The 57671-nt window shown below is 44.9% G+C and carries 50 protein-coding genes (2 of these 50 cut by a window edge); 31 read left to right on the top strand and 19 right to left on the bottom strand.

Annotation, left to right across the window (positions count from 1 at the left end):
• The 6 genes from R7Q47_RS10420 to luxS form a co-directional block, all read left to right on the top strand.
• Nucleotides 1–505, top strand: the 3' portion of a protein-coding gene (locus R7Q47_RS10420) for an NADP-dependent oxidoreductase (RefSeq protein WP_005385434.1). 446 nt of this gene lie to the left of the window's left edge; only the last 505 of its 951 coding nucleotides appear in the window; the start codon falls outside the window, past its left edge; it ends in the stop codon at nt 503–505.
• Entirely contained in the window at nt 499–960 is a 462-nt protein-coding gene (locus tag R7Q47_RS10415) for a YqaA family protein (protein WP_005379938.1), read from the top strand. Before R7Q47_RS10420 ends, R7Q47_RS10415 begins: the two co-directional genes overlap by 7 nt.
• 9 nt (nt 961–969) lie before the next feature.
• Nucleotides 970–3813 (top strand): pitrilysin family protein, encoded by a 2844-nt coding sequence (locus R7Q47_RS10410; protein ID WP_318088961.1) that lies wholly within the window; start codon nt 970–972, stop codon nt 3811–3813.
• Between the two features lie 156 nt (nt 3814–3969).
• Nucleotides 3970–5538 (top strand): glutamate--cysteine ligase, encoded by a 1569-nt coding sequence (gshA, locus tag R7Q47_RS10405; RefSeq protein ID WP_054574812.1) that lies wholly within the window; start codon nt 3970–3972, stop codon nt 5536–5538.
• A 23-nt stretch (nt 5539–5561) separates the two neighbouring features.
• Nucleotides 5562–6167 (top strand): hypothetical protein, encoded by a 606-nt coding sequence (locus R7Q47_RS10400; RefSeq protein WP_171343190.1) that lies wholly within the window; start codon nt 5562–5564, stop codon nt 6165–6167.
• 84 nt (nt 6168–6251) lie between these two features.
• Nucleotides 6252–6770, top strand: coding sequence for an S-ribosylhomocysteine lyase (luxS, locus tag R7Q47_RS10395; protein ID WP_017820391.1), 519 nt, complete (start codon nt 6252–6254; stop codon nt 6768–6770).
• 68 nt (nt 6771–6838) lie between these two features.
• Here luxS and R7Q47_RS10390 read toward each other — a convergent pair whose 3' ends face one another.
• Both R7Q47_RS10390 and R7Q47_RS10385 read right to left on the bottom strand, forming a co-directional pair.
• Complete coding sequence (locus tag R7Q47_RS10390; protein WP_005379948.1) at nt 6839–8119, bottom strand: HlyC/CorC family transporter; 1281 nt, start codon at nt 8117–8119, stop codon at nt 6839–6841.
• 124 nt (nt 8120–8243) lie between these two features.
• Nucleotides 8244–9038, bottom strand: coding sequence for an inner membrane protein YpjD (locus R7Q47_RS10385; protein WP_005379950.1), 795 nt, complete (start codon nt 9036–9038; stop codon nt 8244–8246).
• A gap of 224 nt (nt 9039–9262) precedes the next feature.
• On the opposite strand from R7Q47_RS10385, the gene ffh reads away from it, so the two are divergent.
• From ffh to rplS, 5 genes are all read left to right on the top strand, one after another.
• Nucleotides 9263–10645, top strand: coding sequence for a signal recognition particle protein (gene ffh / locus R7Q47_RS10380; RefSeq protein ID WP_005385423.1), 1383 nt, complete (start codon nt 9263–9265; stop codon nt 10643–10645).
• Between the two features lie 209 nt (nt 10646–10854).
• Complete coding sequence (gene rpsP, locus R7Q47_RS10375) at nt 10855–11103, top strand: 30S ribosomal protein S16 (RefSeq protein WP_005379962.1); 249 nt, start codon at nt 10855–10857, stop codon at nt 11101–11103.
• Nucleotides 11104–11132: 29 nt separating this feature from the next.
• Complete coding sequence (gene rimM, locus R7Q47_RS10370; protein ID WP_005379964.1) at nt 11133–11681, top strand: ribosome maturation factor RimM; 549 nt, start codon at nt 11133–11135, stop codon at nt 11679–11681.
• Nucleotides 11682–11708: 27 nt separating this feature from the next.
• A complete protein-coding gene (gene trmD / locus R7Q47_RS10365; RefSeq protein WP_005379965.1) occupies nt 11709–12470 on the top strand; it encodes a tRNA (guanosine(37)-N1)-methyltransferase TrmD in 762 nt (253 codons plus the stop codon).
• Between the two features lie 41 nt (nt 12471–12511).
• Nucleotides 12512–12865 (top strand): 50S ribosomal protein L19, encoded by a 354-nt coding sequence (gene rplS / locus R7Q47_RS10360; protein WP_005379971.1) that lies wholly within the window; start codon nt 12512–12514, stop codon nt 12863–12865.
• A gap of 654 nt (nt 12866–13519) precedes the next feature.
• On the opposite strand, the gene yacG is transcribed toward rplS, so the two are convergent.
• From yacG to nadC, 8 genes are all read right to left on the bottom strand, one after another.
• Nucleotides 13520–13714 carry a DNA gyrase inhibitor YacG gene (yacG, locus tag R7Q47_RS10355; protein WP_017635922.1) on the bottom strand — a complete coding sequence of 65 codons (195 nt, stop codon included), beginning with the start codon at nt 13712–13714 and terminating at the stop codon, nt 13520–13522.
• Between the two features lie 158 nt (nt 13715–13872).
• Nucleotides 13873–14613, bottom strand: a complete 741-nt coding sequence (gene zapD, locus R7Q47_RS10350) for a cell division protein ZapD (protein WP_005373086.1) — start codon at nt 14611–14613, stop codon at nt 13873–13875.
• A 27-nt stretch (nt 14614–14640) separates the two neighbouring features.
• Nucleotides 14641–15255, bottom strand: a complete 615-nt coding sequence (gene coaE, locus R7Q47_RS10345; protein ID WP_017635920.1) for a dephospho-CoA kinase — start codon at nt 15253–15255, stop codon at nt 14641–14643.
• Nucleotides 15256–16125, bottom strand: a complete 870-nt coding sequence (locus R7Q47_RS10340) for a prepilin peptidase (protein ID WP_017635919.1) — start codon at nt 16123–16125, stop codon at nt 15256–15258.
• A gap of 64 nt (nt 16126–16189) precedes the next feature.
• Nucleotides 16190–17413, bottom strand: a complete 1224-nt coding sequence (locus R7Q47_RS10335; protein ID WP_213886707.1) for a type II secretion system F family protein — start codon at nt 17411–17413, stop codon at nt 16190–16192.
• A gap of 23 nt (nt 17414–17436) precedes the next feature.
• Entirely contained in the window at nt 17437–19122 is a 1686-nt protein-coding gene (gene pilB / locus R7Q47_RS10330) for a type IV-A pilus assembly ATPase PilB (RefSeq protein ID WP_248486980.1), read from the bottom strand.
• An 11-nt stretch (nt 19123–19133) separates the two neighbouring features.
• Nucleotides 19134–19592, bottom strand: coding sequence for a prepilin-type N-terminal cleavage/methylation domain-containing protein (locus R7Q47_RS10325; RefSeq protein ID WP_154205051.1), 459 nt, complete (start codon nt 19590–19592; stop codon nt 19134–19136).
• Between the two features lie 255 nt (nt 19593–19847).
• Entirely contained in the window at nt 19848–20735 is an 888-nt protein-coding gene (gene nadC, locus R7Q47_RS10320; RefSeq protein WP_005379983.1) for a carboxylating nicotinate-nucleotide diphosphorylase, read from the bottom strand.
• A gap of 92 nt (nt 20736–20827) precedes the next feature.
• Here nadC and ampD point away from each other — a divergent pair, with 92 nt between their 5' ends.
• From ampD to lpdA, 5 genes are all read left to right on the top strand, one after another.
• Nucleotides 20828–21379 carry a 1,6-anhydro-N-acetylmuramyl-L-alanine amidase AmpD gene (gene ampD / locus R7Q47_RS10315; protein ID WP_042521337.1) on the top strand — a complete coding sequence of 184 codons (552 nt, stop codon included), beginning with the start codon at nt 20828–20830 and terminating at the stop codon, nt 21377–21379.
• 405 nt (nt 21380–21784) lie between these two features.
• Nucleotides 21785–22552 carry a pyruvate dehydrogenase complex transcriptional repressor PdhR gene (gene pdhR, locus R7Q47_RS10310; RefSeq protein WP_005379989.1) on the top strand — a complete coding sequence of 256 codons (768 nt, stop codon included), beginning with the start codon at nt 21785–21787 and terminating at the stop codon, nt 22550–22552.
• A gap of 48 nt (nt 22553–22600) precedes the next feature.
• A complete protein-coding gene (gene aceE / locus R7Q47_RS10305; RefSeq protein WP_005386612.1) occupies nt 22601–25264 on the top strand; it encodes a pyruvate dehydrogenase (acetyl-transferring), homodimeric type in 2664 nt (887 codons plus the stop codon).
• Nucleotides 25265–25283: 19 nt separating this feature from the next.
• Nucleotides 25284–27176: a pyruvate dehydrogenase complex dihydrolipoyllysine-residue acetyltransferase gene (aceF, locus tag R7Q47_RS10300; protein WP_005396678.1), complete on the top strand. Its 1893-nt coding sequence runs from the start codon at nt 25284–25286 to the stop codon at nt 27174–27176.
• A gap of 267 nt (nt 27177–27443) precedes the next feature.
• Nucleotides 27444–28871 (top strand): dihydrolipoyl dehydrogenase, encoded by a 1428-nt coding sequence (gene lpdA, locus R7Q47_RS10295; RefSeq protein ID WP_005379993.1) that lies wholly within the window; start codon nt 27444–27446, stop codon nt 28869–28871.
• Nucleotides 28872–29016: 145 nt separating this feature from the next.
• Here the strand turns inward: lpdA and opaR are convergent, their stop codons facing one another.
• Nucleotides 29017–29631, bottom strand: coding sequence for a transcriptional regulator OpaR (opaR, locus tag R7Q47_RS10290; RefSeq protein WP_005379994.1), 615 nt, complete (start codon nt 29629–29631; stop codon nt 29017–29019).
• A 319-nt stretch (nt 29632–29950) separates the two neighbouring features.
• On the opposite strand from opaR, the gene hpt reads away from it, so the two are divergent.
• Nucleotides 29951–30481: a hypoxanthine phosphoribosyltransferase gene (gene hpt, locus R7Q47_RS10285; protein WP_005379995.1), complete on the top strand. Its 531-nt coding sequence runs from the start codon at nt 29951–29953 to the stop codon at nt 30479–30481.
• Nucleotides 30482–30558: 77 nt separating this feature from the next.
• Here hpt and can read toward each other — a convergent pair whose 3' ends face one another.
• Nucleotides 30559–31227: a carbonate dehydratase gene (gene can / locus R7Q47_RS10280; RefSeq protein WP_005379996.1), complete on the bottom strand. Its 669-nt coding sequence runs from the start codon at nt 31225–31227 to the stop codon at nt 30559–30561.
• A 281-nt stretch (nt 31228–31508) separates the two neighbouring features.
• On the opposite strand from can, the gene R7Q47_RS10275 reads away from it, so the two are divergent.
• The 4 genes from R7Q47_RS10275 to R7Q47_RS10260 all read left to right on the top strand — a co-directional run bounded on the left by R7Q47_RS10275 (nt 31509) and on the right by R7Q47_RS10260 (nt 36175).
• A complete protein-coding gene (locus R7Q47_RS10275) occupies nt 31509–33179 on the top strand; it encodes a SulP family inorganic anion transporter (protein WP_005379997.1) in 1671 nt (556 codons plus the stop codon).
• Nucleotides 33180–33429: 250 nt separating this feature from the next.
• Nucleotides 33430–34347, top strand: a complete 918-nt coding sequence (locus R7Q47_RS10270; protein WP_005380000.1) for an ABC transporter ATP-binding protein — start codon at nt 33430–33432, stop codon at nt 34345–34347.
• Complete coding sequence (locus R7Q47_RS10265) at nt 34348–35118, top strand: ABC transporter permease (RefSeq protein WP_017820398.1); 771 nt, start codon at nt 34348–34350, stop codon at nt 35116–35118.
• 127 nt (nt 35119–35245) lie between these two features.
• A complete protein-coding gene (locus tag R7Q47_RS10260) occupies nt 35246–36175 on the top strand; it encodes a Kdo(2)-lipid IV(A) acyltransferase (RefSeq protein ID WP_318088959.1) in 930 nt (309 codons plus the stop codon).
• Between the two features lie 53 nt (nt 36176–36228).
• Here the strand turns inward: R7Q47_RS10260 and panC are convergent, their stop codons facing one another.
• From panC to sfsA, 7 genes are all read right to left on the bottom strand, one after another.
• Complete coding sequence (gene panC / locus R7Q47_RS10255) at nt 36229–37134, bottom strand: pantoate--beta-alanine ligase (protein WP_248486970.1); 906 nt, start codon at nt 37132–37134, stop codon at nt 36229–36231.
• Nucleotides 37135–37145: 11 nt separating this feature from the next.
• Nucleotides 37146–37940 carry a 3-methyl-2-oxobutanoate hydroxymethyltransferase gene (panB, locus tag R7Q47_RS10250; protein ID WP_005386592.1) on the bottom strand — a complete coding sequence of 265 codons (795 nt, stop codon included), beginning with the start codon at nt 37938–37940 and terminating at the stop codon, nt 37146–37148.
• A 24-nt stretch (nt 37941–37964) separates the two neighbouring features.
• Nucleotides 37965–38450: a 2-amino-4-hydroxy-6-hydroxymethyldihydropteridine diphosphokinase gene (folK, locus tag R7Q47_RS10245; RefSeq protein ID WP_054579080.1), complete on the bottom strand. Its 486-nt coding sequence runs from the start codon at nt 38448–38450 to the stop codon at nt 37965–37967.
• On the bottom strand, nt 38447–39814 hold the full coding sequence (gene pcnB, locus R7Q47_RS10240) for a polynucleotide adenylyltransferase PcnB (protein ID WP_005386589.1): 1368 nt from the start codon (nt 39812–39814) through the stop codon (nt 38447–38449). The genes folK and pcnB overlap by 4 nt, the downstream gene beginning before the upstream one ends.
• Before the next feature lie 102 nt (nt 39815–39916).
• Nucleotides 39917–40780, bottom strand: coding sequence for a tRNA glutamyl-Q(34) synthetase GluQRS (gluQRS, locus tag R7Q47_RS10235; RefSeq protein ID WP_248486969.1), 864 nt, complete (start codon nt 40778–40780; stop codon nt 39917–39919).
• 95 nt (nt 40781–40875) lie between these two features.
• On the bottom strand, nt 40876–41322 hold the full coding sequence (dksA, locus tag R7Q47_RS10230; RefSeq protein ID WP_005386584.1) for an RNA polymerase-binding protein DksA: 447 nt from the start codon (nt 41320–41322) through the stop codon (nt 40876–40878).
• A 136-nt stretch (nt 41323–41458) separates the two neighbouring features.
• The gene (gene sfsA, locus R7Q47_RS10225; protein ID WP_222712304.1) at nt 41459–42175 is read right to left on the bottom strand and encodes a DNA/RNA nuclease SfsA; all 717 of its coding nucleotides are present in this window, start codon (nt 42173–42175) and stop codon (nt 41459–41461) included.
• 66 nt (nt 42176–42241) lie between these two features.
• On the opposite strand from sfsA, the gene hrpB reads away from it, so the two are divergent.
• The 10 genes from hrpB to R7Q47_RS10175 all read left to right on the top strand — a co-directional run.
• Nucleotides 42242–44710, top strand: a complete 2469-nt coding sequence (hrpB, locus tag R7Q47_RS10220) for an ATP-dependent helicase HrpB (protein ID WP_248486967.1) — start codon at nt 42242–42244, stop codon at nt 44708–44710.
• The gene (gene mrcB / locus R7Q47_RS10215; protein ID WP_017820402.1) at nt 44703–47075 is read left to right on the top strand and encodes a penicillin-binding protein 1B; all 2373 of its coding nucleotides are present in this window, start codon (nt 44703–44705) and stop codon (nt 47073–47075) included. The genes hrpB and mrcB overlap by 8 nt, the downstream gene beginning before the upstream one ends.
• A gap of 122 nt (nt 47076–47197) precedes the next feature.
• Nucleotides 47198–49528 (top strand): patatin-like phospholipase family protein, encoded by a 2331-nt coding sequence (locus R7Q47_RS10210; RefSeq protein WP_047102650.1) that lies wholly within the window; start codon nt 47198–47200, stop codon nt 49526–49528.
• Between the two features lie 267 nt (nt 49529–49795).
• The gene (gene acnB, locus R7Q47_RS10205; RefSeq protein ID WP_318088956.1) at nt 49796–52393 is read left to right on the top strand and encodes a bifunctional aconitate hydratase 2/2-methylisocitrate dehydratase; all 2598 of its coding nucleotides are present in this window, start codon (nt 49796–49798) and stop codon (nt 52391–52393) included.
• A 99-nt stretch (nt 52394–52492) separates the two neighbouring features.
• Nucleotides 52493–52861, top strand: a complete 369-nt coding sequence (locus R7Q47_RS10200; RefSeq protein WP_017635908.1) for a YacL family protein — start codon at nt 52493–52495, stop codon at nt 52859–52861.
• A gap of 188 nt (nt 52862–53049) precedes the next feature.
• Nucleotides 53050–53388 carry a P-II family nitrogen regulator gene (locus tag R7Q47_RS10195; RefSeq protein WP_005386570.1) on the top strand — a complete coding sequence of 113 codons (339 nt, stop codon included), beginning with the start codon at nt 53050–53052 and terminating at the stop codon, nt 53386–53388.
• A 27-nt stretch (nt 53389–53415) separates the two neighbouring features.
• Complete coding sequence (locus tag R7Q47_RS10190) at nt 53416–54645, top strand: ammonium transporter (protein ID WP_047102648.1); 1230 nt, start codon at nt 53416–53418, stop codon at nt 54643–54645.
• Nucleotides 54646–54797: 152 nt separating this feature from the next.
• On the top strand, nt 54798–55811 hold the full coding sequence (locus R7Q47_RS10185) for a Fe(3+) ABC transporter substrate-binding protein (RefSeq protein ID WP_005386566.1): 1014 nt from the start codon (nt 54798–54800) through the stop codon (nt 55809–55811).
• A 99-nt stretch (nt 55812–55910) separates the two neighbouring features.
• The gene (locus R7Q47_RS10180; protein WP_154205054.1) at nt 55911–57536 is read left to right on the top strand and encodes an ABC transporter permease; all 1626 of its coding nucleotides are present in this window, start codon (nt 55911–55913) and stop codon (nt 57534–57536) included.
• Nucleotides 57536–57671 carry the start of an ABC transporter ATP-binding protein gene (locus R7Q47_RS10175; protein WP_005380055.1) on the top strand. 896 nt of this gene lie beyond the right edge of the window, so only the first 136 of its 1032 coding nucleotides appear in the window; the start codon lies at nt 57536–57538; its stop codon lies off the right edge, out of view. Before R7Q47_RS10180 ends, R7Q47_RS10175 begins: the two co-directional genes overlap by 1 nt.

The following is a 57671-nucleotide window of genomic DNA, read 5'->3' as shown; positions in this document are numbered from 1 at the left end:
CGATCGCGTACTTATCCTCGCTGGAGCCGGTGGTGTTGGACACCTCGCGGTACAAATTGCGATCGCGACGAAAGCGGAAGTCTTTACAACCTGCAGTGAACGAAATTTAGATTACCTTGCGACGCTCGGTGCTCATGCAGTGAACTATCAATTTGCACCAGTGTCAGAACGTGTTGAAGATGTTGATGTTTTGATTGATTTAGTAGGCGGAGATGCTGCGTTAGATGCGCTTAAATGCCTGAAAGACAATGCGAGAGTCATCACCGTTCCAACCATCACAGCTGAGCTGATTTGTGAAAAAGCCAAACTCCTAGGCTTTGAGGCTAGTGGCATGTTGGTTGAACCAGACCCTGCGCAGTTAGATACCTTGTTGTACATGGTCGGCGTTGGCTTACTGAAGACTGAAATTCAACAGGTTTATCCTATGAGTGATGTCATTGGTGCTCACCAGCAGGTCGAATCAGGAAGAACCAGAGGCAAGGTGTTGCTTGATATGACATGCTAGAAGCATTTAACACGAGTTTTGAAAGTTTAGCGCTTTGGTTTTCAGATTCAGCATTATGGGTGCTTTTCATGACCGGTTTTCTCAGTGCCACGTTGTTGCCTGGTGGTTCTGAGGCGGGCTTAGTTGCCACTCTCTCATTAAATCAATACTCCGTTTCTTCAATTGTTATGGTCGCTACTATCGGTAATACGCTTGGTGGCTTAACAAATTATTGGCTTGGCTTGTGGATTCCCAACAAAGCACAAGAGGAAAAGCACGGTCATACCGCATTAAAGTGGCTCTCTAAGTATGGCTATTGGGGGTTATTTTTTAGCTGGTTACCTGTAATAGGAGACCCGCTGTGTTTAGCCGCAGGGTGGCTAAGAATGAAGTTTCTGCCTTGCGTGATTTTAATATTTTTAGGAAAGGCTGCTAGGTATAGCTTACTTGCGGCCATCTATCTCGGATTATTTTAAGGAAAGTACATGAAGATGTTTTGGGTTGGCGCGTGTTCACTGTTGGTGATCACGGGCTGTGCATCAAATACGCCAGTTTCATCACTGCCGAAAGGGGTAACTTTCGTTGAGTCATCGAAAGCTGAAGAAGGCAAAGTTAAGATTCCATACCAAAAGTATAAACTCGATAATGGTTTAACGGTGATCTTAGCTCCTGAAGATTCTGACCCATTGGTCCATGTGGATGTGACTTACCATGTTGGTTCAGCTCGTGAAGAAGTGGGTAAGTCTGGTTTTGCGCATTTCTTTGAGCACATGATGTTCCAAGGTTCAGAGAACGTTGGTGACCAAGAGCACTTCAAAATCATCACGGAGGCTGGCGGCACATTAAATGGTACTACAAACCGCGATCGTACTAACTACTTTGAAACTGTCCCTGCTAACCAGCTCGAGAAAATGCTGTGGTTAGAGTCTGACCGTATGGGCTTTTTGTTGGATGCGGTTTCTCAACGCAAATTTGAAATTCAGCGTTCGACTGTAAAAAATGAGCGAGCTCAGCGTTACGATAATCGTCCTTATGGCTTAATTTGGGAGCGCATGTCCGAAGCGCTATATCCTGAAGGTCATCCGTATTCGTGGCAAACCATTGGTTATGTTGAAGATCTTGATCGTGTTGATGTGAACGACCTCAAAGCGTTTTTCTTGCGTTGGTATGGCCCAAACAATGCGACTATCACGATCGGTGGTGACTTAGACGTTGAACAAACTCTAGAGTGGGTAAATAAGTACTTCGGTTCGATTCCTCGTGGTCCTGAGGTTGAAAATGCGCCGAAACAACCTGCAAAACTGCAAGAAGACAAATACATCACGCTAGAAGATCGTATTCAACAACCTATGGTGATGATCGCGTGGCCAACAACCTACAACGGCGAAGAAAGCCAAGCGTCTCTCGACACGTTATCAGAAGTATTGGGTGGCGGTACCAACAGCGTGCTCTACCAAGACCTAGTGAAGACTCAAAAAGCGGTCGATGCTGGTTCATTCCATGATTGTGCTGAACTGGCGTGTAACTTTTACGTTTACGCAATGGGTGATTCTGGAGACAAAGGCGACCTATCAAAACTGTACGACGAGCTTTTACAATCACTTAATCAGTTTGCGGAAAAAGGCGTGACAAAAGATCGCCTTGAGCAGTTGAAGGGTAAAGCGGAAGCGGATGCTATTTTTGCGCTAGAAAGCGTTAAAGGTAAAGTGACTCAGTTGGCTTCCAACGAAACATTTTTCGGCGATCCTGATCGTCTTGAGCAACAGCTTGAACAAATCCGTGCAGTTACGCCGACTTCGGTAGAAAAAGCGTATACGGACTTTATCCAAGGTAAGAACAAAGTGACCCTAAGCGTGGTCCCAAAAGGAAAAACAGACCTTGTCGTAAAACCTGCGACCTTTGTGACACCAAAGCGTACGCTGCCAGAATATGAGAAGATTTCCGATGACCAATTGGCGTATCGTCGTGCGACCGATAACTTCGATCGCTCACTGCAACCTCCAGTAGGAGAACCAGTGAAAGCGACGATGCCAGAGCTGTACGAGTTACATTTCAAGAATGGCTCAGAGCTGCTTGGTGCAGTTAGCGATGAAACGCCGACGGTGATGATGCAATTTAGTTTACCTGCAGGGACACGTTTTGTTGAAAAGGGTAAAGAAGGTCTTGCCCAATTGACCGCTGCGATGTTGCAAGAAGGTACAACGAAACGCAGTGTCGAAGAGATTCAAGCTGAGCTTGATAAACTAGGTAGTGTTATCTCTGTTAATGCCACAGGTTATACAACAAACATCAGTGTTTCTGCTCTAGAAAAGAACTTAGAGCCGACGTTAAAAATTGTCGAAGAGATGTTGCTGTCTCCTGCATTTAATCAAGATGATTTCGAGCGTGTAAAAATGCAAGCGCTAGAAGGCCTGGTATATGAGCACCAAAATCCAAGTTGGATGGCGTCACAAGCGAGTCGCCAGGTGCTCTATGGGGATTCGGTTTTTGCTCGACCAAAAGACGGCACGCAAGCAGGTGTCAGTGCATTAACGTTGGATGATGTCCGTGAATTCTACTCGAAGCATTACACGCCACAAAGTGCGCAAATCGTCGTTGTTGGTGACATCAATAAACAGGAAATTGAGCAGCAACTGACGTTCTGGAAAAACTGGCAAGATGAAGCTGCGCCATTGTATGCACCGCAAAGCATTGCTGCATTAGGTGAGCAAAAGATCCATCTTGTTGATAAACCAGGAGCGCCGCAAAGTGTGGTCATGATGGTTCGTCAAGGTATGCCTTACGACGCAACGGGCGATTTTTACCTAAGCCAACTGGCAAACTTCAACTTAGCTGGGAACTTCAATAGCCGCATTAACCAAAATCTACGTGAAGACAAGGGTTACACATACGGTGCTTACGGCTACTTCTCTGGTAATCCAGAAACAGGCTCGGTGGTTTTCACCGCGCAAGTACGAGCGGATGCAACGGTTGCTTCGATCATTGAGATGGAAAATGAGCTAAATGAATACTCGCAGTCAGGTATTACTGATGAAGAGATGAAATTTATGCGTCAAGCGGTCGGTCAAAAAGATGCACTGAAATATGAAACGCCAACACAAAAAGCGGAGCTCATCAGTGATATTCTTAAGTACAACCTCGATCATGATTACTTGCAGCAAAGAAACGCTATCGTAGAAAAAGTCGATAAGCAGACGTTGAATGCGCTGGCTCAGAAATGGTTTGATCCAAATGACTATCAAATTATCGTCGTTGGTGATGCTAAATCGTTGCGTCCTCAATTAGAAAAGTTGGGGAAAGACGTAGAAGAGCTTGAAATCATTCGATAGAGTACACATTTAATAGCGGAGAAACGTTTCTCCGCTATTCATCTAGATAAGCAACTTTTCGTGGGTTATTTATCTAGATGCATTAACTATCAATAACTTAGCTTACACTTGTGTTATGTAACAAGTGTCCTGCTCCCAATATAAGCGAACCTCATTTTGACTGATTTTGCTGCGCGACTAAAAAAAGTTGCATCAAACCCCGAAGTATTTAAGCAGTTTGGACGCGGTGTTGAGCGAGAAACTTTGCGCTATCGTCAGGATGGACATCTAGCTACAACTCCTCATCCTGAAGGGTTAGGCTCTGCGTTCACAAATCAATGGATCACAACGGATTTTTCGGAATCATTGTTAGAGTTCATTACGCCTGTGTCACATGAAATTCCAGAACTGATGGCACAGCTGAAAGATATCCATCATTTCACTCAAACCAAAATGGGTGAAGAGAAAATGTGGCCACTATCAATGCCTTGCTACGTAGGCTCAGAGGATGATATTCAGTTAGCCCAGTATGGCTCTTCGAATGCAGCGAAAATGAAAACGCTGTACCGAGAAGGCCTAAAGCGTCGCTATGGCAGCCTGATGCAAATTATTTCAGGTGTCCATTTTAACTTCTCGTTTCCTGAAACATTTTGGGATGCGCTCTATGGCGAGCAAGATGAACAAGCCCGCCAAGATGCTAAGTCTGATGCGTACTTTGCGTTGATCCGTAATTACTACCGCTTTGGCTGGATGATTCCCTACTTCTTTGGTGCATCACCAGCGTTATGTGGCTCTTTTATTCAAGGTCGTGAAACCGATCTGCCATTCGAGAAGATTGGCGGGACATTATATTTGCCGAAGTCGACGTCTTTGCGTTTGAGCGATCTTGGCTATACCAATAGTGCTCAAAGTGTGCTGAAAATTGGTTTTAACAGCATTGACCAATACCTCGATGGTTTGAGTGATGCGATTCGCCACCCATCAGAAGAGTTTGCGAAAATTGGGGTAAAAGTGGATGGTGAATACCGCCAGCTTAATTCCAATATCTTACAAATTGAGAATGAACTGTACGCTCCGATTCGTCCAAAACGTGTATCGAAAAGTGGTGAGAAGCCTTCAGATGCGTTACGACGCGGTGGTGTCGAATACATTGAAGTTCGTTCTCTAGATGTTAACCCATTCAGCGCAGTGGGCTTAAATGAAGAGCAAGTACGATTCTTGGATCTCTTCCTTACCTGGGCGGCCTTGTCAGACTCAGATCCTATGGATAACTGTGAATTAGAGTGTTGGCGCGATAACTGGAATAAAGTCATTGTTTCTGGCCGAGAAAAAGGTCTAATGCTGCAAATTGGTTGTCAAGGTGAACGTCTATCTCTACAAGATTGGGCACACCGAGTTTTCGTCGAGTTACGTCAAATAGCACAGCAAATGGATATGACCGCTGGTGGCAGTGCATACCAAGATGTGTGTAATCAACTCGAGACATGGATTGATAACCCAGAACTAACGATCTCTGGTCAACTATTAGAGCTAACGAAAGATCTAGGTGGGCTAGGTAAAGTCGGCTGCACTCTTGGTATGAAGTACCGTGATGAAAACCTAGCGCACGGTTATCAGTACTACTCACAAGATACGATGGAAACGGAAGTAGCGTCGTCCGTGGAAAAACAAAAGCAAGCAGAGCAGAGTGACACGCTTTCTTTTGATGATTTTTTGGAAGATTACTTTGCTTACCTGAAGCAGTAATGACTAACTAAGGATTGGTGGGGTTGAACATTAAGTCGTTAGTAGTAGCGGTACTTGGAAGCGTGTTACTTGCAGGTTGTGCTACGGCACCGCCAAAGCAGCAGAATAACTTATGCGAGATATTCCGAGAGAAATCCGGTTGGTACGATGATGCCAAAGATATGGAAGATGAATGGGGTACCCCTATTCATGTCGCTATGGCCATCATTAAACAAGAAAGCAGCTTTCGGCACGATGCAAAACCACCTAAAGATTATTTGCTAGGGTTTATTCCTTGGGGACGAGTCAGCAGTGCGTATGGTTATGCTCAAGCTCAAGACCCTGCTTGGGAAGACTTCCAAGATGCGACAGGTCAGGGGGGCTCTCGTACCAACTTCGATGATTCTATGATGTTTGTCGGTTGGTACACTCATGAAACACGGCGTCAGCTAGGGATTTCATTATGGGATCCCTATAACCAGTATCTGGCTTATCATGAAGGGCGAGGTGGATATAAGCGAGGCACTTATAATCGAAAACCTAGTTTAATCAAAGTCGCTCGACGTGTTGAACAAACAGCGAAAACTTATGGCTGGCAGCTGAAGCAATGTCGTCAGGAATTAGAAGACAACAGCAGCTGGTTCTTTTAGCCCACAGTCTGTTCATGTGCTGTAGGGATGAATGACATTTATCCATTACCGAAAGGTACTGGAGTTACAATCAGGAGAGATGTAATGCCTTTACTCGATAGTTTTACCGTGGACCACACTCGTATGAATGCACCGGCAGTGCGAGTGGCGAAAACCATGCAGACCCCAAAAGGGGATACGATTACTGTTTTCGACTTACGCTTTACTGCGCCAAACAAAGACATTCTTTCTGAAAAAGGTATTCACACCCTAGAGCACCTTTATGCAGGCTTTATGCGTAATCACCTAAACGGTGATTCTGTTGAGATCATCGATATTTCGCCTATGGGTTGCCGCACAGGTTTTTACATGAGTCTGATTGGCACACCATCAGAGCAGCAAGTCGCAGATGCTTGGATTGCAGCAATGGAAGACGTGCTGAAGGTAGAAAGTCAGAATAAGATCCCTGAACTTAACGAATACCAATGCGGCACGGCAGCAATGCACTCTTTAAAAGAAGCACAACAGATCGCAAAGAACATTTTGGATGCTGGTGTTTCGGTGAACAAAAATGATGAACTTGCTTTGCCTGAGTCGATGTTAAAAGAGTTGCGCATCGACTAGGTGCTCATTAAGAAGCATATTGCCCCAATAAGTAAAAAAGCCTGACATGAGTCAGGCTTTTCTTTTGGTTATTTGGATGTCGATTTTTTCTTCTTCGGATAAACACGAACGAGCTTGATTCGGTTCTCTTCAATCTCAACAAGTTCCATTGGGTGACCCGCTACTCTCACGCTTAAATGGCTCTCTGGAATATCTTCCAGGTGCTCCAAAATAAGGCCGTTTAACGTTCTTGGGCCATCCGTTGGTAAATCCCATTTCAGGCCTTTGTTAATATCTCGAATATTGGTGCTGCCTTCAATAAGAAAGCTTCCGTCACCTTGAGGACTGATTTCATCAGAGAGGCTTGGAGAAATTGACGTCGTGAACTCACCAATGATCTCTTCCAGAATATCTTCAAGAGTGATTAGACCGATGATATCACCGTACTCATCCACGATCAGACCGATACGTTGCTTGTTGCGTTGGAATTTCAACATTTGCACGTTCAGTGGTGTGCCTTCTGGGATGTAATAGACCTCATCAGCAGCACGTAATAGCGTTTCTTTGTTGAATTCGTTCTTTTCCAACATCAGACGATAAGCTTCACGCAAGCGCAGCATGCCAACCACTTCATCAATTTGGTCACGATAGAAAACTATGCGCCCATGTGGTGAGTGGGTTAGCTGGCGAACAATGGATTTCCAGTCGTCGTTAATATCAATACCGGTAATTTCATTGCGTGGGACCATAATGTCGTTCACGGTGACGTGCTCAAGATCTAAAATAGACACTAGCATGTCTTGGTGTCGGCGAGGGATCAAACCGCCAGCTTCATTTACCACCGTACGCAGCTCATCGGAGCTAAGATGATCTTCTGCTGAGTGATCCGCTCTTACACCAAGTAAGCGGATAAAGCCATTCGTAATAAAGTTAACAAGCATCACTAAAGGCGACAGTAACTTCATCAGTATGGTCAATAATATACTGCTCGCGTAGGACACACGTTCAGGGTAAAGCGCTGCAATTGTTTTAGGGGTAACCTCGGCAAAAACCAATACAACCATAGTTAGTGCACCGGTTGCGATAGCGACACCTAAATCACCATACAAACGCATACCAATAATGGTCGCGATCGCGGACGCGAGAATATTAACGAGGTTGTTGCCGATAAGAATAAGACCAATCAAACGATCTGGACGGTCTAATAGTCTTTCGACTCGCTTAGCACCCTTATGCCCGTTTTTGGCTAAGTGTTTTAAGCGATAACGATTCAGAGACATCATCCCTGTTTCTGAACCGGAAAAGTAACCTGATATGACGATAAGACACGCGAGTAGCGCAAACAAGATACCCGTAGAGATGTCGTCCAAAACGTTGCTGTTCCTTGTAAGTATTGGGTTATATAACGGTTGAGTAAGTCCGTTAAGTCAAAGAGTTAAGGCGTACTGTATTTTATCTAGCCTAAAATATAAAGGATAGGAGCCCTAGAGCTCCTTAATTCAAGATGATTTCTTTTACAAAGCGACTGCCAAAATATGCCAGAGTTAACAGTGTTGCTCCTGCAACAGCGAACCATGTGACTTTTCTACCACGCCAGCCTTTTTGATAGTGACCCCAAAGCAGTATTGAGTACACCACCCAAGCGATGAAAGAAAGAATGCCCTTATGTGCCTTACCTTGGGCAAACATATCCTGCACAAAGACAAAGCCAGTAATGAGCGTGGCAGTTAACAATAAGTTACCGATCAAAATAATTTTGAAGAGTTGACGCTCCACCATTAATAGAGGCGGCAGGTTTGGGTTAATCGCCAAAGATTTTTTTGCTTTCAGTTTGTGATCCAGCCAAGCCAACTGAAGCGCATAGAGTGCCCCGATAGTTAAAGTCGCGTATGAGAAGAGCGCAAATGAAATATGAATGAGTAGCTTAGGGTCATTCTCTAGGTGCTTTATAAACGTGCTTGGCAAAAATGTGGCAGCAGATAAATTGATGGCAGCAAAGCTATAAACGACAGGCAATAAAAACCACAGTCGGTTTTTCAACATAGCAAGGCTCATGACCAGAGAAATAATAAAACTGATCAAAGAAGCCACGTTGAGAATACTCAGGTTTTGACCTGAACCATCAAAGATCAGATCACTCAAAATCCACGCATGAAAAACAAGCGCACAGGCAGCACTAGCAAACACTGTTTTTGCTTTGATTCCTGACTGTTGTGAGAGTCCGGGTATGATGGTCGCAATCGCCAAGACATAAAGTATGGCGGCCGCGATGGCTATTAAGCTATCCATGAATCCTAAATATTATTGTGCACGATGGAGAAATTATACCTTGCATTACACTTTGGGGCTACGTTATATCCGACATCAATCGTGAGAGATGAGATATTGAAATTAATAAGTTACCGCACCATATATAAATAGAGACAAGAATAGGACAGCGGTACGGGTATGACTCAGACCTTGGCTAATGTATACTCACACTAATTAATCGCCATTTTAGCGAAGAGACAAAGATGTTTGAGAATTTAACGGATCGATTATCCAAAACGCTGAAAAATATCAGTGGTAAAGGTCGTCTGACCGAAGACAACATTAAAGAAACCCTACGTGAAGTCCGAATGGCTCTACTTGAAGCTGACGTTGCGCTTCCGGTCGTTCGTGAATTTGTGAACCGCGTTAAAGAAAAAGCGGTGGGCGTAGAAGTTTCTAAATCTCTGACTCCAGGTCAGGAATTTATCAAGATCGTTCAAACAGAACTTGAAGCCGTAATGGGTGAGTCGAATGAGGCGCTAAACCTTGCTGCTCAACCACCTGCTGTGCTTCTTATGGCTGGTCTACAAGGTGCGGGTAAAACCACATCGGTAGGTAAGTTATCTAAGCTTCTAAAAGAACGTGACAAGAAGAAAGTCTTGGTTGTGTCTGCCGACGTTTACCGTCCTGCGGCAATCAAGCAGCTTGAAACACTGGCATCAGACATCGGTGTTGACTTCTTCCCATCATCACCAGACCAAAAGCCTATTGATATCGCCAATGCAGCGATTGACCATGCGAAGAAAAAGTTCTACGACGTACTTATTGTCGATACCGCAGGTCGTTTGGCAATTGATGAAGAGATGATGGGGGAGATCAAAGATCTTCACGCAGCTATCAACCCAGTAGAAACGCTATTTGTTGTTGACGCCATGACGGGTCAAGACGCAGCAAATACAGCAAAAGCCTTTGGCGATGCGCTACCTCTTACCGGTGTAGTTCTAACTAAGGTTGATGGTGATGCTCGTGGTGGTGCGGCACTTTCAGTACGCCATGTCACGGGCAAACCAATCAAATTCTTGGGTGTCGGTGAAAAAACTGACGCGCTAGAACCGTTCCACCCAGATCGTGTTGCTTCACGTATTCTTGGCATGGGTGACGTTCTGTCTTTGATTGAAGACCTACAACGCAACGTTGACCAAGAAAAGGCAGAAAAGTTAGCGAAGAAGTTCAAAGAGAAGAAAGGCTTCGACCTTGAAGATTTCCGTGAACAGCTAGGCCAGATGCAAAACATGGGCGGCATGATGGGGATGATGGATAAGCTTCCAGGAATGTCCCAGCTACCAGACAATGTGAAAGATAAAGTCGATGACAAGATGTTCAAACAGATGGAAGCGATCATCAGCTCCATGACAATGAAAGAACGTCAACGCCCAGAAATTATCAAGGGCTCGCGCAAGAAGCGTATCGCAGCTGGTTCTGGTGTGCAGGTTCAAGATGTAAACCGCTTACTAAAACAGTTCACCCAAATGCAGAAAATGATGAAAAAGATGCAAAAAGGTGGCATGAAAGGCATGATGCGCAACATGCAAGGCATGATGGGCGGCATGGGTGGTGGCGGTGGCTTCAACCCATTTGGTCGTTAATTAATCGATTACGCATAGATTCAGGGTGTTAGGTACGTCACAAACTTTAAATTCAATTTATGTTGGTGAAAAAGTAACTAAACTCCTTGCATTGCTCCGGGAGAAGAGTAAAATTCCGGAGCTTTATTTTGGCACGAGACCCCAAACTGTTTAATTTCTTGAATGGTTTTTGGGGTTAATTTTATTTTTGAGAAAGCAAAGAGGACGACATGGTAACCATTCGTTTGGCACGTCACGGCGCTAAAAAGCGTCCATTTTATCAAATCGTAGTAGCGGACAGCCGCAACGCTGCAACTGGCCGTTTCATCGAGAAAGTTGGTTTCTTCAACCCAACTGCTAAAGGTCAAGAAGAAGGTCTACGTCTAGACCTAGACCGCGTTAACCACTGGGTTGGTCAAGGCGCGTCAGTATCTGACCGTGTTGCTAAGCTAGTTAAAGACGCTCAAAAAGCGGCTTAATTTTTTACTTGAAAAGTAGAAACTAGTTTATGTCGATGAAAGGTAAAGAAACAATGAGCAACGAAAAGATTGTTGTAGGCAAGTTTGGTGCTACTTACGGCATTCGTGGTTGGCTTAAAGTTTTTTCCTACACAGACAATGCTGAAAGCATTTTCGATTACAGCCCTTGGTACATTAACCAAAAGGGCAAGTGGGTTGAGTACAAAGTAGAAAGCTGGAAGCGCCATAACAAAGGTATGGTGGCTAAGCTGGAAGGCATGGATGTTCGTGAAGACGCGCATCTAATGACGAACTTTGAAATTGCTATTGACCCTGCGGTACTTCCTGAATTGTCAGAAGATGAGTTCTACTGGCGCGAATTGTTTGGGATGCAAGTTGTAACTACTAAAGGTTACGATCTAGGTGTCGTTACTGACATGCTAGAAACTGGCTCAAACGATGTTCTGGTTGTTAAAGCAAATCTTAAAGATGCTTTCGGGCAGAAGGAACGATTAATCCCGTTCCTTGAAGAGCAAGTGATCATTAATGTTGATCGCGAAGCTCAACGGATCGAAGTTGACTGGGATCCTGGATTCTAATCTCCAAAATTACAGAGCTAGATAAACATGTGGGTTGGCGTTATTAGCCTTTTTCCAGAAATGTTCCGTTCTGTTACTGATTTTGGAGTAACAGGTCAAGCGGTTAAAAAAGGTCTTTTGTCGATTGAGACTTGGAATCCTAGAGATTTCACTCACGACAAACATCGCACAGTCGATGACCGACCTTACGGTGGTGGCCCTGGTATGTTAATGATGGTTCAGCCTTTGCGCGATGCCATTCATACCGCGAAAGCAGCCTCACCGGGCAAGACGAAAGTCATCTACCTTTCTCCTCAAGGTCGCAAGCTCGACCAGAAAGGGGTCGAAGAACTGGCAACGAATGAGAACTTGCTTCTGATTTGTGGTCGTTATGAAGGGGTAGATGAGCGCATCATTCAATCTGAAGTCGACGAAGAATGGTCGATTGGTGATTTTGTGATGACGGGTGGTGAGATACCAGCCATGACGTTAATCGACTCTGTCTCTCGGTTTGTTCCGGGTGTACTAGGGGATTTCGCGTCAGCAGAAGAAGACTCTTTTGCAAATGGCTTGTTAGATTGCCCTCACTATACGCGTCCAGAAGTATTGGATGACAAAGAGGTACCAGCGGTACTGATGTCAGGCAATCACAAGGACATTCGTCAATGGCGACTCAAGCAGTCGTTGGGCCGTACTTGGCTAAGAAGACCAGAGCTCCTGGAAAACCTAGCTCTGACTGACGAACAGGAACAATTACTTGCTGAGTTTATTAATGAGCATAAAGCCATTAAAGAACATAACGCAAAGTAACCTAATTTATTTAGTATCAGTTTATTCTAGGAATTTAAAAAATGAGTAACATCATCAAAGCTCTTGAAGAAGAGCAAATGAAATCAGACCTACCTAAATTTGCACCAGGTGACACTGTAGTAGTTCAAGTTAAGGTAAAAGAAGGTGACCGTGAGCGTCTACAGGCTTTCGAAGGCGTTGTAATCGCAATCCGTAACCGTGGTCTACACTCTGCTTTCACTGTACGTAAGATCTCTAACGGTGAAGGTGTTGAGCGTACGTTCCAAACACACTCTCCAATCGTTGATAGCATCGAAGTTAAACGCCGTGGTGCAGTACGTCGTGCCAAGTTGTACTACCTACGTGAGCGTTCTGGTAAGTCTGCTCGTATCAAAGAGAAACTTGCTAAGAAGTAATGCTATAACTAGCGTTCTCATCTTAAACGGAGTCCTTTTAGGGCTCCGTTTTTTTATTTGTGTAATTAGCTTGCTCGTTTCTTTTCACCCGACCTGCACTGTCGATGCTCATGCACTGACGTACACTCCACGCCTCTGCCTTGCTGTGAATAGATTCCTGATGTCGCTATGGCTCCTCGGAATGACGGGAAATGATGATCAAATATTACTGGGTACTGTGGTTAAAATTCGTCATTCTGGATAGCGACGAAGGAGCGTGATTCAGAATCTACTAGTTGAGAATGTAAGTGTTTAAGTTGTTAGCTTCATCCTTGCTATGAGTAGATTCCTGATACCGCTATGGCTCCTCGGAGTGACAGGAAATGATGGTCAAAGATTATAGAGTACCGTGGTTAAAATTCGTCATTCTGGACAGCGACGAAGGAGCGTGATTCAGAATCTACTAGTCGAGCATGCAAGTGTTTAAGTTGTTAGCTTCATCCTTACTGTGAGTAGATTCCTGATGTCGCTATGGCTCCTCGGAATGACGGAAAATGATGGTCAAAGATTATATAGCACCGAGGTTCAAATTCGTCATTCTGGACAGCGACGACGGAGCGTGATTCAGGTTCCCCAAGAAGGAACCTAGGGTATTCCTTTACCCTAGGTCTCAATTTAATACTGGTCTTCAGACCAGCCATCACTATCGGACATATCGGGTGCGCCTGGGATGGTGTTTTCTTCATCTGCCCATTCACCAAAATCAATCATTTGGCATTGTTTACTGCAGAAAGGGCGATGAGGACTTTGTTCTCCCCATTCTACGTCGGCGCCACATTGTGGACATTGAACGATGGTAACTTTAGACATAGTTGAGCGTCCCATTACTAATTGGTGTTAAAGGGTAGTATACCTAAACGAATTAAAGATGGCTTAATCAACGCGCTATTGCTGCTACGAAATTTTATCCAATATAAGCGCAATAAAGCGTTGAATTTTAGATTATGGAGGCGAGGCTAAGTGTCGTCTTAGCTGCACACAGCAAGTTCAAATTCAATATCTTGTGTGCACGCTTGACCGTTTTCAAACGACATAAACTTGATCGCAAAGCGATTTTTATGACCTGAAATCATAGGATAAACGCCATATTCCATTGGGATGTGAAGTCTTAGAATGTTGGCTTCATCAGCGTCGCTTTGGAAGAAACCTGCACGACCGATTTGAGCTTTGAAATGTCCGGTTTCTCTAGTGAGCTTTAACCATAACGAAAGCGCATCAGATAAGGGCTTTAAGCTTGCTTGCCACTGTTGTGCATCACGCTTTTTACGTTCAATAGGTAGATGAAGCCAGTAGTGTAATGCTGGCAGATCAAAACAGCATGAACCACCCGGTAGATTAAAGCGTTGACGGATAGAGCTTAGGAAGCGATCTTCTTTTAATGCTTGGCCAAAACGTTCAGCACCCATTAGTTGGCTATGAACGACATCTATCTCTTGTAGTAGGGTATTTAATGCGTCTTGATCGACGCCATCAACATTGAGCCAATGGCGGTACGACAGCCGCTGCTTCTCAAGATCTTTAGCCAGTTCACTTTTCAGTTGGATTTGTTCGAAGATCTCAACCATATCGAATAACGCACGGAAAAACAGTTGATACTGATGATTTTCGCTAAACCCAGAGGCCAAGTGAGCCTGACGCAGCAGAGACTCCACTCTTAGATAAATACGAGTTTTCTCATTTAACGGATGTTCAAATTTGTGCGTGGTCATCGACATAAGCCTTTGTGAGTTTCGTTCCTATTTTCGCAGATTTTTCTTACACATGGCTAGGTACTTTTCGTGCAAATCTGTGATTTGAAGCAAAAGATCAGGGTCACTTGGATTATTCTTAACCACATCGTCTGCAAGCGCGAGCCTTTGCTCTCTTGATGCTTGAGAGGCAAGGATGGCGCGAACTTGATCTTCACTCACATTGTCTCGTTTCATCGTGCGAGATATCTGTGTATTCGGTTCTACATCGACGACAAGAACGCGATCACACAAACTATCTAGCTTGTTTTCTACGAGCAACGGCACCACAAGTAACGCATACTCTGAAGTGACTTGCTGCAAATCTTCGATCATCTTTTCACGAATTATCGGGTGCAACAGTGCGTTGAGCCATGCTTTTTCATCTGAATTCGAAAAGATTTTTTCTCTCAGCTTTGCGCGATCTAAAGTTTGGTCTTCACGAACGATATCGTGACCAAAATGTTCAATAATCGCGTTTAGGCCGGGAGTACCTGGCTCGACAACTTCTCTTGCTACAATGTCGGCATCGACGATATCGATTTTAAATTGTTGTTTGAACAGATTCGCGACGGTTGTTTTTCCACTAGCGATACCACCTGTTAAACCAATAACCAAAGCCATTTACACTCCTAGAACTGAAGTAAAGTACCAGTTTAAAATCTGGTCGCCCCAAATTAAGCTTATCCAACCAGCAATTGCTAAGTAAGGACCGAAAGGGAAAGCTTTTTCAATTCCCTGCTTTTGCAAGCGTAGTTGAATGATGCCAAATACGATGCCAACCACAGAAGAAAGTAGAATGATCATCGGCAGTGACTGCCAACCTAGCCAAGCTCCTAGTGCCGCTAGTAGTTTAAAATCACCATACCCCATTCCTTCTTTACCGGTAAGTAACTTAAAGCCCCAGTAAACGGACCAGAGACATAGGTAACCAGCAATAGCACCAATGACAGAATCTTGTAGAGTAACAGGACTTATTTCGACTAATGCTAAGGCAATGCCAGCCCAAGTTAATGGTAATGTTAATTGGTCAGGTAACAACATAGTATCGAGATCGATAAATGTTGCGGCGATTAAGATAAAAGTAAAAAAGAGTAGGGCAACGGTAAAGTAACTAAAACCAAAGTAATAAGCTATAAAGCCTGAACAGAACGCGGTGAGCAGTTCAATCAGTGGATAGCGTGCACTAATGGTTGCCTGACAGTTGTGACATTTGCCTTTTAAAAGCAGCCAGCTAATCACAGGAATGTTGTCGCGAATACGTATCGGTGTTGCGCATTTCTGGCAGGAGGAGCGTGGGACGCTCAAGGTCAGCACTTCTTTAGGAGGTTCTATTTTGTATTCAGGAAATGACTCGGCACATTCGCGTCGCCATTCTAGTTCCATGATTTTAGGTAGTCGATAAATAACCACATTGAGGAAGCTACCCACGATAAGACCGAAGATGGTGGCAAACACAACGAATAGCCAAGGGTAGTACTGGAATACTTCCATATTTGTCTCTTGAGCGATGAGTGAAATCAGCAAGATGCTGTTTTAAAGGCGTTAACAGCTCATTCTAGCCCAATACACTCATTAAGTTAAAGATTGGCAAGTACATTGCTGTCACTAATCCGCCAACAACGATACCTAAAAAAACGATAATTAATGGCTCTAGAATTTTACTAAGGTTGTCGACGGTGTTGTCGACTTCAAACTCGTAGATCGTTGCAACTTTATTGAGCATGTCGTCAAGTCGACCAGACTCTTCACCGATCATAACCATTTGTAACACCAATTCAGGGAACACATTACAGTTGCGCATGGCTACATACATTGGCATACCTGCGGCGGTATCACGGTAAACTTCTTCTATGGCGAGTTGATAGTGTAAGTTTCCTGAGGTTTTTGATGTGGTTTTTAAACTGGTTAGAATTGGAATACCCGCTGTAAAGCTTGTGGCGAGTGTTCGACTAAATTTGGCGATAGCGGCTTTTGATAATACAGGGCCCAGGACAGGAAATTTAAGCACAGAGCGGTTGAGCATTAAGCGAAAAGAATCTAAACGCTTAGAGAGGATTCTCGCCGAAATGAATAAACTCATGGAGCCTAGTGCGATAAACGGACTCCAGTTTTGTGTCCAGGCGGAAAGATCTAATACTTGCCTGGTAAACCACGGTAAGTCAGCACCAAAACCAACAAACATTTTTTCAAACTCGGGAATGACTTTGGTGAGCATGATAAACGACACGCCTAACGCTACTAGCACTACCATGGCTGGGTAGATCAGTGCTTTGATCACTTTCGCACGGAGTTGTTCATTTTTTTCTCGGTAGGTGGCTAAGCGCTCGAACACTTCTGCTAAGTTACCGGATTGCTCACCTGTGGCGATAAGATCGGTATAGAGTGGGTCAAAGTGTTCACTTGCAGTGCGCATGGCTTTTGACATGGGCGTCCCTGCTTCAACGGCGCGTGTCACGCTCATCAAAATGGATTTCATCTCTGCTTTTTTGTGATTCTCTGATACCAATTTTAAAGCCTGAACCAAGGGCACACCGGTTATCAACATCGTCGAAATCTGACGGGTAAACACCGTGATGTCTCTGCCTTTCACGCGATGGCTGAGTTTAGTGAGAAACGAAATACTGCTTTTCTTTAACTTCTTGATCTTGATGTGCTGTGCGTCTAGACGCTCGCGTACTTCAATTTCTGTCATCGCGAGGGTTTGCCCAGATGTCTTTTTGCCTGAACTGTTGATGCCTTTCCAGCGGAAGTTTTTAAGTTGTGGTGTAGTGCTTTTCATAGAGGTGACTGCTGATTAAAGGATTAAAAATAAAGTACGCGCTGTAGTTCACTAAAACTTGTGATCCCTTGTTTGAGTTTTTCTATGCCCGACATTTGTAACGTGCTCATACCATTTGCGATGGCGAGTTTTTCTAGTTCATGTACTGAGGCGCCTTTAATAAGCGCTTCGGAAAGAAATTCATCAAAGCGCATCACTTCATAAATCCCCGTTCGGCCGGAATAACCATGGGTACACTCATTACATCCATCGGGATTGGCTTTAAAAATGTTGTCGCCTGCTTGAATTCCAAGATGTTGTAGCTGAACGGTAAGCTCTTGTGATTGTTTACAGTGCGAGCACAGTTTACGGGCCAAGCGCTGGGCAATAATCAAATTAAGAGATGAGGCCAAGTTAAAGCTTTCTACGCCCATGTTTGATAAACGAATAACCGTTTCAGCCGCAGAATTGGTATGTAAGGTTGAAAGTACTAAGTGACCGGTTTGCGATGCTTTTATAGCGATTTCGGCGGTGTCTAAGTCACGAATCTCACCGACCATTACCACATCCGGGTCTTGACGTAAGAAAGAGCGCAGGGCTTCGGCAAAACCAAAACCAATCTTAGGCTGAACTTGAACTTGGTTAATGCCCGATAAGTTAATTTCTACTGGGTCTTCTGCCGTGGAAATGTTGATTTCTGGCTTATTGAGGATACTCAGCCCAGTGTACAGAGAAACGGTTTTTCCGCTCCCGGTTGGGCCTGTCATCAGAATCATGCCTTGTGGGCGACGCAGCGCATCCAAGTACAATTGTTTTTGTTGTTCGCTATAACCAAGCTTGTCGATATCCAATGACGCAGAGCTGCTGTCGAGCAGTCGTAGTACAATTTTCTCTCCGAATAGAGTCGGTAGCGTGGATACACGCATATCAATTGCGGTGTCTTGATTCAACTTGAGCTTAATACGCCCATCTTGTGGTAAACGTCGCTCTGCAATATCAAGCTTAGAGAGGATTTTGATACGAGCGGATAAGCGGCGACTCAAGTGGCTTGGTGGCTGCTGTGTTTCAATTAAGATGCCATCACAGCGCAGGCGCACGCGGTACATCTTTTCATAAGGCTCAAAGTGGATATCGGATGCGCCTTTGCACACAGCGTCCAGCAGAATTTGGTTTATGTAACGGCTGACGGGCGACTCGTCTTGGCTCAAGTCTTCAATGTTGTCGATTTCATCTGCGCCCACATCAACCAGGTTGGCTAATTCTTCTTGGTTGATCTCTTTTAGCCCAGACTTTTCCTGCCCAAGTGCGCGGCCATACAAGCGTCGAATCGCAGCGCTGAGTTGACGAAAATTCGCCAAGACCAGTTCAACCTGTAACCCAGTGGCAAAGCGGAAATCATCTTCAGCTTGTTGATTCGTGGGGTCGGCAACCGCTAATAATAAAGTTGAAGGCGTACGGTGGAGTGGGAGTGCGTTATGCCGTGTGATTAATTCCCTAAGACCAAGTTGCTGACAAAGCGAAGCGTAATCGTACTGAGATAACTCGGGTTGATTTAAACTAAAGAGAGAACTTAAGTGATCAGCGAGTTCGCTTGATGTCAATAATTCAGAACTGAGTAAAGCTTCCGGCATCGAAATGCCAGAAGCTTTGACTTGCTCAAGCAACGATTCTTCTTGGGAAAAGGTCAGTATTCCTGCTTGGCGAAGAACGGTTGAGAGGTTTCTAGACATAATACCTAGACTTAAGGTGTTCCAACATTTCGTTCACAGCCCTTTAAATCATCAGCTAGCATAGTTACCGGTATATCATGCTCACACTTCCACCCTGCACCTGTTCTTGTATACGTAACAACTTGCCCGTTCAAAGTAGCTTCAGCACCGTAAGTAAACGTCGTTGTGCCCTCAGTTTGTATATCACCATCCTTAACAAACGCCAGCGTACCCATCGCACTCATATCTGTAGCGGCACCAAAATCAGCCGCTTGGGCGTCCTCAGGAAATGAGCCTTCTTCTTGAATATACATATCAATATTGGTGAGAAGAGCTCTCGGAATACTCACCCCTGCGTTAGCTTCTGTTTTTATTACATAGCTCTTATATGCAGGTACTGCCAAAGCGCTTAGAATTCCAATAATCCCAACCACAATCATTAATTCAATCAGGGTGAAACCCTGTTGTTTTTTTTGTTTACTGTTTTTCATTTTTAACCCTTAATTAATAATGCTCTTGCATTAGCGAAAGATTATGGAGAGTTAAGGCGAGTTGAAAATGGGGAAGAGATGGGCTCTCGAGTGAGATAAAACTCTTTGGTGAAAAGTTGCATATAGCATGCAGAGTTTTGCGAGTAGTACTATTTTTTGAGTGGATAAAAAGAAAGGGCCAATTGGCCCTTTTAAATGATGAGTTACTCACAACTCACTGAGTTAGTTGAAGTAATTGAGATTGTGTTGCTTTTATTATTTGAAGCGCATCGAAAGATCCATCGCTTTTAAATGCTTAGTCAACGCGCCTACCGAAATGTAATCGACACCGGTTTCTGCGTATTCTGCGATAGTCTCTAGTGTAATGTTGCCGGAGTTCTCTAAAGCGGCACGACCTGCGTTAATCGCTACGGCTTCACGCATCATTTCTTTTGTGAAGTTATCGAGCATGATGATGTCGGCACCAGCCTCTATCGCTTGTTTCAACTCTTCTAAGCTTTCCGTTTCTACTTCTACCGGTTTGCCTGGGTTAAGCTCTTTCGCTTTTTGGATGGCTTGAGTGATGCCACCACAAGCAATAATGTGGTTTTCTTTAATGAGGTAAGCGTCGAACACGCCGATGCGATGGTTAAAGCCACCACCACACGTCACGGCGTATTTTAGTGCGCTACGCAGACCAGGAATGGTTTTGCGTGTGTCTAGTAGACGACACTCAGTATGCGCGATTTTTTCAGCGTACTCTGCGGTAACTGTTGCGCAGCCAGACAACGTTTGGATGAAATTCATTGCGTTACGCTCACCAGTCAACAAGTCACGAGCAGGGCCTGTCAGCGTGCAAAGGGTTTGGTTAGGCTCGACTTTATCGCCGTCCTTTACGTGCCATTCAATGCTGACCTTGCCACCGAGCTGTTTAAAAACTTCATCAGCCCATGCTTGACCACAGAACACACCATGCTCACGAGTAATAATCGTTGCGGTATTGACCGCATCGGCAGGGATCAAAGATGCAGTAATGTCATTATCTGCGTCGACACTGCCACCTAGATCTTCTTTTAAGGTATCAGCGACAGAGCGAGTGATCTCTAAAGGGAGTTGTTGTTTAAGGTATTCTAGGCGTTCTTGAATGTTGTGTGTGTTCTTCATCGCAAATCTTGTCTTGAAAGGGAGATGGCAACGAATGATACTCTCCGGTGTCAATAATTTCAGCAGTTAATTTGCAAAGTAGAGAGGTTGATATGCGCCCAATTATCGAGAATGGCTGGCTGACACAAGCAAAGCATGTTCCGTCACCATTTTTTGATGCCCGCTCTGATATAAACGACATCTCTCTGCTGGTGGTACACAATATCAGTTTGCCTCCTGGGCAGTTTGGTGGACCATATATAGAGGACTTCTTCACTGGCAAGCTAGACCCAAATGAACATCCATTTTTTGAAGTCATTCACAAAATGGGCGTTTCTGCACATTGCTTGATTAAAAGAAACGGCGAGGTTGTTCAATTTGTTTCTTTTCTTGATAGAGCATGGCATGCCGGTCAATCCAGTTTCGCAGGCAGGGAGCGTTGTAATGACTATTCCATTGGTATCGAGCTTGAAGGGACAGAATTTACTGCCTACACAGAAGCGCAATATCAATCACTTGCAGAGATCACTGAGGTGATTATGCAGTCTTATCCTCAAATCACCCCGCCACGAATTACCGGTCATCAATATATTGCGCCCTTGAGAAAAAGCGATCCTGGTCTAAGCTTTGATTGGGTGAAATATAGACTGCTTATACAGCGTTGATTTGTAGCGAAAGTGTAAATTCAAAAAAGCGAAATAAATAAGGCATACGATCAGGTATGCCTTTTTTTGATACCAGAAATATTAATGATTGTTAAAAGTTAACTACATTTTTACGCTCGCATATGCCGTTTTGGTGAATAAATAGACTGATAATTTTGTCATTTTCTGTATTTCTTTTCCAAAACTGCTAGCACGTCGACTTCCCATTTGTATGCTTTATGTAATTGGTCATACCAATTCTATTGCTGTTTTAACAGTCGATTGTTATCAGAGTGTTGGAAGTAAGCTCGTTCTATGATTTAGGTCAATTTTCGGCTGGACAGTGGCGTTTTAATTATGTTAATTTCTGCACCAACTTAAAATTGGTATTACCAATTACCTGCAAGAGTAGAAGAACAATAAATTATGGCTTATCAAAGGATTCGTCAGCCAAAACTCTCTGATGTTATAGAACAAGAGTTAGAAAGGTTGATAGTGGAAGGAACATTGTCTCCGGGGCAACAACTGCCTCCAGAGCGTGAACTGGCAAAACAGTTCGATGTGTCTCGTCCTTCAGTCCGAGAAGCCATTCAACGCTTGGAAGCGAAGCGTTTGTTGACTCGTCGCCAAGGTGGCGGAACATTCGTAAGTGAGAATATCTGGAAGAGCTTTTCAGATCCCTTGTTGAATTTGTTGTCTAGTCATTCTGAAACCCAGCTTGATGTGCTTGAGTCTCGTCATGCGATGGAAGGAATTTCAGCCTACTTTGCAGCTTTACGTGGTACCGAAGAAGATTTTGCGCGTATTCAAGGTTGCCTTGAGCGCATTAGCCAAGAGCAAGCAAACAACGATATCGAAGCTGAATCTGCGGAAGTAATGCAATTTTTGATCGCTTTGACAGAAGCCGCGCACAACGTGGTTTTGTTGCACATTGTTCGAAGCTTAGCACCTTTGCTTGAGCAAAATATTCTACAAAATTTTAAATTACTACGTCGCCGCCCAGAAGCGGTCGAGAAAGTCAGTAAACACCGAGCCAATATCGTGGATGCGATTGTTTCTGGTCAGCCTGAAAAGGCGCGAGAAATGTCCCACTCGCACTTGGCTTACATCGAAGAAACATTGTTGGATTTGACTCGAGAAGAGTCTCGACGAGAGCGTTCTCTACGTCGAATTCAGCAGGGTAATGACTCGTAAGAGCGTTACTTAAATAAGTAGATCCAACCAACAGAAGGATAGATCGCCATGTCTGATATGAAGCATGACGTAGATGCACTGGAAACTCAAGAATGGCTACAAGCGCTTGAGTCAGTTGTACGTGAAGAAGGTCTAGAGCGTGCTCAATTCCTATTAGAGCAAGTTCTAGATAAAGCACGTCTAGACGGTGTTGATATGCCAACAGGTATCACAACTAACTACATCAACACGATTCCTGCAGACCAAGAACCAGCATACCCAGGTGACACAACACTTGAGCGTCGTATTCGCTCAATTATTCGTTGGAACGCTATCATGATCGTTCTACGTGCATCTAAGAAAGACCTAGAGCTAGGCGGCCACATGGCGTCTTTCCAGTCTTCTGCTGCGTTCTACGAGACATGTTTCAACCACTTCTTCCGTGCGCCAAACGAGAAGGACGGTGGCGACCTAGTTTACTACCAAGGTCACATTTCACCAGGTATCTACTCACGTGCATTCGTTGAAGGTCGTCTAACTGAAGAGCAGCTAGACAACTTCCGTCAAGAAGTAGACGGCAAAGGTATTCCTTCATACCCGCACCCTAAACTGATGCCTGAATTCTGGCAATTCCCGACAGTATCGATGGGCCTAGGTCCAATCGCTTCTATCTACCAAGCTCGTTTCCTTAAGTACCTAGAAGGCCGTGGTCTAAAAGACACTTCAGAGCAGCGCGTTTACGCGTTCCTAGGTGACGGTGAGATGGATGAGCCAGAATCACGTGGTGCTATCTCTTTCGCTGCGCGTGAGAAACTAGACAACCTATGCTTCCTAATCAACTGTAACCTACAGCGTCTAGATGGCCCTGTAATGGGTAACGGTAAGATCATTCAAGAACTTGAAGGTCTGTTCAAAGGTGCTGGTTGGAACGTAGTGAAAGTAATCTGGGGTAACAACTGGGATTCACTACTAGCTAAAGATACGACTGGTAAGCTTCTACAGCTTATGAATGAAACGATCGACGGCGACTACCAAACATTCAAATCAAAAGATGGCGCGTACGTACGTGAGCACTTCTTTGGTAAGTACCCAGAGACAGCTGCACTTGTTGCTGACATGACTGATGACGAAATCTTCGCACTTAAGCGTGGTGGTCACGAGTCTTCTAAGCTATACGCGGCATACAAAAACGCGGCAGAAACTAAAGGTCGTCCAACAGTAATCCTAGCTAAGACTGTTAAAGGTTACGGCATGGGTGAAGCGGCTGAAGGTAAGAACATCGCGCACCAAGTTAAGAAGATGGACATGACTCACGTACTACACCTACGTGATCGTCTAGGTCTTCAAGACATCCTAACTGACGAAGCAGTGAAAGAACTTCCGTACCTGAAACTTGAAGAAGGTTCAAAAGAGTACGAATACCTACACGCTCGTCGTAAAGCGCTACACGGCTACACGCCACAGCGTCTACCAAAATTCACTCAAGAATTCATCGTTCCTGAGCTAGAAGAATTCAAGCCACTACTAGAAGAACAGAAGCGTGATATCTCTTCTACTATGGCATTCGTACGTGCACTAAACGTTCTACTTAAGAACAAGAACATTGGTAAGAACATCGTTCCTATCATTGCTGACGAAGCACGTACATTCGGTATGGAAGGTCTGTTCCGTCAAATCGGTATCTACAACCCGCACGGCCAAACATACACACCAGAAGACCGTGGCGTTGTTTCTTACTACAAAGAAGCGACTTCAGGTCAGGTTCTACAAGAAGGTATCAACGAGCTAGGTGCTATGTCTTCATGGGTTGCTGCTGCGACTTCATACTCGACAAACGACCTACCAATGATCCCGTTCTACATCTACTACTCAATGTTCGGCTTCCAACGTGTTGGCGACATGGCGTGGATGGCTGGTGACCAACAAGCACGTGGTTTCCTACTAGGTGCAACTGCGGGTCGTACAACGTTGAACGGTGAAGGTCTACAGCACGAAGACGGCCACTCGCACATTTTGGCGGGTACGGTTCCTAACTGTATTTCTTACGACCCAACATTCGCGTACGAAGTAGCAGTAATCATGCAAGACGGTATCCGTCGCATGTACGGTCCAGAACAAGAAAACGTGTTCTACTACCTAACGCTAATGAACGAAAACTACGCAATGCCAGCAATGCCAGAAGGCGCTGAAGAAGGCATCCGTAAAGGTATCTACAAGCTAGAAACTTACACGGGCGACAAAGCGAAAGTTCAGCTAATGAGCTCTGGTACTATCATGAATGAAGTACGTAAAGCAGCTCAAATCCTAAGCGAAGATTACGGTGTTGCTTCTGATGTTTACTCGGTAACGTCATTCAACGAACTAACTCGCGATGGCCAAGATGCAGAGCGTTTCAACATGCTTCACCCAGAAGCGGAAGCGAAAGTACCTTACATCCAAACAGTAATGGGTACTGAACCTGCTATCGCAGCAACTGACTACATGAAGAACTACGCAGAGCAGGTTCGTGCATACATTCCTGCTGAGTCTTTCAAAGTTCTTGGTACTGATGGCTTCGGTCGTTCAGACAGCCGTGAAAACCTACGTCGTCACTTCGAAGTGAACGCAGGTTACGTAGTAGTAGCAGCGCTAACTGAACTAGCGAAACGTGGCGAAGTTGAGAAATCTGTAGTTGCAGAAGCAATTAAGAAATTCGACATCGACACAGAGAAAACAAACCCGCTATACGCTTAATTAAGAAGGTAGATAAGAAATGGCAATCGAAATTAATGTACCAGACATCGGTGCGGATGAGGTTGAAGTTACTGAGATTCTTGTAAGCGTTGGCGACAAGGTTGAAGAAGAGCAGTCTCTGATCACAGTTGAAGGCGATAAAGCTTCTATGGAAGTTCCTGCTTCTCAAGCGGGTATCGTTAAAGAAATCAAAGTTGCAGAAGGCGACAAGGTTTCTACTGGTTCTCTAATCATGATTTTCGAAGCCGAGGGTGCAGCTGACGCTGCACCTGCTCCTGCGGCAGAAGCAGCTCCAGCAGCAGCTCCAGCTCCAGCAGCAGCGGCAGAACTAAAAGAAGTTCACGTACCAGACATCGGTGGTGATGAAGTAGAAGTTACCGAAATCATGGTTGCCGTTGGCGACAGCATCGAAGAAGAGCAATCTCTTCTAACTGTTGAAGGCGACAAAGCTTCTATGGAAGTTCCAGCGCCATTCGCAGGTACTCTAAAAGAGATCAAAGTTGCAGCAGGCGATAAAGTATCGACTGGCTCACTTATCATGGTATTCGAAACCGCAGGTTCAGGCGCTCCAGCTGCACCAGCGGCAGCTGAAGCTCCTGCGGCAGCAGCTCCAGCAGCGTCTGCGGCAAAAGAAGTGAACGTACCAGATATCGGCGGCGACGAAGTTGAAGTTACTGAGATCATGGTTGCGGTTGGCGACACAGTGGAAGAAGAGCAATCTCTAATCACTGTTGAAGGTGACAAAGCTTCTATGGAAGTTCCTGCACCATTCGCTGGCACAGTTAAAGAAATCAAGATTGCAGCTGGCGACAAAGTGTCTACTGGCTCACTAATCATGGTATTCGAAGTGGCGGGCGCAGCACCTGCTCCTGCAGCAGCTCCAGCTCAAGCGGCAGCACCTGCAGCTCCAGCTCCTAAAGCAGAAGCTCCAGCGGCAGCAGCTCCAGCAGCGACTGGCGATTTCAAAGAAAACGATGAGTACGCTCACGCGTCTCCAGTTGTTCGTCGTCTAGCGCGTGAATTTGGCGTTAATCTTTCTAAGGTTAAAGGTTCTGGTCGTAAGAGCCGTATCCTAAAAGAAGACGTTCAAGCTTACGTGAAAGATGCACTTAAGCGTCTTGAGTCTGGCGCAGGTGCAGCAGCATCTGGCAAAGGCGACGGCGCGGCTCTTGGTCTACTACCATGGCCAAAAGTGGACTTCAGCAAGTTTGGTGAGACAGAAGTTCAACCGCTATCTCGCATTAAGAAGATCTCTGGCGCAAACCTACACCGTAACTGGGTAATGATCCCGCACGTTACACAGTGGGATAACGCAGACATCACGGCTCTTGAAGCATTCCGTAAAGAGCAAAACGCGATTGAAGCGAAGAAAGACACTGGAATGAAGATCACACCACTTGTGTTCATCATGAAAGCGGTAGCTAAAGCGCTTGAAGCGTTCCCAGCGTTCAACTCTTCTCTATCAGAAGACGGTGAGAGCCTAATCCTGAAGAAATACGTGAATGTTGGTATCGCGGTAGATACACCAAACGGTCTAGTTGTTCCTGTATTTAAAGACGTGAACAAGAAAGGCATCTACGAGCTATCTGAAGAGCTAATGGCGGTTTCTAAGAAAGCACGTGCAGGTAAGCTAACTGCGGCTGACATGCAAGGTGGCTGTTTCACTATCTCTAGCCTAGGCGGTATCGGCGGTACGGCGTTTACTCCAATCGTAAACGCACCAGAAGTTGGTATCCTAGGTGTGTCTAAGTCAGAAATGAAACCGGTATGGAACGGTAAAGAGTTCGAACCGCGTCTACAACTTCCACTGTCTCTATCATACGACCACCGTGTGATCGATGGTGCTGAAGGTGCGCGCTTCATCACTTACCTAAACTCATGTCTATCTGACATTCGTCGTCTAGTTCTGTAATAGAAATTAGATGAATGAGAGGCGGCAACTTAGCCGCCTCTGCTAATCATAATTACCGACAATTTGGTTATCAGCCTTGCTTCGTTCAGGGTTTTCACAATCGAATTGTTGTCTAGCTCACAGGCTAAATTGATTTACTTTTCACACCATTAACATCTCTGTAAACTGTTAGCGGTCTGAAAATAACTGTTTAAAACAAATCTCTCTTAAACATAAAAAATCGATACCCACTCAGCCTGTTAGGGATAATGACTACAAGAGGTCAAAATGAGCAAAGAAATTAAAGCCCAAGTTGTTGTACTTGGTTCTGGTCCTGCTGGTTACTCCGCTGCATTCCGTTGTGCGGACTTAGGTCTTGAAACTGTACTAGTTGAACGTTACAGCACGCTTGGCGGTGTATGTCTGAACGTGGGTTGTATCCCATCTAAAGCACTGCTTCACGTTTCTAAAGTAATTGAAGAAGCGAAAGCGATGGCTGACCACGGCGTTGTGTTCGGTGAGCCTCAAACAGACATCAGCAAAATCCGCATCTGGAAAGAAAAAGTTGTTAACCAACTAACTGGCGGCCTAAGCGGTATGGCTAAGATGCGTAACGTAACAGTAGTTAACGGTTACGGTAAGTTCACTGGCCCTAACTCTATCCTTGTAGAAGGCGAAGGTGAGCCAACAGTTGTTAACTTTGACAACGCAATCGTTGCGGCTGGTTCTCGTCCAATCAAACTGCCATTTATCCCGCATGAAGACCCACGTATTTGGGACTCTACTGACGCTCTTGAACTAAAAGAAGTGCCAGAAAAACTGCTTATCATGGGCGGTGGTATCATCGGTCTAGAAATGGGTACGGTTTACCACTCTCTAGGTTCTAAAGTTGAAGTTGTTGAAATGTTTGACCAGGTAATTCCTGCAGCAGACAAAGATATCGTGAAAGTATTTACTAAGCGTATCAAAGACAAGTTCAAGCTAATGCTAGAAACGAAAGTAACAGCAGTTGAAGCAAAAGAAGACGGTATCTACGTTTCAATGGAAGGCAAGAAAGCGCCAGCTGAAGCTGAGCGTTACGATGCGGTTCTAGTTGCTATCGGTCGTGTACCAAATGGTAAGCTAATCGACGGTGAAAAAGCGGGTCTAGAAATTGACGAGCGCGGCTTCATCAACGTTGATAAGCAAATGCGTACTAACGTTCCTCACATCTTCGCGATCGGTGATATCGTTGGTCAACCAATGCTTGCTCACAAAGGTGTGCATGAAGGTCACGTAGCTGCTGAAGTTATCTCTGGTAAGAAGCACTACTTCGACCCTAAAGTTATCCCTTCAATTGCGTACACTGAGCCAGAAGTGGCTTGGGTTGGTAAGACTGAAAAAGAAGCGAAAGAAGAAGGCATCAAGTACGAAGTAGCAACATTCCCATGGGCAGCATCAGGTCGTGCAATCGCATCTGACTGTGCAGACGGTATGACTAAGCTAATCTTCGACAAAGAAACTCACCGCGTAATCGGTGGTGCTATCGTTGGTACTAACGGTGGTGAACTACTTGGTGAAATCGGCCTTGCAATTGAGATGGGCTGTGATGCAGAAGATATCGCTCTGACTATCCACGCTCACCCAACTCTACACGAGTCTGTAGGTCTAGCTGCTGAAGTATTTGAAGGTTCAATCACTGACCTGCCAAACAAAAAAGCAGTTAAGAAGAAGTAAGCTTTTTCTGACTGAATGATAGAAGCCGCTGCATTGCAGCGGTTTTTTTATGCTTGTTATATAGAAATATAAATGTGTGCTTAGCTGACAGCAGACAATAAAAAGCCCACCAAACGGTGGGCTGACATATATTACGAGCTAAGCTTTAGTGTTCACGGTTGTAAATGCAAAGCATATCTAAGTATGAATTCACTAGGTGTTTCAGCTCCGCTTCACCTTTAGCGCGGTTCGCTTGGACAAACAGTGAGTAACAAATACCGTGGAACAGGTTTGCCAAGTGTTCTGAATCGTGCTGGTCACACACCTCACCGCGTTCAATTGCTTTAATGAACATGTTTTGTACCAGCAACTGGTTAGTACGGTTAGTTGAAACAAACAATGGCCATACTTCGTCACGTGTTGAAGCACTCCACTCGAACCATACTTTTAGCCAGTGACAGTCTTGGCTGACAAGCTCGATCATCGCATTCGTAATATTGGCGATGTTTTCACGTGCATGTAAGTCTAGGTCTATGTTATCCGATAGGAAGTTTGAGAACTGACGTACGACGTGATTGAGAACTTCATCCACCAAGTCTTCGCGTGTAGGGAAGTAGTTAAAAACAGTCGCTACAGAAACTTGAGCAATTTCTGCGATATCTGCGTGACCACCACGACCGATGCCGCGGCGCGCAAATACTTCCAATGCGATTTCCATTAACTGTTGCTTACGCTTAATTGGAGAAAGCCTAGTTCTAGGTCTCTTTGCAATTGAGTCCATATCCATTTTCCTTGCCATTTGAGTTGATATTGGGGGTAACCCCCTAATTGATTATTTTAATAGTTGCTTAAAGCAGTGATGAGTGTAATGGTGCATATGCACAAGGTCAACATCTGTAGAACAATTTATATACAGTAATGTCATTATTATTGATAAATTTAGCTATGAACTTTATAAAACTAAGACCTTCTTCCAAGATTTTTTGGCAACAGGATGCGACTTTCAACCCAATGAACGTGGTGATACACTACACGCCGTAAGATTAGGTGATCGTTTGCGTGCGACTTACCTCAACCCACAAATTTAGATTGAGCACAGTATGAAACATACAATAGAAGTCATGATTTCTGAGCAAGAAGTTCAGGAGCGAGTTCGTGAATTAGGCAAACAAATTACAGAGCGTTATCAAGGTAGTGAAGATCTTGTGTTGGTAGGCTTATTGCGTGGCTCATTTGTATTTATGGCAGACTTGGCACGTGCTATCGAACTGACTCACCAAGTTGATTTTATGACTGCGTCAAGCTACGGCAATACGATGGAAAGCTCACGTGACGTTCGTATCTTGAAAGATTTGGATGATGACATCAAAGGTAAAGACATTCTGCTTGTTGAAGACATCATTGACACTGGTAACACACTAAATAAAATCCGTGAGATTCTTTCGCTACGTGAGCCGAAGTCTATCGCTATTTGTACGCTCCTAGATAAGCCATCTCGTCGTGAAGTGAATGTTCCTGTGGATTGGATTGGTTTCGAAATTCCAGATGAATTTGTCGTTGGGGTGGGCATTGATTACGCACAGAAATACCGCCACTTACCATACATCGGTAAAGTTGTACCTCAAGAATAATCATTGAGTTCAGCATTAAAAATATAAAAAAACGCCCATCTAAGATGGGCGTTTTTCGTTCAACTTTTAGATATGACTTAGCGACAAAGGAGCTTGTTGTCTGTATTTAGAATCGTCGAAAGAGCTTTCTGGTAAGACGCTTCTACGGTTTCCTTAGAGTTAGAACGAATGCCTAAGTACTCTAAGCGACCATCTTCAATTCCGTATACCACACCGTGAATTTCAACATCTTGCCCACGCTCCCAAGCGTTTTGCAGGATGGTTGAGTTACCCAAGTTGTACACTTGCTCTGCAACATTAAGCTCGCCTAGTTTATCCGCTCGATCTTGTTGCGGCATTTGATCTAGGTAAGTGCGGTGTTTGAAATAGATATCTCTGATATGTAACAGCCAATTATTAATAAGACCTAGCTTAGGGTTATCAATGGCTGCGTTTACGCCACCACATCCATAGTGTCCACAGACAATGATGTGTTTAACCTTAAGAACGTCTACAGCGTACTGGACGACCGATAGACAGTTGAGATCAGTATGGATAACTTGGTTTGCAACATTCCGATGAACAAAGAGTTCACCTGAGTATAGCCCGGTTAGTCGCTCGGCAGGAACGCGGCTATCAGAGCAGCCAATCCAAAGAAAATCAGGCTTTTGCCCCTCAGCGAGTTTTGCGAAGTATTCAGGTCGATCAGATTTGATCTCTTGAGACCATTTCGAATTGTTTTCAAATAACTGTTTTATTTCCGGCATTTTGCAAACTACTTCCCTTAAAAGACAAAATCGCTGCCGCTGTTTGTGTGCACATGCAAGCGATCAGTGTTGTAACTATACACAATGTTACAATTTCGATCTCGTTAAATATTCGTCAGATAGGACTCATCTGACTAGTTTTCATTAAGAAAAAAGTAAAATCTGGTGAAACTATTTGTGGTGTGAATTTAGCCTTAATCTATTTATGGTTTAAATTTTCGCCTAGCTCGTTAAAGTAGTGATATTTTACTTTTTAAAATTGAATGCAGGGAAAATCAGCAGTGTTCGGTAGTCGTTTTGAAGATATCAATTTCAAAGGGGATGTATTTGGCGGGGTAACCACGGCGATTATCTCTCTCCCTCTGGCGTTAGCGTTTGGTGTTGCATCCGGAGCCGGGGCTGAGGCCGGCCTTTGGGGGGCAATAATGGTCGGTTTGTTTGCCTCGTTATTTGGTGGTTCTAATACGTTAATATCAGAACCGACAGGGCCAATGACGGTAATCATGACCGCAGTATTAACCAGTATGATGGCGAAATACCCAGAAACGGGCATGGCTATGACTTTCACGGTTGTCATGATGGCTGGCGCGTTCCAAATCCTATTGGGGACATTAAAACTGGGTAAATATGTTACCTTGATGCCTTACAGCGTTATTTCCGGGTTTATGTCTGGCATTGGTGTGATTCTTATCATTCTGCAGTTATCGCCTTTGATGGGACATGCTGCGCCTTCAGGGGGAGTACTCGGAACGTTATCTGCTTTGCCGGAGACCATTTCTAACCTTAAGTTCAGTGAGTTGTTTTTGGGACTACTGACTTTGGGGATTCTTTTTTTCTTCCCTAAGCAATATCGTAAATACGTTCCTGCACAGCTCGTGGCATTGGTCGCGGTGACTTTATTGTCTGTGATTCTCTTTGATACAGAAGATATTCGTCGTATCGGTGAAATTCCTGCTGGGTTACCTTCTCTCGTCGCCCCTTATATTGACACAGATATGTTTGTCGAGATGGTCATTGATGCATTAGTGCTCGGCACATTAGGTTGTATTGATACTTTGTTAACGGCGGTTATCGGTGACTCATTAACTCGTAAAGAACACGACTCAGATAAAGAGCTGCGAGGTCAAGGGTTAGCTAACATGATCTCAGGCTTGTTTGGTGCGCTGCCGGGGGCGGGAGCTACTATGGGGACGGTAACGAATATCCAAGTAGGGGCTCGCTCGCCATTATCTGGTGTGATTCGCGCACTAATGTTGGCGTTGGTTGTACTGGTTGCTGGTGGGTTAACAGAGCCAATCCCGATGGCTGTGTTAGCAGGCATTGCGGTGTATGTTGGCTTTAACATCCTAGACTGGAGCTTTATTCAGAGGGCACATAAGGTAAGCTTTTCCGGAATGGCGGTGATGTATGGCGTTATGTTGCTTACAGTATTCGTTGATCTTATCGTTGCGGTGGGTTTAGGCGTCTTTATCTCGAACATTATCATCATCGAGCGTTTGAGCCGAGAGCAGGCGCGACAAGTAAAAGCGATCAGCGACGCGGATGAAGATGATGTGCCGCTGACTGACAGCGAGCGTGGTTTGTTGGATCGTGCGAATGGAAAAGTGCTGTTCTTTTATCTTTCCGGTCCGATGATCTTTAGTGTTTCTAAAGCCATTTCACGTCAGCACTCTAGTATTTCGGACTATGACGTGATGATTCTCGATCTTACGGATGTACCAATGATTGATGTGACCGTCGGTTTGGCGTTAGAGAATGCGATTAAGGATGCTCTCGATGCCAATTGTGCCGTGTATTTATTATGCCCGAATGAGCGAACACGAGAACAGCTAGAGAAATTCCATGTGATTGACCTTGTGCCTGATGAAAATATGTACCAATTCCGTTATGAAGCATTGAATGCGGCGGTGGCACATGTTGAGGCAGACCAGTATCAGCGCATAACGGCGTAATCATTCTGACAGTTAAAAACGCAACAGTGTCCTGTTGCGTTTTTTTATGCTCTATTTTGTCTTACTCAGAGATAACCTTTACGAGGTAAGGGTTATATTTCCAATATTATCGAAAGGTTTATTTGTAATCATCGTTATTCAACGATAAACTGATGGACCTCCAATACGATACCCAAGGCGATTTTGTAGTAAACCGCTGCTAAATATGAGTCGGTATTAGTAATCACAAACAAACGGCAATCAAGACCTTATGTACGCATTAGAAATTGAACAACTGCGCAAGACGTATGCAGGTGGCTTTGAGGCGTTAAAAGGTATAAGTCTCCAAGTGAAAAAGGGTGACTTCTACGCGCTTCTGGGTCCCAATGGTGCAGGAAAATCGACCACGATTGGCATCATTTCCTCCTTAGTGAATAAAACCTCCGGAACGACGAAAGTTTTCGGTTATGACATTGATACCGACCTCGAATTGGCCAAGCAGAATTTAGGCTTGGTGCCACAAGAGTTCAACTTCAACCAGTTTGAAACCGTTGAGCAAATTGTGATGCAGCAAGCTGGCTATTACGGTGTGTCTAAAGTATTAGCCAAAGAAAGAGCAGAAAAATACCTGAAAAAATTGGATTTATGGGAAAAACGCCAAGAGCGTGCTCGTAACCTATCCGGTGGGATGAAGCGTCGTTTAATGATCGCAAGAGCTTTGATGCACGAGCCGCAGTTACTCATTTTAGATGAACCAACGGCTGGAGTGGATATTGAACTACGCCGCTCAATGTGGGGGTTTCTGAAAGAGATCAACCAAGAGCAAGGAATTACGATTATTTTAACGACACACTACCTAGAAGAAGCGGAGATGCTGTGTCGAAATATCGGCATTATTAATCGTGGTGAGCTGATTGAAAATACCACCATGAAGGCGTTACTAGGTAAGCTAAGCGTCGAGACATTTATCTTGGATATTGAGTCAGAAGTCGAGGTGCCTGAGCTTGAAGGTGTTAATCGACAAAGTATTGTTGATGGCTCTTTAGAGATAGAACTAGATAAGAGCCAAGGATTGAATTCGGTATTCAGTCAGTTAACAGAGCATGGCATTAAAGTTCTCTCAATGCGTAACAAAGCCAACCGACTTGAAGAGTTGTTTGTCAGCATTGTAAGAGAGGGGAGTAATTAAATGTACGGTTTATATTGGACGGCATTTCGCAGCTTGCTGAGCAAAGAAGTCACTCGTTTTACACGTATTTGGGTGCAAACCTTAGTGCCGCCAGCCATTACGATGACGTTGTACTTCATCATTTTCGGTAATCTTATTGGCTCTCGAATTGGTGAGATGAGCGGCTTTAGTTACATGGAGTACATTGTTCCAGGTTTGATCATGATGTCGGTGATCACCAACTCATACTCGAATGTTGCGTCTTCATTCTTTAGTGCAAAGCTACAGAAGAACATTGAAGAACTGCTGGTGGCACCGGTACCAAACTATGTGATTATTGCTGGCTACGTGATGGGCGGCGTGACTCGAGGTTTGTTGGTCGGTGCAATTGTTACTTGTGTGTCACTTTTGTTCGTTGATTTGCAAGTGAAGCACTGGGGCATTATTGTCGCGACTGTCTTCATGACGTCGGTTGTATTTGCTCTCGGTGGCTTGATCAATGCGGTTTACGCAAAAACGTTTGACGATATTTCGATCATCCCTACGTTTGTATTGACTCCTTTAACTTACTTGGGAGGAGTCTTTTATTCGATCAGTCTGCTGCCTGAATTTTGGCAAGGCGTTTCTAAGATCAACCCAATTGTCTACATGGTGAATGCGTTCCGCTACGGCTTTTTAGGTGTCTCGGATGTGGGCATTGTCACGTCATTTAGTGTACTTGCAGTGTTTGTTGTTGCACTGTATGCCATTGCGCATTATCTAGTAACCAAAGGGATTGGGCTAAGAAGCTAAGCCATTCTCATAAAGCAAAGAGCGGCGATTCACGCTGCTCTTTCGCGTGCATAACAATACATACCCATACAATTTTTCGGTTTTTATCATGGTAGGTTTCAATCATTTGTAATAAATGAGTGATCCTATGAATATTGTCCCACCGCCGCCTTTCTCCTATCAGTTACTTAAGCCCAAATATTGGTCTGTATGGTTGGCATTTGGAGCTTTAGCGATTCTTGTTAATGTACTGCCATACGTAGTATTACGAATCTTAGGTAGAATCATCGGCTGTGTTGCGATGCATGTAATGAAGCGCCGACACAAGATCGCTCTACGTAATCTCCAGCTGTGTTTCCCTGATTTTACGGATTGGCAATGTAAGGACGTAGTACGAAAAAACTTTCAATATACTGGAATGGCGATCATCGAAACCGGTATCGCCTGGTTTTGGCCAGATTGGCGGATACGTCGGATAACCTCTATTGTTGGAAAAGATCGTTTACTCGCTGAGGAAAAGAATGGACGTGGTGTGTTGGTGGTGTGCAGTCACCATTTAAACTTGGAGATAACCGCTCGTATTTTTAGCCAGTTTGCCCAAGGTTATGGCGTTTATCGCTCAAATTCGAATCCAGCTTATGAGTTTATTCAACATCGAGGTCGAACTCGTTTTGGACATCAAATGATTGATCGAAAAGACGTGAAATCAATGCTCAAAGTTCTGAAAAATGGTCATCGACTTTGGTATTTGCCCGACCATGATTATGGCGTTAGCCATTCTGTTTTTGCGCCGTTTTTTGCTGTTGAACAAGCGGCGAGTACCGTCGGGTCTAGTGTTCTCATTGATGCAACAAAGTGCGCGGTTATATCTGGCGTTACAGTGAGTAAAAATCACCATTACACGCTGTACATTGGAAAAGACATTAGCGAGCGTTTCGAGAGACGTAATGCGGTTAAAGCGGCAAGCATCTTGAACCAAGAGCTTGAGAAAATGATAAAACGTGATATTCCAGCGTGGATGTGGCTGCACAAGCGGTTTAAAACTCGCCCTGAAGGGTTAGATTGCGTCTATACGTAGAGTATAAAAAAGGTCGACTAAGAGTCGACCTTTTTACTTTTATGACTCAGAGCTTACTCTGCGCTCTCTGAGTTTGTATTGTTAGATTCAGCTTCTTCCTTCGCTTCGACAATCATATCTACCGTTTGGTTATCGATAAGACGAGCCTTGCCTAGGAACGCAGACATCAGAATGACAGCTTGTGTCGTTTCTGGTGTGATCACTTGTAATGTACGAGCATCACGAATGAAGATCTCATCAGGGTGCAGACCTGCAGCTCGAAGTTGGTCGCTTGCATCTTCGATGATCGATGTGTAGTCATCGCGGCCACCGCGAATGGCACTACTGATCCAACGCATTGTACGAGCAAGTACAGGCGCACGTTGACGCTCGTCCAGCGTAAGCAAGCCATTGCGTGAACTCATTGCTAAACCGTCCATTTCACGTACGGTTGGTACACCGATGATTTCAATGTCCATTGCTAGGTCATCAACCATCTTGCGGATAACAGCAAGTTGTTGGAAGTCCTTCTCGCCGAAGCACGCGACATCCGGTTGTACGATGTTAAACAGCTTATTCACAATCGTCGTCACGCCACGGAAATGACCTGGTCGAGATGCGCCTTCGAGAATTGTTGATAGGCCAGGGACATCGACGAAGGTTTGTTTATCCAGACCTTCTGGGTAGATAACTTCTGGTGTTGGCGTAAATACCACATCGACCCCTTCAGAGGTTAACTTGCTTAAGTCTTCCTCTAGCGTGCGTGGGTAATTATTTAAATCGTCTGCACGATCAAACTGCATCGGATTAACAAAGATGCTTACGACAACGATATCAGCGTATTCGCGTGCTTTACGCACTAAGGTTAAGTGGCCTTCGTGAAGGTTGCCCATGGTAGGGACAAACGCCACTTTACGACCTTCACGTTTAAAGGTTTTAAGGTGTTCACGAACTGCTGAGATTTCCGCAAAAGTTTGCATGCATTTATCCTCTAGGCAATGGTATGAGCGTCGTCTGGGAATACACCGTTGGCTACATCTTCAATGTATTTAGTAACGGCTTTGCGCATATCACCTGTTTCAGCAAGAAAGTTTTTGGAGAATTTCGGCATGTAGTTGGCAGAAATACCAAACATATCATGCATTACGAGAATTTGACCATCTGTTACGTTACCAGCACCAATACCGATAACAGGAACGTCAAGCACTTGCGTAATACGTTCAGCAAGCTCAGCTGGTACGCATTCTAGTAAGACGATTTGAGCGCCTGCTTCTTGCAGCGCTAATGCGTCTTTTACCATGCGGTCTGCTTTTTCTTGATCGCGACCTTGGATTTTGTAACCACCAAAAATATTAACAGCTTGAGGAGTTAAACCAAGATGAGCACAAACTGGAACTGATCGTTCAGTGAGCATTTTCACCGTGTCGACAAGCCAGTCACCACCTTCAATTTTTACCATATTGGCACCAGCACGCATCAGTTTAGCCGCATTTTCGCAAGCTTGCTCTGGCGTGGTGTAGCTCATGAATGGCATGTCTGCCATCAACAAACAATTTGGGCTACCAGCGCGTACGCAACGAGTATGGTAAGCGATATCATCGACCGTTACTGGCAGAGTATCGTTGTGACCTTGCAAAACCATCCCTAGAGAATCACCAACAAGAAGTACTGGCATTTCTTGGCTTTCAAACAGTTGGGCAAAGCTCGCATCATAAGCGGTTGAAGTAGCAAATTTACGACCTTCTTGCTTCCACTTGATTAGGTCGTTGATGGTCATTTTTTTCATGGTTTTATCCTTACTAGGAGTTGGCTATGACTGCCAGATACTGAGGCCGTTTCTATCTACTTGTTCCAGTAGTTTAGAGACCTCGGTCCCATCAGGGAGTTGTAAACTTGGTGCAATTTCCGCGAGAGGGTAGAGTACGAATTCACGCTCTTTCATTCCATAATGAGGAACGATCAGCCTCTCGGAATTAATCACCTCATTGCCATAAAGCACAATGTCGAGGTCCAAGGTTCTTGGTCCCCAGCGTTCGTCTTTACGGACACGCCCTTGTTCTTGCTCTATAGCTTGTGTGCAATTGAGCAATTCAATAGGCGTCAAACTGGTGTTAATAGACACAACCGCATTGATGTAATCCGGTTGGTTTTGTGGCCCCATTGGCGTGCTGCTGTATAGCGAAGAAGCTTGAACAAACTCTGATTTAGGCAGCGTTTTTAATGCTTCAATCGCTTGCTTCGCTTGGCTGATAGGATCAGCCAAGTTACTGCCTACCGCAATGTACGCTGTAATCATGATTTGGGCTTACTCTTTTTCTTGCGATAAGTTTTACGGCGGCGCTGGCCTGTTTTCGGTGATTGACCGTCTAAGTCGGCAGCCATTGCTTGACGCATTTCTCGGCCTGCATTTTGAAAAGTTTCCCACCACTTGGCAAGCTTCTGAGTGTCACCACCTTCAATTTCACCGCGCATTTCAAGAAAATCAAAGCCAGCTCTAAATTTATTGAGCTCCATAAGACGGAATGCGCGTTTACCGTTACGTCGTGGAAGACGAAGCTGTAACTGCCAAATCTCGCGAATGGTTGCGGTGTGGCGTCTTGGAATGGCAATTGTGCGAACTTGCTCGTCAAGAATGATGTTGCTCGCTTCCATAATGGCGTCGTAATGGCCTAAGTTGCGCTCTTCCATCAGTTCATCGGCTTTCGCACACAGTGGGTACCACAGCATTGCAGCAAACATAAATGCTGGATTGATGCGTTTCCCATCTTCGATGCGCATGTCGGTAGAATCTAGGACAAGATCCAACATCTGCTCAGTGTGAGAGGAGTAATCTTCTGTAAAGTGCGCTGCAATCGTCGGGAAGAGTTGCTGGAATAGGTTGTACTCACGCAGTAGGTGGTAGGTTTCTAAGCCATGACCGGATTGCAATAATTTGAGTGACTCTTCAAAAAGACGCGCTGACGGAATGTCACCGAGCAACGGTGCCATGTGTTCGATTGGCGCTGCGGTGTCTTCTTCAATATCAAAGTCTAGTTTTACCGCGAAACGAACCGCACGCAGCATGCGCACAGGGTCTTCACGGTAGCGTGTTTCTGGATCACCAATCAGTCGAATTAGGCGATCTTCTAAATCTTCAATACCACGTGCGTAGTCGTGAATCGAGTAATCTGCGATGTTGTAGTACATCGAGTTAATCGTGAAATCACGGCGCTCAGCATCTTCATCGATGGTGCCGTAGACGTTGTCACGCAGCAGCATACCCTCTTTTGATTGCTGAGAAATGCTCTTATTCTTTTGCTCTTGGTGGTGACCACGGAATGTCGCAACCTCAATGATGTCTCGGCCAAACATAATATGAGCCAAGCGGAAGCGGCGACCAATCAAACGGCAGTTACGAAATAGCTGTTTGATCTGTTCCGGCGTTGCGTTGGTCGCAATGTCAAAATCTTTTGGTTTTTGTCCAAGCAGTAAGTCTCGAACCCCGCCACCCACAAGAAAAGCATCGAAACCAGCACCATTTAGGCGGTACAGTACCTTCAGCGCATTATCACTGATCTGCTTACGCGAAATGTTGTGCTCTTCACGAGTTATTACATTGAGAGCGAGCTCTGGAATTGTGGCAGGTTCGCTTGGTGTATAGTCGTTTGTATTCATGTGCATCTGGCAATAACTGGGTTTAATCCAATCTTGCTTTGGTTAGTTTTATACGCCTCTAGGGCCTAATTTGCGGCTAATGATAGCCTACACAATGCCATTTGAGAATCACGGTGTGATCTCGATCTCTGCTGGAAGCTGTTCCAACCGCCAGTTTTCGCAGCCCCAACGAAGAATATCTTCTATGTTGGCCGCCCTTACGGTTTCAGGTATCTCGAAACCTAAAAATGTCATGGCGCGCAATAAAGTAGGTTTTGGTGTATCTATATCAATAGCCGTCGCGTGATTTTGTTTCGACAATTTATTGCCGTTGTTGTCCATCGCCAATGGTAAATGCAAGTAGCTAACTTCTGGCTGACCAAGTATTTGGTACAGGCTAATTTGACGCCCTGTCGGCTCGATTAAGTCTGCACCTCGCACGACTTCTGTGACGCCTTGGTCGATGTCGTCCAATACTACCGCAAGATTATAAGCAAATAATCCATCTCGACGTTTAATAATGAAATCTTCATTAACGAGTTGCTCTGGAATAGTAATGGTTCCCCGCTTTTGGTCGAGGAAATAAGCGACAGGCTTGGTCATTTTTAGGCGAATCGCGCCGTCTTTCAAGTTTTTATCGCGGCAAGTGCCAGGATAAAAACCGCCATGCTCTTTAATTTGCTTACGAGTACATTGGCAATAATAGGCTTCTCCATTTTCGAGCCATTTGTTTATTTGAGCTTGGTAAAGGTCGTGACGTTCGCTCTGGTATACCACTTCTCCATCCCAATGCAGCTGATAGGCCTTGAGTGCCTCTAGGATAAGTTGCGCTGCACCTGGCATTTCTCTTGGTGGGTCTAAGTCCTCAATACGTACTAACCAAGCTCCGTTTTGTGCTTTCGCTTGAAAATAACTGCCAAGAGCGGCAATCAGTGAACCAAAATGCAGTGGACCAGAAGGAGATGGGGCGAATCGACCTACATAGCGTGTCATGCGTGTATCTCGAATTTAGTAAACAAATAGGGTGCGAAGATAGCCAAAACAAAAAGGGAGCCTGAGCTCCCTTCAACAATCATAATGCTGGGTGATTAACCTTGCATTTGCTTCTCTTTGATTTCTGCAAGTGTTTTACAGTCAATACAAAGGTCAGCGGTTGGACGTGCTTCAAGACGGCGAACGCCAATCTCTACGCCACAAGACTCACAGAAGCCAAAATCGTCTTCTTTGATTTTATCCAAAGTCTTTTCAATCTTCTTGATCAAACGGCGTTCGCGGTCACGGTTACGCAGTTCTAGGCTGAACTCTTCCTCTTGAGAGGCGCGGTCAACTGGATCTGGGAAGTTTGCTGCTTCGTCCTGCATGTGGTGAACGGTACGATCCACTTCAGCTCTTAGCTGGTCGCGCCAAGCTGTTAAGATTTTCGTAAAGTGTTCAACCTGCTCTGGTGACATGTACTCTTCACCAGGTTTTTCCTGATATGGCTCCACGCCGGCAATGGCTAGGATGCCTATCGTTTTCTTCTTTGATTCTGGCATACAGCATCTCCTACTTACACCTAGTCAACTGCTACGCAGTCAATTTAAGGCGGGTATCTATAGCAAAAAGAGGCGGTGCAAGCAAATACTGAATCGCAAAGTTATCGTCAATGTGAAGACGACATCATTTTTTCTCTTAATTGATAAAATCAATAGCGGAAATCAGCTTCATTCCAGTATCGCTCAGTTCAGCTTTGTAGCAGAGAACTTCCACTCCAGCGTCTTGTGCTTGTTTGAGTAATAGTGAATATTTCGCGTCTATATGGTGCGCCGCGGATACTTTTTCAATACCTGAATGTAAAACAGTGAATAAAAGTATGGCTCTACTTCCATTTTGTGCCATTTCTGTGAGCTCTCTCAGGTGTTTTTGTCCCCGAGTCGTGACCGCATCTGGGAAGTATCCTTGTCCAGTAGAGTCGGTCTCATCAAGAAGAGTGACGCTTTTCACTTCTATATAGCACTTTGGCTTGTCGTCTGCGCTGAGCAAGATATCAATTCGGCTATTTTCATTGCCGTATTTCACCTCAGTTTGAAGTGTGTCATAACCACAAAGCTCTGAAATGACATTATTTTCAATAGCCTCTACGGCTAATTGATTGGCGCGCACGGTATTGATACAAATACGGTGGCCTTGTTCGGTTTCACTCAACTCCCAACTATTGGGGTATTTTCGTTTCGGGTTGTCGGAAGTAGAAAACCAAACTTTGTTTCCGGGCGTTGCACAACCCGTCATTGCACCTGTATTTGCGCAGTGGATTGTACGGATTTCACCAGTATCGAGCTCGATATCGGCAAGAAAGCGTTTATAACGTTTGAGTAGAGTGGCGGACTCTAAAGCGGGTGTGAAATGCATTTGCTTATTTAGACAAAAAATTTTTTATGTACAATGTTGCCACCATTACACCATAAGGTATTTCCTTTGTCACAATTGCCGATTGAAGCCGTGATGCCTGAGTTGCTGACGGCGGTCAAAAATCAACATCAAGTGATCTTAAAAGCGGCGCCTGGTGCCGGTAAGTCGACTTACTTCCCTTTGCAGTTACTCTTAAATCATTCGGTTGCTGGAAAAATCATCATGCTTGAGCCAAGACGACTCGCGGCGCGTAACATTGCCCGTTATCTTGCTGAGCAATTGGGAGAGCAAGTAGGTCAACGCGTGGGTTATCGAGTCCGTGGTGAGGCAAAGGTAAGTTCTGCAACGCAGCTGGAGATCGTGACCGAAGGGATCATGACTCGGATGATTCAAACGGACCCTGAACTGGATGGGGTTGATCTACTGATCTTTGATGAGTTTCATGAACGCAGCATTCATGCCGATACCGCTTTGGCATTCAGTTTAGAAGTTCAAGAGGCATTGCGAGACGATCTCAAGCTGGTGGTAATGTCGGCAACGCTTGACCAACAAGCATTACAATCGTTGTTGCCAGAAGCCAGTTACATTGAATCTGAAGGGCGCAGCTTTGATGTGGCAATGCGCTACCAGCCGTTAGGTGTGAACGAGCATTTACCTACGAGTATGGCAAAAACAATAGAAAGTCTTATGAACAAAGAGTCTGGATCTTTGTTAGCTTTCCTACCGGGTGTTGGTGCCATAAAACAAGTTGAAGAGCGGTTGTCTCATTTAGCGGATGATATCGACGTATGCCCACTTTATGGTCAACTGAGCTTTGCAGATCAACAAAAAGCGATTACGCCAGCAGAACAAGGTAAGCGTAAAGTCGTTCTAGCGACCAACATTGCAGAAACTTCACTAACGATTGAAGGCATTCGCCTCGTCGTTGATTCTGGGTTAGAGCGTATTGCCCGCTTTGATTTGAAAAACGGTTTAACACGCTTAGAGCAAACACGCATTGCACAGTCTTCAGCGATTCAGCGTGCAGGACGAGCGGGACGAATAGAAGAGGGCATTTGTGTTCGTCTTTATTCTGAAAGCCAGTTCAAGCATCAACCGCTGGTTCCCCAACCCGAAATTTTGCATTCCGATTTAGCTAGTTTAGTTATGGAGCTTGCCTTTTGGGGAGCGAGTGATATCCACGATCTAAAGTGGCTTGATGTTCCAGCTAATGCGTCATTGGAACAAGCGAAGCAGCTATTGGTGTCATTGGGGCTACTGACGGAAAAAGGGCAATTAACGTCCGAAGGAAAACAGGCGCATGAACTAGGCGTTGAGCCTCGTGCGGCTACGATGCTAATTAAAGCGCAATCTTACAGTGATAAGATGTTAAATGCTGCTTTGGCGGCGGTCGCACTGATTGAAGAGCCAGAGAGAAATGTTACCAATATCGCTCATAGCTTGCATCGTTGGCTTGTTGGTACTCATCCAAAAAAGTCGATGTTGTTCAAGCGTGCTCAATCTCTAGCGTACAAATTGGATACGGTATTTGACCTGAAAGGCGTGGATGAAGATGCATTACCGCTGGTGTTAAGTTTGGCATTTCCAGATCGCATTGCGCAGCAGCGCACAAATCAATTTGGGCGATTTACTTTGGCTAATGGTCATGGTGCAGAATGTCGTCAGGAAGACATGCTAGGTGGCTGTGAGTATTTGGTTGCCGTTGACTTAATGCGTTCTCATTCTAACTCAAGTCAAATTCATTCGGCATGTGAATTGGATGTCAATATATTGCGAACGACCTTTGATACGCTATTTTCGTCTGAAGAAGTAGTGGACTGGGATGAAAAAAGAGGCCGTCTAATAGCTGAGCGACAAACAAAACTCGGTCTGCTAGTCGTTGAACGCGAGCCGTTGCCAAGCCCTGGCAAAGAAAAAATGACACAAGCTTTACTCACGTATGTCCGCCGCCAGGGCTTACAGAGTCTAAACTGGACACCGGCAGCGGAGAGCTTGTTGGCTCGGATTCGTTGTGCGGTGGAATGGTTACCTGAGCAGTCATGGCCAGTGTTTGATGAAGCCAGTTTGCTGGATTCATTAGAGGAGTGGTTAGAACCATACATGACGTCTGTCAGCTCGGTTAAAGACCTGAGCAAGATAAACTTGGTCGAAGCGCTTAATGCTCGATTAGGTTGGCCTCTCAATCAACAACTGGATGAATGGTTACCTGAGCATTACCAACTACCCACAGGTTCAAAGAAGCGTATCCGTTACCAATATGGCCACGAGCCGATATTATCGGTGCGTATGCAAGAAGTATTTGGGGAGAGTGGTTCCCCAACGGTGGCTCTTGGCCGCAAGCGTTTGGTGCTTGAACTGCTTTCACCGGCACAACGTCCATTGCAAGTAACGTCGGACTTGGCGGCTTTCTGGAACGGAAGCTACAAAGACGTTCAAAAAGAGATGAAAGGGCGCTACCCAAAACACGTTTGGCCAGATGATCCTGCCAATCATGTAGCAACAACGAAAACAAAAAGACAATTGAATAATGACTGACAGCAAGAAGCCTAGCGCGAAAAAAGCGCCAGCGAAGAAAAGTACAACCAATAAAGGAGCCGCAAAACAGACTCGACGTACGCCGAGTAAAAAGCCGACTAACGAGAAACGTTCGTGGTTGAAAGTTCTGTGGTCGTTTAGCTGGAAAGCTGGCGTTGCACTTGCCGCTGTTTTGCTGTTTGTTGGGATTTACTTAGATAGTGTGGTGAAAGAACGCTTTGAAGGCCAGCTGTTTGAGCTGCCAACGGTGGTTTATGCCCGTATCTTGAATCTAAGCCCTGGTGAGAATATCACCATCCAAGAACTGCGCAACGAGCTAGATGTGTTGAATTACCGTAAAGTGAGTCAACCTCGTTACCCAGGCGAATATTCCTCTTCTTCCACTCGGATTGAATTGATTCGTCGTCCATTCGAGTTTGCCGATGGTCCCGAGCCAGATCGTCACATTATGCTGCATTTCTCTGATTCCGGTTTGCAACGTATTCAGTCTTTAGAATCTCGAGGAGACCTTGGTTACTTGCGCCTAGAACCGAAGATGTTGGGCATGCTGGAGAAAGACCGTGATGAACAGCGCCTTTTCTTACGTCGTGATCAGTTCCCTGAAATTTTGGTGGATGCACTGCTTGCGACCGAAGACCGGGATTTTTATCAACATGACGGGGTGTCACCGCTCGCGATTGCACGTGCATTGGTTGCGAACATTAAGGCGGGTCGTACTGTTCAAGGTGGTAGTACGCTGACTCAGCAATTGGCAAAAAACCTGTTTTTGACTCGTGATAAAACACTGTGGCGTAAAGTTCGAGAAGCGTATATCGCGCTAATCTTGGATTACCGTTACAGCAAAGATCGTATCTTAGAAGCCTACCTAAACGAAGTGTACCTAGGTCAAAGTGGAGGTGAAGCGATCCACGGGTTTGGCTTGGCGTCGCGTTACTATTTTGGGCAGCCAATTCAGGAGTTGCGAATCGATCAACTGGCGATGTTAGTTGGGATGGTAAAAGGACCGTCTTACTACAACCCAATTCGTTACCCTGAGAGAACGAAAGAGCGTCGTGATCTCGTTCTGCGCCTGTTAATGCAGCAAAACATGTTGACTTCAGAGCAGTATGAACAAGCTGTAAGTCGTCCACTCGATACGCAAAGCAAGCCACGTATTGCGAGCCGTCAGCCAGCTTATTTCCAACAATTGAGCATTGAATTAAAAGAAAAAGTTGGGGAGCGATTTAAAGCAGAGACCGGACTGCGCGTATTTACGTCTCTGGACCCAGTATCGCAAAGCAAAATGGAACAAGCTATCGCGAAAAAGATCCCAGAACTAGCTAAACGGGGTGGTAAAGAGTTAGAAGCCGCAGCTGTGGCCGTTGATCGCCATAGTGGTGAAATCCGTGCGATGGTAGGTGGTAAACGTGTCGGTTATGAAGGCTTTAACCGCGCGCTCAATGCCAGTCGTCCGATTGGTTCTTTAGTGAAACCAGCGATTTACTTAACGGCTCTAGAACAACCGGATAAATACAACCTAGGCACGACGCTACACGACACGCCGTTAAGTCTGAAGAGCAGTAAAGGTAACGTGTGGACGCCGCGCAACTACGATAGAAAATATCGTGGTGATGTGCCACTTTACATTGCTTTAGCGAAATCACTTAACGTACCGACCGTGCGCTTAGGTATGGCACTTGGCATTCCTGAAGTGTCCAATACTTTAGAGCGTTTGGGCGTGAACAAAGACGAAATTCGCCCAGTGCCTTCGATGTTTTTGGGTTCGTTTTCTTTGACGCCATTCGAAGTCGCACAGATGTATCAGACTCTGACGAATTCAGGTAAGCGTGCAAAACTGACCGCTCTGCGCTCAGTCATGGATATGGAAGGTAATGTGCTGTATCAATCCTTGCCTCGTTCATCAAGAGCCGTGGATGAACAAGCAGCATGGCTAACGACCTACGCGATGAAACAAGGGGTTGCTCAAGGCACTGGCCGCTTCTTACAAAGCCAGTTTGGTTGGGCTGCATTGGCAGGAAAAACGGGTACCAGTAATGATAACCGCGATAGTTGGTTTGTCGGTGTTGATGGTCGTGAGGTGACGACAATTTGGCTAGGCCGCGACGATAATAAACCCGTGAATCTAACGGGGTCGAGTGGTGCATTACGAGTATACGCAGAGTACTTGAAGCAGCGTATTCCTGAGCGTTTAGAGCTCCCATGGCCAAGAGAAATCACCACATTAGGGTTCAAGCCTACATCTGATGGAGGTTTAGAAATGAACTGCCGTAGTGATTACAAACTGCCGGTTTGGGATAAAACCGGTCAGATAAAGCAACAGTGTGAGAAGAAATCAAACTGGTTAAATAGCATATTTGATTGGTAGCATCGCCAAATCAACAACATTAGCTTGTTTATCTGATTAATTCTTAGTACATATTAGGGCGTGTTAGTACAGTACTGCTAGCACGCCCTACTTGATCAGATATTCAATAAAGGAAGAAGTGAATGTTCAAAAAGCTGTTATCAAGCCCATCGGTTCGCAACTTTGCGCTTTGGGTTAGTACCTTTTTGATGATCACTCCTTCTGTTTCCCTCGCAAACTCTCTAACAAAAACGGATGACTTGGAACCTCGACCAAAGGTGGCGGTTGTGCTCGCTGGTGGCGGAGCGAAAGGGGCGGCACACATTGGAGTTTTAAAAGCATTGGAAGAAATGCAGATTCCTGTGGATATTGTGACCGGTACCAGTATGGGCGCCTATGTGGGTGGGCTTTATGCCACGGGGATGAGTGCTGATGAAATCGAGAGTTTTATCTACACCGTCGATTGGGGCAGCGGTTATCGAGATCGTGTTGACCGTAGCCAACGTAGAGTTCGTGACAAAGAGTATGAAGACCGCTATCAAATTAATACCGACCTCGGCTTAAGATTCGGTGAGGTACGAGCACCAACGGGTGTGGTGCAAGGCCAGAACATGTTGCGAGTATTGCGTGAGACTACAGGGAACTTAGGGCGATTCGATTCTTTTGATGATCTTGCCATTCCCTATCGTTCTGTTGCGACAGATATTCTTGCCCTAGAAGAAGTCGTACTGGGCAATGGTTACCTTGTTGATGCAATGATGGCTAGCATGTCTGTACCAGGAGCGCTTCCTCCTTATAAGCTCAATGGCCATATGCTTGTTGATGGCGGCGTCGTCAATAACATGCCTGTCGATGTGGCTCGCGCCATGGGGGCTGATGTCGTTATTGCCGTCGATATTAGCACCGATTACAAAACCGAAGATGAATTTACGGGGCTGTTTACTGTCGCGGACCAACTCTCTAACTATCTCGTTCGTCGTAGTACACAACAGCAAGTGGACGAGCTTGAACCTCAAGATATCTATATTCGTCCCAATGTGGGCACCATGGAAACCGTCGAGTTCGACAAAATGCCTTGGGCTTTTCAAGCTGGGTACGATATTACCAAGCAATTAAAAGACAAGCTGAAAGAGTTACGCTTGTCCAACGCGGACTATCAAAAATACATCGATCGCAAACAAGAAGTTCGTAAAACTTTGATTTATGGCGATCAGCGTGTGGTTGATGACATAGTGATTGTTAATAACACGCACTACAGCGATGTGTTGTTGACGAATCGTATTGAATTAGAAACCGGACGTCGTATTTCAACGGCCGAAATTGAGAAAGCCGTTGAAAACCTCTACGCGTTAGATCGGTTCGAGCTCATCACTTATCACTTTGAAGAGGTGGATGGTGAGACATTGTTGGTTTTTGATGTTAACGAGAAGTCGTGGGGGCCTAATTATCTCAACTTCCGATTTTTTCTTGAAGATGACTTCGATACAGATAGCCAGTACGGCATAGGAATATCGACCAACTTTACCAACTTGAACTCTCATGGCGCGGAGTTGGCGTTCAACGTAGAAATGGGCACGGATAAGCTGATTGAAGCTGAGTTGTATTCCCCTGTTTTATCTAGCCAAGAACTTTTTGTATCGGGGCGAATTTCCTATGGCAGTGAGAGCCGAAACTTACCTTTAACAGAGCCTCAAGCACCAGATTTAGAGTCAGTAAATGACTTTTTCCCGGTCACTTACGATGATTTTACAACAGAGTTAGCGATAGGTATCCAACCCACATTGTGGCAAGAACTTCGATTTGGCGCTCGCTACTCTACCGGAGATATTGAGCTTTCTACTTTGGCTTCTGCTGGTAAATTGGATTTTGAACGTCGTGGTCTGTTTGCCAATTATCGCCTAGATACACTTGATGATTTCGCATTTCCGACTCGTGGGCTTTTAGTCGATCTCGAATATTTAGTGTCTCATGATCAAAGTCCTCAGGGCGTTAGCCTTTTAGAAACTGACAAAATTATTGAAGATACCGTTTATGAAATCTCTGCACGATTTAAAGGTGCAGTGAGTCATCAGCGTCATACTTTAGTCGGACATGCTGAATATAGTTTTGTAGAGAGTAAAAACTCATCTTTACCGCTTGATCCCAGAGAGTTGGGCGGCTTTTTAAGCCTATCTGGAATCCCAAGAAATAGCCTGATCGGACAGAACTTATTTTTCAGCAGTTTGGTGTACCGATATAAGTGGTTTGATAATGATTTCGGATTGTTTGAAGCTCCAGTCTACCTGGGCGCATCGGTCGAATATGGCGGTGTTTGGTCTGATAATGATCTGAAACTAAACGAAGCGCCGCTTTACAATGCTGGCTCCATCTTCTTTGGTGTTGACTCACCAATAGGACCAATAATGTTGGCATACGGTCGTACCGAGCAAGATTTGGATGCTGTGTATTTGATCGTAGGAACATCGTTTAATTAATCGGGTATGAGAAAGCAAAACTTGGCATATTTGGTCAAAATTAGCAGAACTTTAGTCGTAAGTTGCTATGTTGGTCAAAATGATAAGATTTTAATTTAAGGTTAAATTTGCTATTATTTTGCCCACAGTTTGGCCTCTACGGCGCTGTTTCTCAATCATAATTGAATGAAAACAAGGGCAATGGAGAGCCAAGTTTCCAAGGATGTTCACTCCTTTACTTTAACAATAGTAATAATAGAGGAGGAACCGCAATGAGAGGAAAAAGTCGTGCTTGAAGCCTACCGTAAACACGTCGAAGAGCGTGCTGCTGAAGGAGTTGTTCCTAAACCGCTAGACGCAGAACAAGTTGCTGGACTTGTAGAACTTCTGAAAAATCCCCCACAAGGTGAAGAAGAAGTCATTCTTGACCTACTTGAAAACCGTATCCCTCCAGGTGTTGATGAAGCTGCTTATGTAAAAGCGGGTTTCCTAACAGCAGTAGCAAAAGGTGAAGTTAAATCACCATTAGTGAGTCGTGAAAAAGCGGCTGAACTGCTAGGCACTATGCAAGGTGGTTACAACATCGAACCGCTAGTTGAGCTATTGGATGATGAAGCACTGGCAGAGATCGCAGTAAAAGCGCTGTCTCATACGCTGCTAATGTTTGATGCTTTCTATGACGTAGAAGAGAAAGCAAAAGCAGGCAATGCGCATGCACAGAAAGTACTTCAATCATGGGCTGATGCTGAGTGGTTCCTTTCTAAGCCTAAGCTTGAAGAAAAAGTCACTCTAACCGTATTTAAAGTAACAGGTGAAACGAACACGGATGACCTTTCACCTGCACCTGACGCTTGGTCTCGTCCTGATATCCCAGTACACGCACTGGCGATGCTTAAAAACGAGCGTGAAGGAATAAACCCTGATCAACCGGGTACTATTGGCCCGATCAAGCAAATTGAAGAGTTAAAAGACAAAGGTCATCAATTGGTTTACGTTGGTGATGTTGTTGGTACTGGCTCTTCACGTAAATCTGCAACCAACTCAGTGCTTTGGTTTATGGGTGATGATATCCCTTACGTTCCAAACAAACGAGCTGGTGGGTATGTTCTTGGTGGCAAAATTGCCCCTATCTTCTTTAACACAATGGAAGATGCTGGCGCACTACCAATCGAAGCTGACGTAACTAAGCTCAACATGGGCGATGTTATCGATGTTTACCCATATGAAGGTAAAGTTTGCAACCACGAAACTGGTGAGGTTCTAGCTGAATTCTCGCTAAAAACAGAAGTACTGATTGATGAAGTTCGTGCTGGTGGTCGTATCCCATTGATCATCGGTCGTGGTTTGACAGACAAAGCGCGTCAATCGCTAGGTCTTGAGCCTTCGGACGTATTCCGCAAACCTGGTGAAATCGCAGATTCTGGCAAGGGTTACACGCTTGCACAGAAAATGGTTGGTAAAGCATGTGGCGTAGAAGGCATCCGTCCTGGAACCTACTGTGAGCCGAAGATGACGACAGTAGGCTCGCAAGATACTACAGGCCCTATGACTCGTGATGAACTTAAAGACTTGGCGTGTCTCGGCTTCTCTGCTGATCTTGTCATGCAGTCTTTCTGTCACACATCGGCTTATCCAAAACCAGTAGACGTTAACACTCACCATACACTTCCGGACTTTATTATGAACCGCGGTGGTGTATCTCTTCGTCCTGGTGACGGTATTATCCACTCATGGCTAAACCGTATGCTACTACCGGATACTGTCGGTACGGGTGGGGACTCACATACTCGTTTCCCTCTGGGTATTTCATTCCCAGCAGGCTCGGGCTTGGTTGCCTTTGCAGCTGCGACAGGCGTTATGCCGCTAGACATGCCAGAGTCAATCTTGGTTCGTTTTAAAGGTGAAATGCAACCGGGTATTACACTGCGTGATCTTGTTCATGCCATCCCTTACTACGCGATTCAGCAAGGCCTACTAACGGTAGAGAAAGCGGGCAAGATCAACGAATTTTCTGGCCGTATCCTTGAGATTGAAGGCTTAGAAACGCTAACGGTTGAGCAAGCATTTGAGCTTTCTGATGCATCTGCAGAGCGTTCGGCGGCAGGTTGTACTGTGAAATTGTCTCAAGAGTCGATCGAAGAGTACTTAAACTCTAACATCGTGATGCTGAAGTGGATGATCTCTGAAGGCTACGGTGATCGCCGTACTATCGAGCGCCGCATTACAGCAATGCAAGAGTGGCTAGCAAACCCTGAGCTGATGCAAGCAGATAAAGACGCTGAATACGCACATGTGATTGAAATCGATATGGCTGAAATCAATGAGCCAGTACTATGTGCACCGAATGACCCAGATGACGCTCGTTTGTTGTCTGAAGTACAAGGCACAGCGATTGATGAAGTGTTCATCGGTTCTTGTATGACGAACATCGGTCACTTCCGCGCAGCAGGTAAATTGCTTGATAAGTTCAATGGCCAGTTAGCAACGCGCCTTTGGGTAGCGCCACCAACAAAGATGGATAAAGACCAACTGATTGAAGAAGGCTACTACGGTATCTTCGGACGTGCAGGGGTGCGTATTGAAACGCCAGGGTGTTCACTTTGTATGGGTAACCAAGCGCGTGTTGCAGATAAATCAACAGTAATGTCGACTTCAACGCGTAACTTCCCGAACCGTCTGGGTACTGGTGCGAATGTTTACCTATCGTCAGCTGAGCTAGCTGCAGTAGGTGCAATCCTAGGTAAAATTCCAACCAAAGAAGAATACCTAGAATACGCGAAGCAAATCGACGCTACGGCAACGGATACGTACCGCTACTTGAACTTCCATAAAATGGATCAATACACCAAGAAAGCGGACGAAGTGATCTTCCAAGAACCGGCATAATCAGAAATGCACAATTCAAAAGCACCTCACATGAGGTGCTTTTTTTATGGGAGCAATTCGCTATACTCGCACCAAATTGATACGAAATAGGCAATCTCGGTGGAATTTGAATTCATTCGTAACACGTTGATGGGCGAGTACTACGTAAAATGTAGCATGGGACATGAGATTGTAGGACGCTGGTTGCAAGAAGAAATTGGCAAAGATCCGATGAAGATTGCACAGGTTGAAAAGCTAATTGAGCGGTCATTTTCAGCGCCTTCTCAGGAGCATAACCTAACAGGCACGGAAATTAGCTTGATGATTCAGGGCGACGAAGTTCTTGTACAAGAAAACGCATTAGCCCATGAATATGATGTCGAGATGGAAAGTGAGTTCGACTTCTACAATGCAGAAAGTACAGCAAGTTGTGGGATAGAGGATTTCATGGCACTTATCGAACAGTGGAAAGACTTTTTGAACATTTAATGCACAGTTTTGGGTAACTTCTCTGCCGTTGCTTTAAATTTGTGAAAAGGGCGCACCGATATGGTGCGCCCTTTTTGTTTATAGATATGTAAATTGAGGTTAGTTTTTATTATTCAATAACTTAAAAACTTGGCACGTAGATTGGATTATAAGAAGTGTTTCAGGATGAAAGCTTCGGAGATAACTCAATGAAAATAATCAATGCCATTATTAAGCCGTTTAAATTAGACGATGTACGAGAAGCATTGGCTGATGTCGGTATCGAAGGGATGACAGTATCAGAAGTTAAAGGGTTCGGTCGTCAAAAAGGTCACACGGAATTGTACCGCGGTGCAGAGTATCAAGTCGATTTTCTACCAAAGGTGAAAATTGAAATCGCGACTCACGCAGACAATGTAGATCGCGTTGTTGAAGCAATTACAAAAGCTGCGCAAACCGGAAAAATCGGCGACGGTAAAATTTTTGTTTACGATCTGAACCAAGCGGTGCGTATCCGAACTGGCGAAATGGACGCAGAAGCACTTTAAGAATTCAAAGGATTGGAGATACTTATTATGGAATTAGCAACAACAGTAACCGAGTTACGTTACGCACTTGACACCTTTTTCTTCCTCATTTCCGGTGCGTTGGTAATGTGGATGGCAGCAGGCTTTGCGATGCTAGAGGCTGGCCTTGTGCGCTCTAAAAACACAACAGAAATTCTTACGAAGAACATCTGTTTGTACGCTATCGCATGTACGATGTTTCTGATTGTCGGTTATAACATCATGTATGTCGATAATGGAGAAGGAGGCTGGTTACCTTCATTTGGTACGCTAATTGGTACTCAAGGTGAAGGGGCCGACCACTCTTTAGAGTCTGACTTCTTCTTCCAAGTTGTCTTCGTTGCAACTGCCATGTCCGTCGTTTCTGGTGCGGTAGCTGAGCGCATGAAGCTTTGGTCTTTCTTGATTTTCTCTGCGATTTTAACTGCGTTTATCTATCCAATGGAAGGTTACTGGACATGGGGTGGAGGCTTCCTAGCAGAAGCTGGATTTAGTGACTTTGCGGGTTCTGGTATCGTACATATGGCAGGTGCTTCTGCTGCTCTTGCTGGTGTGTTACTGCTTGGCGCGCGTAAGGGTAAGTACGGTAAAAATGGTGAAATCTATCCGATTCCAGGTTCTAACATGCCTTTGGCAACGTTGGGTACTTTTATCCTTTGGTTTGGCTGGTTTGGATTTAACGGTGGCTCTCAGTTGATGGTTTCAGATTTTGAGAATGCTACAGCGGTAGGTCAGATCTTTCTAAACACTAACGCAGCAGCGGCTGCCGGTGCAATTGCGGCGCTATTCGTTTGTAAAACTACTTGGGGTAAAGCCGATTTAACGATGATTCTCAATGGCGCGCTAGCTGGCTTGGTTGCCATCACTGCAGACCCTCTATCGCCATCACCACTGTACGCGGTTGCGATTGGTGCGGTGTCGGGTGCACTAGTAGTATTCAGTATCATTGCTCTAGATAAACTTAAAATTGACGATCCAGTAGGTGCTATCTCAGTTCACGGTGTGTGTGGTTTCTTCGGCCTAATGGTAGTGCCACTGAGCAACGGTGATGCAACGTTTGGTGCACAGCTTTTAGGTGCCGTAGTTATCTTTGCTTGGGTATTTGGTGCCAGCCTAGTTGTGTGGGCAATCTTGAAAGCAACCGTTGGGATTCGCGTTACAGAAGATGAAGAAATGGAAGGTATGGACATGCATGATTGTGGTGTTGGTGCTTACCCAGAGTTTGTTACGGTGAAATAATCATTAGCTTGTAATAAATGGTTACACACTTAACACAATAAAACCTGCTCCGATGAGCAGGTTTTTTAATATTCGTCATTGTCTTCTTATTGAACATACATATAATAACGCAACTGATAAACGTTATCATTAGCATGGTAAAGGATTAAACAATGAAAAAACTGCTAACTCTTTCAGCACTAACTTGCGCTACTCTAGCTCCAACAGCAATGGCTGCTGAAGAAGTGAACGTCTACTCTTACCGTCAACCTTTCCTAGTTGAACCTATGTTCAATGAGTTCACTAAAGAAACTGGTATCAAAGTAAACGTAAAATTTGCTAAAAAAGGCTTAGCAGAAAAGCTAGCTCAAGAAGGTGAGTACAGCCCTGCTGACGTTATTCTTACGACAGACATCAGCCGTCTAGCTGAACTGACAAACAAAGGTTTAGTTCAGAAAGTCGATAGCAAAATCATTGAAGAAAACGTACCTGCTCAATACCAAGATAAAGAGAATGAGTGGTTTGCTCTAACTCTACGTTCTCGTAGCGTTTATTCATCACGTGATCGCGTAGGTAAACTAGGCGCAGATTTCAACTACGCAGACTTAGCTAAGCCAGAGTTCAAAGGTAAAATTTGTACTCGTAGCGGTAAGCACCCGTACAACGTTTCTCTAGTTTCAGCAATGATTGCTCACAATGGCGAAGCAGAAACCAAAGAGTGGTTAGAAGGCGTGAAAGCAAACCTTGCTCGCAAACCACAAGGCAACGATCGTGCACAAGTTAAAGCGATCAAAGAAGGCCTATGTGATGTTTCTCTAGGTAACAGCTACTACCTAGGTAAAATGGTTAACGACAAAGAGCAAAAAGCTTGGGCTGATGCAGTTTACATCAACTTCCCTAACCAAGAGACTACAGGCACTCACGTGAATATCTCTGGTATGGCGATGGCTAAGTACTCTCCAAACAAAGACAATGCTGTGAAGCTAATGGAATTCCTAACGGGTGACAAAGCGCAGCAAATGTACGCAGAAGTTAACTACGAGTACCCAGTTAAAGAAGGCGTGAAGCGTTCTGAGCTTGTGGAATCTTGGGGTGACTTTAAAGCAGACAAGCTTTCTCTAGACGATATTGCAGCCAACCACGAAGCGGCAATTAAGCTATTAGATGAAGTGAAATTTGACCTTTAATTCCTTGTGGGGGTATAACAGTACCCCCATTTGATTAAAGGATATGAGATGTATTTGCAACAGCATTTGTATTTCATACAGCCTTGCAGTAATTAGGCGATGAAAGATAAACACTCTTTATGGAAAACCAGTAGTGGGGTAATAACTCTGCTACTGGTTTTGCCGATCTTAGCGATCTTCTACACCGCAATTGGTGAAACGGATGATTTGTTTGCTCATTTAATGGCAACGGTCATGCCGACTTATATTTTTAACACGGTTGCGCTAACTGTTGGCGTAATGGTGCTGTCCTTAATTCTTGGTATTCCAAGCGCTTGGATAATGGCCATGTGTAAACTGCCGACCGAAAAATGGTTGCAGTGGGCATTGGTGCTACCTCTTGCAATGCCAGGTTATATCATTGGTTATATTTTTACTGATTGGTTTGATTTTGCAGGCCCGATTCAGATCTTTTTGCGTGATGTAACCGGATGGGGACCTGGCGAGTATTGGTTCCCTGACATTCGTACGTTGCCTGGTGCGACCTTTGTGTTGGCTTTGGTGTTGTATCCTTACGTGTATTTATTGTGCCGGGCTGCGTTTATGGAGCAAAATGTATCTTTATTGCAAAGCGCGCGTTTGCTCAAGTGCTCTCCATGGGAAAGCTTTTGGCGCATCTCGATGCCGTTAGTAAGACCCTCTATCGCAGTGGGTTTATCATTGGTCGCAATGGAGACCATCGGTGACTTTGGTACGGTAAGTTACTTCGCGGTGAATACGTTAACCACAGCGGTCTACGATACTTGGTTGGGGTACTCTAATCTTAATGCGGCAGCCAAGATTTCTGCCATGATGCTCGTCATTGTAGTACTGCTTCTTAGTGCCGAACGATACAGCCGCCGTAAACAAAAGCTTTTTCAAAGCCAATTTAACAGTCACGAAGATTTTCGTTACGAGTTGACGGGCTGGAAAAAGTGGACCGCACTGGTTTGGTGTTGGGGCTTGGTTTCAGTCGCTTTTATTTTGCCGCTACTACAGCTGATTGATTATGCGATCACTTATTTTGCGCAGAGTTGGACCTCAGAGTTTCGTGAATACGCATGGAATAGCTTAGTTGTGTCTGTTATTGCTGCGATTATTGGTGTTGCTGTCGCACTGATCGTTAACTTTACCCATCGAGTCAGTGGTAAACGAGAAAGCTTGGCATTTATGCGTCTTTCTTCTATGGGCTATGCAGTACCAGGAACGGTACTAGCCATCGGTGTGATGGTCGCTGTGCTGTTTATGGATCATCGTGTCAACGATATTGCTAAAGCGATGGAGTGGGGTAGACCGGGACTGATCTTCTCAGGATCTATGTTTGCTCTGATTTTCGCGATGGTTGTGCGCTTTTCCGCGGTAGCGATTGGTAGTATCGAAAGTAATTTAAATAAAATTTCTCCGTCGTTAGATATGGCATCGCGCACTATGGGTTGTAAGCCCAATGCCATGCTGTGGCGCGTGCACTTTCCGCTGGTTAAGCGCGGTGCACTGATTGCGGCTTTATTAGTGTTTATCGAGTCGATGAAAGAGCTTAATGCGGCTTTGTTACTTCGTCCGTTTAACTTTGAAACACTAGCCACATACGTTTATAACTTCGCCTCGGATGAGCATTTAGAATTGGCCGCTTTGCCAGCGGTTCTGTTGGTTCTTGTTGGGTTGATCCCGCTTGTTGTTGTTAACCGTTCACTGGAGCAAAATCACTGATGAGCTGTGCATTATCAATTAAAAACCTAACGTGCCAATATGACGATCAAACTGTACTCGAATCATTGTCTCTTGAGGTAGAACAAGGGCAGATTGTCTGTTTGCTAGGAGCCAGTGGCTGTGGGAAAACAACAC

This window comes from Vibrio sp. Vb0349 (assembly GCF_033338975.1).
The sequence above is the reverse complement of the archived record's forward strand: the minus strand, read 5'-3'. Positions and strand labels throughout refer to the sequence as shown.

Excerpts from the sequence above, each read along its gene's own strand:
- R7Q47_RS10185 (WP_005386566.1), top strand. The coding sequence starts at position 54,798 with ATGAAAAAACTGCTAACTCTTTCAGCACTAACTTGCGCTACTCTAGCT.
- R7Q47_RS10335 (WP_213886707.1), bottom strand. The coding sequence starts at position 17,413 with ATGAAAAGCACTACACCACAACTTAAAAACTTCCGCTGGAAAGGCATC.
- hpt (WP_005379995.1), top strand. The coding sequence starts at position 29,951 with ATGAAACATACAATAGAAGTCATGATTTCTGAGCAAGAAGTTCAGGAG.
- nadC (WP_005379983.1), bottom strand. The coding sequence starts at position 20,735 with ATGAAGAACACACACAACATTCAAGAACGCCTAGAATACCTTAAACAA.
- rplS (WP_005379971.1), top strand. The coding sequence starts at position 12,512 with ATGAGTAACATCATCAAAGCTCTTGAAGAAGAGCAAATGAAATCAGAC.
- R7Q47_RS10340 (WP_017635919.1), bottom strand. The coding sequence starts at position 16,125 with ATGGAAGTATTCCAGTACTACCCTTGGCTATTCGTTGTGTTTGCCACC.
- zapD (WP_005373086.1), bottom strand. The coding sequence starts at position 14,613 with ATGACCACGCACAAATTTGAACATCCGTTAAATGAGAAAACTCGTATT.
- R7Q47_RS10260 (WP_318088959.1), top strand. The coding sequence starts at position 35,246 with ATGAATATTGTCCCACCGCCGCCTTTCTCCTATCAGTTACTTAAGCCC.
- pilB (WP_248486980.1), bottom strand. The coding sequence starts at position 19,122 with ATGTCTAGAAACCTCTCAACCGTTCTTCGCCAAGCAGGAATACTGACC.
- rpsP (WP_005379962.1), top strand. The coding sequence starts at position 10,855 with ATGGTAACCATTCGTTTGGCACGTCACGGCGCTAAAAAGCGTCCATTT.
- R7Q47_RS10385 (WP_005379950.1), bottom strand. The coding sequence starts at position 9,038 with ATGGATAGCTTAATAGCCATCGCGGCCGCCATACTTTATGTCTTGGCG.
- lpdA (WP_005379993.1), top strand. The coding sequence starts at position 27,444 with ATGAGCAAAGAAATTAAAGCCCAAGTTGTTGTACTTGGTTCTGGTCCT.
- aceE (WP_005386612.1), top strand. The coding sequence starts at position 22,601 with ATGTCTGATATGAAGCATGACGTAGATGCACTGGAAACTCAAGAATGG.
- ampD (WP_042521337.1), top strand. The coding sequence starts at position 20,828 with ATGCGCCCAATTATCGAGAATGGCTGGCTGACACAAGCAAAGCATGTT.
- folK (WP_054579080.1), bottom strand. The coding sequence starts at position 38,450 with ATGATTACAGCGTACATTGCGGTAGGCAGTAACTTGGCTGATCCTATC.
- panC (WP_248486970.1), bottom strand. The coding sequence starts at position 37,134 with ATGCAAACTTTTGCGGAAATCTCAGCAGTTCGTGAACACCTTAAAACC.
- R7Q47_RS10265 (WP_017820398.1), top strand. The coding sequence starts at position 34,348 with ATGTACGGTTTATATTGGACGGCATTTCGCAGCTTGCTGAGCAAAGAA.
- yacG (WP_017635922.1), bottom strand. The coding sequence starts at position 13,714 with ATGTCTAAAGTTACCATCGTTCAATGTCCACAATGTGGCGCCGACGTA.
- R7Q47_RS10190 (WP_047102648.1), top strand. The coding sequence starts at position 53,416 with ATGGAATTAGCAACAACAGTAACCGAGTTACGTTACGCACTTGACACC.
- pdhR (WP_005379989.1), top strand. The coding sequence starts at position 21,785 with ATGGCTTATCAAAGGATTCGTCAGCCAAAACTCTCTGATGTTATAGAA.
- R7Q47_RS10415 (WP_005379938.1), top strand. The coding sequence starts at position 499 with ATGCTAGAAGCATTTAACACGAGTTTTGAAAGTTTAGCGCTTTGGTTT.
- gluQRS (WP_248486969.1), bottom strand. The coding sequence starts at position 40,780 with ATGACACGCTATGTAGGTCGATTCGCCCCATCTCCTTCTGGTCCACTG.
- luxS (WP_017820391.1), top strand. The coding sequence starts at position 6,252 with ATGCCTTTACTCGATAGTTTTACCGTGGACCACACTCGTATGAATGCA.
- trmD (WP_005379965.1), top strand. The coding sequence starts at position 11,709 with ATGTGGGTTGGCGTTATTAGCCTTTTTCCAGAAATGTTCCGTTCTGTT.
- ffh (WP_005385423.1), top strand. The coding sequence starts at position 9,263 with ATGTTTGAGAATTTAACGGATCGATTATCCAAAACGCTGAAAAATATC.
- R7Q47_RS10195 (WP_005386570.1), top strand. The coding sequence starts at position 53,050 with ATGAAAATAATCAATGCCATTATTAAGCCGTTTAAATTAGACGATGTA.
- aceF (WP_005396678.1), top strand. The coding sequence starts at position 25,284 with ATGGCAATCGAAATTAATGTACCAGACATCGGTGCGGATGAGGTTGAA.
- mrcB (WP_017820402.1), top strand. The coding sequence starts at position 44,703 with ATGACTGACAGCAAGAAGCCTAGCGCGAAAAAAGCGCCAGCGAAGAAA.
- R7Q47_RS10325 (WP_154205051.1), bottom strand. The coding sequence starts at position 19,592 with ATGAAAAACAGTAAACAAAAAAAACAACAGGGTTTCACCCTGATTGAA.
- R7Q47_RS10270 (WP_005380000.1), top strand. The coding sequence starts at position 33,430 with ATGTACGCATTAGAAATTGAACAACTGCGCAAGACGTATGCAGGTGGC.
- rimM (WP_005379964.1), top strand. The coding sequence starts at position 11,133 with ATGTCGATGAAAGGTAAAGAAACAATGAGCAACGAAAAGATTGTTGTA.
- R7Q47_RS10180 (WP_154205054.1), top strand. The coding sequence starts at position 55,911 with ATGAAAGATAAACACTCTTTATGGAAAACCAGTAGTGGGGTAATAACT.
- R7Q47_RS10410 (WP_318088961.1), top strand. The coding sequence starts at position 970 with ATGAAGATGTTTTGGGTTGGCGCGTGTTCACTGTTGGTGATCACGGGC.
- sfsA (WP_222712304.1), bottom strand. The coding sequence starts at position 42,175 with ATGCATTTCACACCCGCTTTAGAGTCCGCCACTCTACTCAAACGTTAT.
- coaE (WP_017635920.1), bottom strand. The coding sequence starts at position 15,255 with ATGGCTTTGGTTATTGGTTTAACAGGTGGTATCGCTAGTGGAAAAACA.
- opaR (WP_005379994.1), bottom strand. The coding sequence starts at position 29,631 with ATGGACTCAATTGCAAAGAGACCTAGAACTAGGCTTTCTCCAATTAAG.
- panB (WP_005386592.1), bottom strand. The coding sequence starts at position 37,940 with ATGAAAAAAATGACCATCAACGACCTAATCAAGTGGAAGCAAGAAGGT.
- pcnB (WP_005386589.1), bottom strand. The coding sequence starts at position 39,814 with ATGCACATGAATACAAACGACTATACACCAAGCGAACCTGCCACAATT.
- R7Q47_RS10210 (WP_047102650.1), top strand. The coding sequence starts at position 47,198 with ATGTTCAAAAAGCTGTTATCAAGCCCATCGGTTCGCAACTTTGCGCTT.
- can (WP_005379996.1), bottom strand. The coding sequence starts at position 31,227 with ATGCCGGAAATAAAACAGTTATTTGAAAACAATTCGAAATGGTCTCAA.
- dksA (WP_005386584.1), bottom strand. The coding sequence starts at position 41,322 with ATGCCAGAATCAAAGAAGAAAACGATAGGCATCCTAGCCATTGCCGGC.